This is a genomic window from Micromonospora sp. DT53 (assembly GCF_049841535.1).
Classification (GTDB): Bacteria; Actinomycetota; Actinomycetes; order Mycobacteriales; family Micromonosporaceae; genus Micromonospora.
The window spans coordinates 169085-222058 of the sequence record NZ_JBNCKM010000013.1; the positions used below are offsets into that span (position 1 = coordinate 169085).

Genomic DNA, 52974 nt, shown 5'->3' on the forward strand with positions numbered 1-52974 from the left:
GCGCGCTGAGCGCCCCAGCCCACAGACGCCGAGCGGGGCGCCGGTGAATCACCGGCGCCCCGCTCGACTCCCGGGATGCTTACGACCGGGACTTGTCCTGCTTCCAGGACAGTGGACCCGGCAGGTCGACCCGGTGCGCACGCGCCTTCGAGTTCCAGGACCAGCGACCGATCTTGATGCTCCACGAGGAGAAGCCGTTCTCGGTGAAGTTCAGGATGATCGGACCGTACTTCTTGCGCTTGCGAAACATGAGGCCCATCGGAGCGCTCCCCTCGTCACCGTTCCCTGCCGTGTCGAGATTGAACATTTCCGAATCGGCAACTTTTGAAACCCTCTCGCTGTCCGCCCTGGACTGTGGGGTGGACGCTGTGGGCCAGCGGTGGATCAGCGAGGCTCCCACGCGTCGGGCAGCGCGGTGAGCTTGCGGACGTGCGCGGGCAGCCGACCGCTGACGATCTCGGCGAGGCTCACCTCGTCGACGACCCGCCGCACGGCGGCACGGACCGCCACCCACAGGCCGGGCAGGTTCTCTGCCGAGCCTTCGTAGCGGGTCTCCTCGGGGCGCAGCCCGCGTACCCCGGCCAGTGGGCCCTCCACGGCGCGCAGCACCGCGCCGACGGTCACCTCGCGGGGCGGGCGGGCCAGCGTGTAGCCGCCCTCGGCGCCGCGCTGGGCGCGGACGATGCCGGCCCGGCGCAGGTCCGCCAGGACCGCCTCCAGGAACTTGCGGGGCATGTCCTGCTCCGCGGCGATGGCCTGGGTGGACAGCAGCGAGGGGTACGCGGTGGCGAGGCTCAACGCCGCCCGTACCGCGTAGTCGCCGCGCGCGGAGATCTGCACCCTGCCATCATGCCCGGCGGGTGCCGCCTGGCCCTGCGGCGGGCGGCCCGGGTTTCGTGGCGTGCCCGCCGTTTGCGGATTCGCCGGGGACGCCGGGTCGCAACCGGCCGCCGTTGGCGCCCGTCGACTCGGCTGGCGGCCGAGGTCGGACCACCCGGCCGGCCGCCGGTTGGTCTCGTGCGGCCCGGAACGCGCCGGGGCTGACCCCGACCTCGCGGGTGAAGAAGCGGCCGAAGTTCGTGGGTTCGGAGAACCCGAGCCGCCGGCCGATCTGGGCGATCGGCTGATCCGTCGCGGCGAGCAGCCGGCCGGCCTGCAACGCGACCCGCTCGTCGATGACCTGCTTGGCGCTGCGACCGGTGACGGCCAGGCAGGCCCGGGTCAGGGTCCGCACCGAGCAGCCGAGCTCGGCCGCGTAGTCCTCCACCCGCCGGGTGTGCGGATAGCCGTGCTCCACCTCGCGGCGGAACCTGTGGAACGTCTCGTCCTCGGGCCGGGCCGGCGACCGATCGGCGTGGGCGACGGCCAGCCGCAGCAGCAGCACGGCCAGCTGATGCCGGAGCAGCGCGCGGGCGGCGGGGCCGTCGGGGTGCCGCCGACAGTCCACCGCCAACTGGCTCACCTCACTGATCACCGCGTCCTCGTCCTCACCGGCCAACTGCCGCCAGGTCGCGGTCGTGGTCAGGTCGACGTCGAAGCCGCGCAGCGCCTCGGGATCCCAGGCGACCACTGTGGCGTCGAACTGGGGGCCGGCGCAGCGCAGCACCTGGCCGGGGCCGACCCGCAGCAGCGTGCCGGGCCGACACGGCAGCAGATGAAAGTCGAGTTCCGCGTCGCCGTGCCCACGCGTGGTGAGAATCAACAGCTCCCGCTCGACGATCACCGGCCGACGCCAACCCGGGTCACCGGCAAGATCGGCCAGCGCGAACGTGGCTATCTCGTCGGTTACGGAAGACGCCGTTCCGATCGATGGCGCGGGGGAGGGATCGGTGGAGACCATCGCCTGCGACGGTAGCCCGAACCGCAGGTCACCGCATCCCGATCGACGCTCCTGGCGGAATCCGCGGTGCGTCACGGGCTTGTCGCGATCCCGGCGGCCGGGCTACGTTACCCGACGGTAGCGCCGTCGGTCCGCGGTCCACCCCGGCATCCGCCGGCCACTTGACCGACCGGCGGCCCCCGCCGACTCGCGATGGGATGGGCATGACGCAGCTGTTCTCGGTCGAAGGTAAGACGGTCCTGGTCACCGGCGGATCGCGGGGGATCGGGCTGATGATCGCCCAGGGCTTCGTCCGGGCCGGCGCACACGTGATCATCTCGTCCCGCAAGGCGGATGTCTGCGAGGCGGTCGCCACCACCCTGTCCGCCGAGGGCCGCTGCGAGGCCATCCCCGCCGACCTCAGCGACGACGCCGGCGCCGAGGCGCTGGCCGCCGCCGTGCGCGAGCGCTTCGACCGCCTCGACGTGCTGGTCAACAACGCCGGAGCGACCTGGGGCGCGCCCCTGGAGGACTACCCCGAGGCCGCGTTCGACAAGCTCTGGGCGGTCAACGTCAAGGCCGTCTTCCGGCTCACCACCGCGCTGCTGCCGGCGCTGCGCGCCGCCGCCAGCGCCGACGACCCGGCCCGCGTGATCAACATCGGGTCGATCGACGGCATCCGGGTGCCGCTCATGGAGGTGTACGCGTACTCGGCCACCAAGGCCGCCGTGCACATGCTCACCCGCGGCCTCGCCCACCAACTCGCCGGTGAGCAGATCACCGTCAACGCGATCGCGCCCGGCCCGTTCGAGAGCAAGATGATGGCGTTCGCGCTCGACGACCCGACCAGCCGGGCCGCCATCGAGCAGCAGGTCCCGCTGGGCCGCATCGGACGCCCCGAGGACATGGCCGGCACGGCCATCTACCTCTCCTCGCGCGCCGGCGCGTACCTCACCGGCGCGGTCATTCCCGTCGACGGCGGCATCACCACGCACGGCTGAGCACCTGCCGACCCGGGGCAGGCTGTCCGCGTACACCCTGGGGTGTGTGCCGGGGCCGCGCGGACTCGGCAGATCCGCGCGGCCCCGGTGTGGCCGGTGTTGCCCGTTCGGGCGGTCAGCGACCGGCGAGCAGCCGGTTCACCGCCGTGTCGACGTCCAGGTGCTCGGCCTCACGGCCGCGCGGGACGACGACGTAGGTCCGTCGAAGGAAACGCACCAGGACGCTGCGCGGCACCTCGAAGAGGGCGTTGCCGTCCGGTGACGAGAGGGCCAGCGCGACGAAGTCGCCGCGCGGTGTGGCCCAGGGCCAGACCCGCACATCCCCAATGCCGGCCGGCTCGTCCAGGCCGGTGACCAGAAGTTCGCGAGCGAACGACCAACTCACCGCCTCGCCCCCTGCCGATTCGGCATGGAACAGGACATGGACCGCATACGGGTCAGCAGGGTCGTAACGCAGACTGGCACGCACCGGCAAGGCGGTGGCGTCAGGTGCGACGAGCCTTAGCGACGTCTCGACCTCTACGGTCGTCGGTCGGATGACACTCATGGACGTTCTCCCCCCGGCACCGCTGCGGAACGCGCGTGTCCCGCTTTTCCCATACTCAGGTGCTACTCCTGGCTACGCTCCGCCATACGCTGACTTCACCCAGTGGTGGGAAGGGGGACGGAAACGCCACCTGAATGTGGTCATTCATGTAGGATTTCCGGTTCTGCCCAGTGCGTGATCCCGCCCGGTATCGGGTGGCTCAGTCGTCGACTTACTCCGGTAACGTCCAGTCGGCCGTTGCAGTGACGGGCCCGAGCGACACTGGGGGGTGAAATGGTGACGAAGCATTCCTCAGTGGAGCCGGCTGCGGCGCCCGGTCCGCCGAAGGTCGCGGCCCGAACAGCCGAAGAGCGAGGGTACGGAGTGCCGATGGAGCAGCCCGAACGGGCCGGTCGGCCGGCGTCCGACGCCGGTCGTCCCAGTGGCGATGGCAGCGACATCGGCGCTGGTCGCGGCGGCGATGCCGGTGCTGGTCGTGGTGGCGGAACCGCCGTGCAGGACCCGCCGCGCCGCCCCCGCTGGCGTGAGCGGATCTCACTGACCCTCGACCTCATCCGCGCCAACCCCACCGGCCGGATCGCACTCAAGATCTTCATTGCGATCGCCGGGGCTCTGGTGGTGACCATCGGCATCGCCCTCATCCCGCTTCCCGGGCCGGGCTGGCTGCTGGTGATCGCCGGCCTGGGCATCTGGGCCGTCGAATACCACTGGGCGCGCCGGCTGCTCGGCTTCACCCGCCGCCACGTCCACGGATGGACACGCTGGGTGACGAAACAGTCGCTGCTGGTGCGAATCGTGCTCGGGTCCGTCGGCCTGGTCTTCGTGGCCACGGTGGTCTGGCTGTCCCTCAAGTACAGCCTCGGCATCGACGTGGTGGCCGAGGCCATGCACTACCTCGCGACGCACTGACCCCGGATTTCCGGTCCGGTTCCACGATCGGGTAGAGTCAGTGGCGCTGAGGGCGATTAGCTCAGTGGGAGAGCGCTTCGTTCACACCGAAGAGGTCGCTGGTTCGATACCAGCATCGCCCACTCTCAGTTCGCACAGGTCAGAGGCCGCTTCCCGAGTTCGGGAGGTGGCCTTTCTGCTGTCGTACAGCAGTTAAGTACAGCAACGGCGTCAGTGGCCGAGTGAATCGCCGAGGCGGTTGAGAGGGTCTCTGTTCGCCTTGTTAGATACCTGCGTGTAGATCCCCCTCGTCACGGAGAAGCGCAGCGGCATGGATCAACTCACCCACTCAGGAGCAGGACGACCAGCAGATTCACTCAAAGAACCCTGATCGACCCCCGCCTCAAAAATCTTGACGCCTTCGGCAGTCGGATCCCGAGATCTACCGTTCGGTGAATGTCGCGATCGACATGCCCGCCGAGATCGGGCCAGGTCTGGGACGCCAGCTGGTCGACACGGTGCAGGGTCCGAGGGGCCCGATCTACGCTTCGGCCGTCAGTCCGAGGTCCGGATCTGCTCCAGGTACGTCAGAGGTTCCCGGCGGAACTCCATGAGCTCCCGCAGCGAGTCCTTCTCCGCCGTGGTGATCACAACGTCCTCCTCCGACAGGGCGCCGACGAGCGTCGGGATCGCCAGGTCCCAGGCCCCGGCGCCTCCGGCGGTCAGGACGATCGGCCGGTAATTCGGGCTGATCTTGGGTGCGAGCTGGTCGGTGATCCGGCGGCTGAGCCGGTAGAAATCGATGACTTCCATGGGTCTCCCGTGGGTTTGGTGGCTAGGCCGGCGGGTTGGTGGTGACGCCCTCGCCGCTGACGGGGAAGCCGCCGGAGATGCTGCCGTCCTTGTCCAGGGTAACGACGCAGGTGACGCCGTCGCGGGTGCCGCTGACGACCCAGCCATCGCCGTGGGGACGCGCCTGAGGGCGGCTGTCGGGGTTGGCGGCGATGCTCTTGAACCAGCCCTCGACCTGCGCCTTGGTGGTGCCGGGCGGGAAGAGCGTCTTGCCGGGCTCGGTGGACGAGGGATTGTGGTTGCCACTGCCCATGCCGTCGCCGTCCCAGATCTTGTCCATCGCCCCGTCGCCCATCTCACCGAAGCGGCGCATGTCGTACCTGGCGTCGGCGAAGTCGGGGTCGTCCCAGGGGTTGGTCCTCTTGGGTACCTCGGGCTCGGATGTGTCGGCGTCCTTCGGGCGGCCCTCCTCGGCGCGCTTGATGCCGTGCTGCTGGGCTGGTCCCACGCGCTTGGGCATCATGCCGGGGCTGAACTTGGGACGCTTGGGGCCATCGCCGTCACCGCCGTGCGGTGGGGTGGGGCCTGAGGGGTGCTTGTGGAGACCCGCCACAGCGAACATGACCACCAGGACGGCGGTGGTCCGCAGAGCCGCCATGAGTTGTCGCATCGAGGGCCGCCTAGACGTCGAGGAGTGCGCGAAGGGCGGAGAGGCTGGCGATCAGGCCCATCAGCCAGCCGAAGATGCGGCCGGTCCAGCGGACGACGGCGACCGCGAGCTGGGAGGCGACAAGCGGTGTGGCGATGCCGAGAGAGAAGACCACCTCGGCCAGCCACACCACGACCTTGGCGATGCAGTCGGCGATGAAGGCGCGCACGACCTCCCGCACTATCTGCACCACGGTTCCCGCGCCACGGGTCGCGGCACCCATGCCGGCGGCCGTGCCCGCGAAGATCCCGGCGACGTCGATGTTGATGGTGAGGATGTCGCGGTAGGCGTCGGCGGCGGCGCCCTGCCACCCGTCGAGGTCGCCGACCAGCCGCGCCTTGAGGTCCTCGGCGATGGAGAACAGCTCACTGGCCATGTTGTCCCAGGTCATGGCGTGCGTCTCGATGGTCTCGGGATCACCGGCGAGCCAGTCGAGTGCCTGCTTCAGTGGCTCGACCTGCTCGATGGCCCACTCGATGCCCATCGACAGGAGCGTGCTGAACGGGTCGATGGCGATGGCCGCCCCGTCGAGAGCGGCGCCCAAGCCCGCGATTGAGCCGTCGATCCAGCTGCCGGAGTCGATGGCGTCCTTTATGCCCATGTAGTCGTCGGCAAGCGGCAGGCCGGTCCAGCCGTCGCGGTGCGCGGGGCTGGTCGAAGAGATGTCGGAGGTCGTGGCGACCAGTGGGTTGCTCATGAGAGGACCGCCGGGCCGGCTCAGGTCGCGGAGTGGAAGGAGTTGAAGCCGTCGGTGGTCGACTCCTCGGTCCGCTCGTAGGCGTCGGCGGTTTTCTTGATTCCCGCGGCGAGCAGCGCGATGTTCTCGGCGAGCATGCCCACGCCCTTGTCCTGGTCCCGGTGGCGTCCCTCCAGGATGGGCGGCAAGAACTGGCAGAGCTGCCCGTAGGCATCGTCCGCCTGGAAGATGGTGCCGCTCGCGGCCTTGACGGCGGCGAAGCGGTCGTGAATGGCCAACATGGCCGTGGCGTGCGCGCGCAGGGCCTCGACGTCGACCTCGAATCCCCCGTGCATCAGTAACGCCCCTCCTCGTCCTCGGTGTCGGCGGTCCGGAATCCGGCCAGCAGGGCCCGGCCGGTCGCCGAGTCGGCGCCGACCGTCTCCCGCACGACCTCGGCGGCGGCCTCGGCGAGCTTGACCCGCGCGTTGCGATAGGCGCCCATGATCGCCTGCTGCGTCTGCTCCAGACTCACGCGCTGCACCCGCGCGGAGAGCCGGACGTCGGCCATCGCCCCCGTGGAGTCGACGGTGACCTCGACGATCCCGTGGGTGTCGCTGGCCGTGACCCGCAGCGCGCGCAAGCCGGCACTGGCGGCCTGCGTGTCGGCGGCCCGGCGCGAGGCATTGGCCTGCCACGCCTCCAGGCGTTCCCGCGCATCCTCGGCGTCCAACAGCGGATTACCCATCGCGCCTCCGTTTCGGTTGCCGGGCAGGGGCTTTAGGGGCGACAGTGTAGCCGCGGCCCGCCACACCAAGATTGCCGAGCGAATGCGGCGTGATCTGGTCAATGTGGATCTCGGCGACGTGGGTGCTGATGATCGCCTTCTTCGGTCCTGCTCGACCTGGCGGCGGTGTTCGGCCCAGGGAGCGCCAACCACCTGGGCGGCCAGGTGTGATGAGCCCGGTCAGCGCCTCCCGGAGGTCCGCAAGCGCAGCTTTCCTGCAGACGCCGGTCGTAAGTGACGAGGGCAACTAACTCCGCTCGGGACTCGTTGCCAAGAACCTGCGTGGTCGCCAGATGAATGGCGTCGAGACTGGACAGTGTCGGCTCGGCGAAGCATCCGGCCGTCATGGTGGGGCAGAGGCCAAGGACTCAGCCTTCCAGGTAGGCGAGGACCGCCAGGATGCGGCGGTTGTCGTCCTCGGAGGGCTTGAGACCGAGCTTGGTGAAGATGTTGTTGCTGTGGTTGCTGACGGTTTTCTCGGTGACGAACATCCGGGCGGCGATCGCAGCGTTCGAGCGACCCTCGGCCATCAGGGCGAGGACCTCATGCTCGCGTGGGCTCAGCTCCAGGAGCTTAGGGTCGGTGGAGCGGTGGGTGAGTAGCGCACTCACCACGTCGGGGTCCATAACGGTGCTGCCGGTAGCGACCTGCCGGACACTGGCGACGAATTGGTCGACGTGGGTAACCCGGTCTTTCAACAGGTAGCCCACCGCGCCCGCGCGATCTGACATCAGCTCCCTGGCGTAGATCTGCTCGACATACTGCGATAGCACCATGATGGGCAGCCCTGGAATCTGGCGGCGGGCCTCGATCGCGGAACGCAGGCCCTCGTCGGTGAAGGTCGGCGGCAACCGCACGTCGACGATGGCTACGTCGGGGCGGTGCGTCGTCAGCGACCGGATCAGCGCGGGGCCGTTGTCAACGGCTTCCACGACCTCGAATGAATTGGCCCGCAGGATCCTGATCAGGCCCTCGCGGAGCAGGGCGAGGTCCTCGGCTATCACGATACGCACGGCAGCGACATCCTCACCTCGGTAGGTCCGCCCGGCGGGCTGTCAACGGTCAGCGTGCCGTCGAAGGCCGCCAGGCGACGGGCGATGCCACGCAGGCCCGTGCCGGAATCGATCGAAGCACCCCCATGGCCGTCGTCGGACACCAGCATCGTCAGTTCCCCGGCAGCGCCGCCCCGGTGGGGTGCGAACTCCACGGTGATCCGGATCTGCTGGGCCTGGGCGTGCTTGATGGCGTTCGACAATGCCTCGGCGACGGCGAAGTAGGCCGCGGACTCGATCGGGGCCGGCAGCCGTCCGGGTAGACGGGTCACCACCGTGGTCGGGATCGGGTTGACCAGGGCCAAGGCCTTGAGTGCGCCGTCCAGGCCACGGTCGGCCAGTACCGGCGGATGGATGCCTCGTATCAGGTCGCGCAGCTCGGCGAGGGCGCTGGTGGTCGACTCGCGGGCCTCGGCCAGCAACTGCTGGACGGCCTGCGGATCGTTGGGCAGTAACTGTTCAGCCAAGCCCAGGCTCATACCCAGCGACACCAGCCGGGCCTGCGCGCCGTCGTGCAGGTCGCGTTCGATTCGGCGCAGCTCACCGGCCTGGCTGTCGACGGTCTCAGCTCGCGAGGTCGCCAACTGTTGGACACGGGCCCGCAGGCGCGCCTGTTCGGTGGGGCCGAGCAGAGCGCGGATCACCCGAGCGTTGAGGTTCGCGAGGCGCACCGCAGTGACGTACCAGAGCAGAAGGAAAACCGGACCGAGCGGTACCAGCACGAACGACTGCGCGAGGCTGTGCAGCCGGAAGCCCTCCCCCATCGGAGTGCGGAATACCTGAGAAGGCGTCAGCTGATAGATGAGCGGATAGGTCAGGTATGCGACTCCGAAGACGAAGAACAGCAGCGACAGTCCGCTACTCAACCAAATGGTGATCGAGTTGACCACCAACCAGATCCAGTCCCGCCACGTCGCCGGGTCGCGCAGGATCGTCCAGAGCCGCACCGGCCACCCGGCGTCCGGCGTCGGCTGATAGGGCCGGGCGGGCACCGGTTCGCCGAGCCGGTCGGCGGCCCACTGGCGATGCAGGTCGGCAAACCAGCGCACCAGTACGGTCGCGAGCAGGGTCAGTGGGATTCCGGCGCCCAGTGCGGCGATCGATATCGAGGTGATCCAGAGTGTGGCCAGCACGGCACCTAGGACCGCGCCCGGCAGCAGCACCAGCGACCAGCCCAGCAGGCTCATCCGCTGGGCCAGCGCGGAGCGCGAAATCGGACCGCTGCGAGCGACGCGATCCGGCCCGGAGCCCTCCCGCGAAGGCGAGGAGCCGCCGGACAGGGCGGTTCCGCTGTTATCGGTCATTTCACTCCATCATCGCGCATCGTGCCGAACCGCCGGGCTGGTGATTCATGGTGGCCGGCGATCCGCACTTCCCCATGGTCGGTGTCTTCCACGTCGCGTGGGATCCAGCGACCATGGTGTCCGTCCGTGGTCCACGGAGGCTCGCGTAGCCGATCGACGGCTCCATCGATCGACAACCCGCACACACGCTACCCATCGAGTAAGCGGTTCCGGCCCGCTCCCCGAATCTCGACCATCACCTCGCCGTCATCGGGATCCGGACCGTGTAGCTTGTCGCGCTCGCCCACGGCGCTGCCCAGGTCATCGGCAGCTGCGCCACAACGATTTCCGAGTCGGCAGGACACCCCGTGCTCGCTCTACCGGTGACCCCAGGCGGCGGGGTCGTCTCCGCAGTCTGGTTGATCGAGAACGCCGGGGCAGCGCCGGTCAACCAGGCTCGCCGGTCCGGGTCAGCCGTCGGCCCGATGGCCTTTACTTGACGGTGGCGGTCATCTGTTCGATTTCCTTGAGTACCAGGGCGGGCTTGTCCTGGGGAACGTCGTGCGAGCTTCCCTCGGCGATGACCAGTGTGCGGTCGGGCCCCGCCTTGGTGAACGCCGCTGCCGCGTCGCGCCAGGCCTGAGCGTCCTGCGGAGATCCATCGAAGGGTGTCTTGTCCGACACGACATAGATGACGGGAACGCCGTTGGGCCAGGAGACCTTGTGGTACGCCTGGTGCGTGGGACCGAAGTTGTCGGCCGTGGCAATGAGCTGGCGATTCGCCTTCGTCGACGGCGCCTTCTTGAGCTCTTCGATCTGCGGCGAGGTTAGCGAGACGAGGCGTTGGGTCTGGGTGTCGGTGAAGAATTGCGGCACGTTGGCATCGATGAGCACCGCCCCGGAGACAACGCCGGGGTTCGCGACGACGAAGTAGTGGGCCACCTCTCCTGCCTGCGAGTGGCCCGCGAGGACCACGTTCTGGGTGACGCCGAGTTCACGCAGACCGGCCTGCAGGTCGGAGGCGGCGGCCTTGGGGTCCCATGGGCCCTTCACCTCCTCGCTGGCGCCCAGACCGGCCCGGTCGTAGGTGATGATCTGCGATCCGGTGGCCTGCGACAGCTGCGGCACCAGGGCATCCCAGTACGAGGAGTCCTCGCCACCGCCGGCGTCCAGCACGATGGTGGGAGAACTTCCGGGCGTGACGTGGAAGGCAAGCTGATGCCCGTTGTTGGCGATCATGTGCAAGCCCGCTGCGGGGGCCGCGCTTGTCGAGGCCGAGGGAACCGCGGCTGCCGAACTGGCCGCGGGCGCGGCCGTCGGCGCCGCCGAGTCATCACACCCGGCGACTGCCGCTATCACGGCGACGGGAAGGACGAGGGCCAGGGCGGCCCGATGGAACCGGGAGATCTTGTGCGTGGTCATGGAAATGAGCTTCCATGGTTTCTGAATCTTGCTCGATCCTGCTACGTCCCAGTCGGGTTGGGAGTTACCCCTACCCTCGCCAGGGGCAGATCAGAGCCCGTCAGGCAGGTGCCCGGTCCGGGGGCGTGCGGGAGGGCGGCTGCGTCGATCGTGTGGGCCAGGGCGATCAGAGTGGATCGAGGCGGCGCTTGAGCAGGCAGAACTCGTTGCCCTCTGGATCGGCGAGGACGTGCCAGGACGCATCCGCAGGCTGGCCGATGAGTGCTCGTGACCGCCGAGCCGGCCGAGCGTCACGTCCCCGTCTCGGCTGTGCAGCAACGCGAGGAGCCGGTTTCCCATGAGCAGGTGCTCGTACGAGACCTGGGCGATGATGTCGGCCATGGTCCGTGTCCACTGCGGATCGGCTCTGAACGGCTCGTCGAGCTGGCGGATGACAAGCGCCCAACCCGTGACGCCGGTGAAGTCGATGTAACGCAGGGTGTCGCAAACGGCGTCCAGGTTTTGAATCGACCAGCCGCAGTACCGCAGCGTTACCTGGGAGAGGAGTTCGCCTAGCAGGCTGGATCCGTTGCCACCGCGACCGTCTGCGCAGGGTGGCCCGGGCCGAGGAGAACCGGCAGTCGAATCGGGGCCGCGGTCGGTAGGGTGCCGTCGACGGGGTACGGCCATCCCGGACGTAGTCCTCGACGTGCCCCATGTGACATCCAACCGAGTCGAAGGAAGCCCGGCATGAGTAGCCCACGCGAAACTTTCCTCCGACTGGTGAACGGTGTCTGCGACGGGCCGTACGAAGACCTTGCCGACCTGTACGCCGAGCACACCCATGTCACGCATCCGTTCCACCCGCTCAGCCCGCCGCCGCTACGTAGCCGCAGCGAACTGCACGAGCACTTCACCGCGCCGCCTCCGGTCGCCCGGACGCTGAACCGTAAGCCGGTCGACGTGACGATTCATGAAACCGTGGACCCGGAGGTGATCGTCGCCGAGTTTGCCTATCAGGGGCGGGTCGCCGAGACAGGTGAGGCATTCACGGTGCCGTGCGTCTTCGTGATGCGTATCCGCGATGGGCTCATCGTTGAGTCCCGCGACTACATCGACCACGTCGCCAGCGCGCGGGCCTGGGGTCAACTCGACAACCTTTTGACCGCACTCCGTCCGCAAGAAAGCTCCACCATCGAGGGCGCGGCCCAACCCTGACCCACGCCCGACGCCCGCGCACTCACCAGCCCACGGGGCTGACTGTTGACCAACGGCCCGGTGGTCGGCCCACTCGCGCGTCCACACTGCCCAATCGCGCACCCACTTTTCGGTGCTTTGCCCGGACTTGGTGACCCACTTCGTTGCGATCCTTGACGTGAAGCCCCTCAGGACCTGACGGTCAGTGGGAGGAGCATCGGCGGCGGCCCCGCCCGGTACCTTGTTCAAGGGTTGAGTCCAGATTCTGGTTGGTGCGCAGGTGCCGATCAGAGGTAGGACAGCTGCTCGTTTGACCCGTATCCGTACGCTCGCGAGTGTTTCGAGCACTATCGGGAGGACGATCCATGTCGATGCCACGGGACGCGAGCGGGGACTTCGCCCGCATGCTCGACGCCACTGTCGGTGCACTTCGGGCGGTGACCCCTACGCCGGAAGACGAGGAGGCCGCCCGGCAGCGGCGGATCGGCGAGGCAGTGGATGGCCGGGTCCGTGCCGAGTTCGGTGTCGACGGTCGGCTTTCGTCGCTCACCGTGGACCCGCGCCTGATGCACCTGGGCTCCGCCGAGCTGTGTGACCGGATCGTCGAGGCGGTGAATGCGGCGATCGACTCCATGCGTAGCGGCGCCTCCGCCCCGGGCGCTGCGGACCTCACGCAGCTCACCGAGCAGCTGCAACAGGTCCGGGATTCGGCGGTGCCGCGACTGAGCACGTTTGTGCAGACATTGACCGAGGCGCAGGCTCGGATGTCCGGCGGGAGTGCCAACCGGTGAACGGCTTTGAGGTGGAGCCCGCGGCCCTGCGGGCAGGCGGTGATCAGGTGATCGGCGCGGCCGATCGGTTCATCGGGCAGCTGGAGAGTTTCGAGGCGCAGATGGCCGGCTTCGGCGAGCCCTGGGGCGGCGACGACATCGGCTCGCTGATCGGGGCCGTGTACACCGGGGTCTCGGCCTGGGTGCTGGACTGCATCGGTGTCGCTGCCGAGGAGATCGGCGCGGCGGGCGGCGATCTGACCGCGATGGCCGACAACTACGAGTCCGTTGAGCAGGAAGCCACGAACGCGATGCGCGACATACTCGGAATTCTGGGGTGAGGGATGGGACTTCAGCTGCCGGGTGAGCTGGTCACCGCCCTCGGTTGGATCGGTTTCTCCTGGCCCGAGGGTGACGAGGAGAAGCTGTTCGAGATGGGTCAGGCCTGGCTCAACTTCGCCGGGACGGTCGCCGACGCCACTGGCGAGGCCGGCGAGGCCGCCGCGGCGGTGATGTCCCAGCAGAACGGCGAGGCGATGCAGGCGTTCGCCCAGTGGTGGGCGAAACCGGAGAGCGGGCCGGGCACCCTGCCGGACTACGCGCAGGCGGCGATGCTGGTCGGCACCGGCCTGATCATCTGCGCCGGGATCGTGCTCGCGTTGAAGATTTCGATGATCGTGCAGCTGGCCATCTTTGCCTTCGAGGTGGCGCAGGCCATCGCAACCGCGGTCGTCACCTTCGGCGCGTCGCTGGCTGAGATCCCGATCTTCCAGATCATCACGCGGGAGATCATCGGTCTGCTGATCGACCAGGTGATCACGGAGCTGATCAGTGGCTAGGCGGGGCGGGGCGGGTGGCAGTAAGCGAGGTGGTGCGGCCAAGCCGGGGGAGGGCAACCTCATCGGCGCGGCGGTGAAGAAGGCCTCCGCACCCCCGGTGCGGCGCAACAACAATCTGCCCGAGGTCACCATCCGGGTCCAGCGCAAAAGCTTCCACCACCGCACGGACTTCGACCGCAAGATGGCCGCCTTGAAACGGCTGAGCGATCAGGGAAAGCTGTTCAAGCAGGCGAATCCGGTAGCGCGCGACACCAGCATCACCGCCGGGTTCAAAGACCGGATCATTCGGAAGATCCACAACAAGTACGTCAAGAACAACAAGGGCAGCGACGCGCAGAAGGCCAAAGACAGTGAAGCGGCCGAGCGGATGAAGCAACGGGTGCGCGACCAGAACCCCGATCATGTCTGGGAGCTGCAACTTGGCGGCCCTGACGAGGTCGGTAACCTGAAGCTGATGGACGCCGACACCAACCAGGACATCGGCACCCAGATCCGGGTGCAGATCATGAACCTGCCGGACGGCACGCCGATCCGAATAGAGGTAGTGGATTGAACCCCGATCTGCGGGAGCTCATCGAGGAGCTGCGCGCCGACCTGTTGGCGGACGAGGACAACACCGTCGGCTGGGGAGAGATCAGCGCGGGCGCGCCGGCCGACAAGATTCCGGCAGAGATACCGCAGCCGGTACGCGAGCTGATGGAGGTCGCCGAGAGCATCGCGGCCGGCAGGTTCTACCTGCCCGGCATCTCCTCCTCAGCCCGGATGCAGAGCGGTCTGAAGATCATGCCGGAATACACAGGCGTCGCCGCCGAGCCCGACGAGTGGTTCTACCTCGGGCGCCTCAGCGAAGAGCCGTTGCTGCTGCGGCGCGACTCCGGCGCGGTCTGGTACTTCCCGCAGGTCAGCACCGACGAGTGGTTCATCCGCGAGGCTTTCCAGCAGATCGCCCCGGACCTGGACTCTTTCCTCGCCTATTACGTGTTCGGCGCGGGCTACGCCGAAATCGGCTCTGACGATGACAACTGGTGGCGGTTCCTTGAGGAGCAGGACCTGACCTCCCCGGGAGAGCAGGTGGACGAATGAGCGTGTCGCTGGCGCAACTCACCGCGCTCTGGGGCGCGGACGGCGTGATCGAGGTCCCGGCCGACCTGCTCGGCGACGTGCTCACACCGGGAGTCCTGCCGGCCGGTGCCGCTCTCCCGGTCGAGGTGCCGATCCTGTTCACCGCGGACGTCACCGCGCCGGGGATGACGCCGTTCGGCAAGCTGAAGATCGAGATTGGCGACGAGGGCCCGCGGATGTACGTCGTCCTCGGCAGCTCGCCCGATGACCCCCAGATGCTCTACATCCTTGACTCGCAGAACGGCTCGGTGATCCTGCTGGACCTCGCGACGCCGAACTTCGAGCACGTCAATGCCTCGTTCGCCGCGTTCGTCGAGTTCCTCTACGAGCTCGGGCAGCTTATCGAGACCGACCCGGGCGGCAGGGCCCGCGCCGAGCGCGCCGCGGCCATCCGCGCGGAGCTGACACGAGTCGATCCGTCCGCCTTCGCCGATGCAGAATCGTGGTGGAGCATCGCCTTCGACCAGCTCGAGTCCACCGCCGCCTGACGCACGCCGTGACCAGCCCTCTCGGGCTGGTCACCTTTGCGAGCCGCTACGTCTACTCCTTCACGCCGATGTTGTCGATCGGAGGTGTGCTGAGCAGCCGTCGGACCGGCCACACAGTGGTCGCCAACGCCAGCAGCGTCGTGCCGCCGAGCACCGCCGCCCAACCGAGCGGCGGGACGTACGGGATCGGGCTGCCGGTCAGTCCGTTGACGATCGCGCTCAGGGTCAGCGCCGCGATCGTCGCGCCGATCAGCACGGCGGTGCCGAGCAGCCCGGCCTGTTCGGCCTGGACCATCCTTCGAATCTGACGGCGGGTCACCCCGACCAGTTGGAGCAACGCCAACTCGCGGCGGCGGGCCAGCGCGGCCATCACCATCGTGGTGGCCGCCGCCAGCGCCGCGTACCCCACCATCACGCCGATCAGCAGCCGGTTCAGCCAGGCGCCGATCGCCATGTCGGTGCCGATCAGGCGCGTACGGGTGGCGGCGTCGAGAACCTGGCTGCCCGGTCGCCCAGCCGACCACGTGGCCAACGCGGTGTCGGCCTCCGGGCCGGCGCTGACCAGGATCTCGTCGTCGGTATCCCCGGCCGTGTGCCCGGCGACCGTCTCGGCAGCCAGCGTGACGTCGCCGAAGCCGAGGCCACGGCCGTAGATCGCGATGACGTCCAACGTGACAGGGGTGCCGTCGCCCAGCCAGAGTTCGGCCTGGTCGCCGACGTCCCAGCCGGACGAGGACGCCTGCATGGCGGACAGGGCGACCGTGCCGGCGCGCAGGTCGGCCAGGTTGCCCTCGCGCACGGCGAGGTCCATCGTCGACGTGATGCCCGTCGGGTCGACCGACTGCGCGCTGACCGGCTCGATTCCGCCGAGCGCGCGCACCAGCACCTGCGTACGGTGCACACCGGTGGCCGCCCGTACCCCGGTCAACTCGCGGATCTCCCGCGCCGCGTCGGCCGGCAGCCCACCCGGAGCGACAAGCACCCGCTCGGCGAGGGTTCCCGCGCTGCTCTGCGTGGTGGTCTGTCGTTCCAGGTTGGTCTGCAGGAACCAGACCGAGCCGCCGAACCCCACGGACAACACGAGGGCGGTCAGGACTGTCGCCATGCCCTGCGCGTTGGCCCGCAGATTGGCCGCGGCCAGGTAGCCGCTGACCCGCCACATCCGCGGCAACAACTGTGTGAGCAGGCGTGCCGCGTACGCGTTGATCCTCGGTGCGAGCAGCGCCACCGCGATGACGAACAGGTACAGCATGCCGACCGCGCCGGCCAGTGCCCCGGTCGACCCGGCGGCACCGAGCGTGAACGCCCCGGAGGTGCCGGCCGCCGCGAGCGTCAGCACGCCGGCAGTCAGCCGCACCCGGCCGCTACGCCGAGGCTCGACAGCGATCTCGCCGAGCGCTTCGATCGGCTTGATCCCGGTGACCCGGCGTGCGGCGACCAACGCGGCGAGCACCGCGACGAGGACCGCCGTAGCGACCGCGGCCGGCACCGCGAACAGGCCGTCGGCCATCGGGAAGCTGGCCGGCACGAACCCCCGCCCGACCAGCTCGCCGTGCACCCAGCGGGCCGCCAGCAGGCCGGCCGGGCCGCCGACCGCGGAGCCGATCAGGGCGAGCAGCGCGGCCTCGGCGACCAGCATGCGGCGCACCTGCCCCGGCGTGGCCGCGACCGCACGTAGTAACGCCAGGTCACGTCGACGGTGCCGGACCGACAGCCCGATGGTGCCGGCCACCACGAACACGATCAGCAGGACCACGTACCCCCCGAAAGCCGATCCGGCCTCGATCAGCAACGTCTGGGCGGCCTGGTTCTCCGACTGCTCGACGTTTCCCAGGTCTTTCCCGGTGTACGTCGTGGCGCCGGCCGCCGACGCGATCTCGCGTACCGCTCCGGGGTCGGCGCCGGGCGCCATTCGCACACCTATCGCATCCACCCGGCCCGGGTAGGCGGACAGCCGGGCGGCCTGCGCGTCGGTGAAGAACACCGCAGCCGAACCGGTCTCGGTGGTTCCGCTCACCCGGTACGACCGCCTGACCCCGCCGACGACCAGGTCGATGCGGTCGCCGGGTGCCACGCCGAGACGGGTGTCGACAAGCACGTCGTCGTCGGTCCGTGGGGCGGTGCCCGCGGCGACGGGACGACCGGTGAAGGCGTACGTGTCCCAGCCGTGCCCCACGGCAGCGGGTGAGCCGATCAGCACCCCTTGGTCGCCGGTGACGGCAGCGACGCCCGGCACCTCGCGGATCCGGTCCACCAGGGCCGCGTCCACCGTGCCGCCCTCGGGCAGCGTGACGGTGCTCGTGGTGGTGTCGCCGCCGAACTCCTTGAACGTGTGGCTGACCGTGCGGTTGGCGACGACCACGTCGGCCGTCGCCCAGAGCCGTGGCTCCGTGCGGAAACGCAGCCCGGACTCGACGAGGGTGCCCATCGCCACCAGGATCAGCACGCCGGCGATCAGGGCCAGCAGGGTCGCGGCGGCGGGGCCGGCGCGGTGCCGCAGCAGGCGGGCGGCGAGCCCGATCATCGGAGGACCCGCCGATCCAACGATGCCAGGTGCTCGGCGATACCGGTGGCTCCGAGCTGCGGAAGGTCGGCGACTATCGCACCGTCGGCCAACACGAGCACGCGGTCCGCGTACGACGCGGCGATCGGATCGTGGGTCACCATCACCACTGTCAGCCCGTGTTCGTCCACGACCGCGCGCAGCAGCGTCAGCACCTCCGCCGCGGTCCGCGAGTCGAGGGCGCCGGTGGGCTCGTCCGAGAAGATCACCTCGGGGCGGGTGGCCAGCGCCCGGGCGATCGCCACCCGTTGCTGCTGGCCGCCGGAGAGCGCGGCCGGCCGGTGGTGCAGCCGGTCGGTGAGGCCGACCCGCTCGACCACCCGGGTCAGCCAGGCCCGGTCCGGACGGACGCCGGCCAGGCGCAGGGGCAGCACGATGTTCTCCTCGACGGTGAGCGCGCCGATCAGGTTGAACGCCTGAAAGACGAACCCGATCCGGGTACGACGCAGCTCGGTCAGGCGGGTCTCGGACAGCCCGGACAGGTCGGTGCCTCCGATGACCACCCGACCGGAGGTGGGCCGGTCGAGCCCGGCCGCGGTCTGCAACAGCGTGCTCTTGCCGGAGCCCGAGGGCCCCATCACCGCGGTGAAGGTGCCCCGGTCGAACCCGACATCGATGCCCGCGAGCGCAGTCACCTGGTTACGGCCGGCGTCGTACACCCGGGTGAGGTGTTCGACGCGTACCGCCGGTTCGATGGTCTGTCCCGGATAGTCCGGCATTCTGGTGGCCTCTCTCCGTGTCATCGGCAAGAACTGCGCGCACCAGAAACGCTATTGACGTGCGAGAACGGCGACCATCCCGCGGGCTGCCAGGTCCGGGTACAGCAGGCGCTACCGCCGATCGCCGTTCAGGTAGCGCAGCACCGCGGTGACCCGGCGGTCGGCCTGGTCGTCCGGTGGAAGCTGAAGCTTCGAGAAGATGCTGCGGATGTGCTTGTGCACCGCGCCGTCGGTGACGAACAGCCGCTCGGCGATCGCGCTGTTGCCGAGCCCTTCGGCCATCAGCCCCAGCACCTCACGCTCCCGCGGTGACAGCTCGCTCAGCGCCGTGTCCGTCCGGCGGTTGCGGGCGAGCAACTGCGCCACCACCTCCGGGTCGATCACGCTGCCGCCGTCCGCGACTCGGTGCAGTGCGGTGAGGAACTCCTCGACCCGGCCCACCCGCTCCTTCAACAGATAACCGAGCCCGACGGTGCCGACCGAGAACAGGTCGGTGGCGAACGCCTGCTCCACGTACGCCGACAGGACCAGCACCGCGAGGCCGGGGCGGCGCCGCCGGGCCTCCACCGCGGCCACGATGCCCTCGTCGGTGTGGGTCGGCGGCATCCGTACGTCCACGATCGCGACGTCCGGCGCGTGTTCGTCGACGGCGACCAGGAACTCGCCAGGCGTGCCGGCCGTGGCGACCACGTCCAGATCCTCCGCCCGCAGCAGCAGAGCCAACCCCTCACGCAGCAGCGGGTCGTCCTCGGCGATCACGATCCGCATGGCAACTCCACGTCCATTCTCGTCGGCCCTCCCGGTGGGCTGGTCAGTGTCATCCGGCCGTCGTACGCCTCGACCCGCCGACGGATACCGGTGAGCCCGGAGCCGCGTGTCTCGTCCGCGTCGCCGTGCCCGTCGTCCTCGACGCACACCAGCAGCCGGCCGCGCTCGCGGCGCACGGCCACGTCCACCTGGCTCGCACCGCTGTGCCGGACGACGTTTGTCAGCGCCTCGGCCACCACGAAGTACGCGGTCGCTTCGACCGAGGCGGCGCACCGCACCGCCACGTCCACCTCAAGTCGGCAGGGCACCACGCAACTGCCGGCCAGACCCGCCAGCGCGCCGGCGAGACCCCTGTCGTCCAGCACGGGCGGCAGGATCCCGCGCACCACCGTACGCAGCTCACCGAGTGCCTGTTCCGCGGCGTCCTGCGCCTGCCCGAGGATCTCGTCGGCGCGGTCCGGATTGCGGCGCACGGCCCGCCGCGCGGCACCGAGCAACACGTTGACCGCGACCAACCGGTTCTGGGTGCCGTCGTGCAGCGACCGCTCGATCCGGCGCAGTTCGACCGCGTGGGCGTCCAGCGCCGCGGCGCGGGTGGCGGTCAGCTCGGCCACCCGCAACGACAGGTCGACACCCGGCGGCGGAGGCAGCAGCAACCGGCCCGGCCACGCCTGGAGACGGGCCAGGACCGGGCTGAACCAGATCGCGGCGGCCAGCCAGCCCACCCCGAGCATCCCGACCACGAGTGCCTCGGACAATCCGTCGATGCGCCACCAGACGATCCCCGGCGCGCCGGCGTCGGCCGGGAGCAGCCGGTAATACAGCGGGAACGTGACGTACTGGACGGCAGAGAGGGGCAGCAGGAGGCCGACAAGCCCGGTCAGCAGGCCGACGAGCGAGGACAATCCGACCCAGCCCAGCTCCCGGCGGAAGAAGGGATCCCGCGTCGCCGTCCGCAACCCGGCCGGCACCGGCCCCGGCGTGGGGATCGGCTCGCCCCAGCGGGACAGCCGGGCCCGCTCGCGGTCGGCCACCGAGCGCACCGCCCGCAGCGCGCCGGGCGTCGCCAGCAGCCCCACCCCGGCCAGGCAGGTCACCGCCACGATCGCCGCCCAGAGCAGCGCGCCCAGCGCCAGCGTGGCGGTGCCCAGCCCTCCGACGAGGTGCTCCAGGGCGTCGACCGTGGCGCGAAACCGGTCTCGCACGTACGCCATCGACCCACCTCCCCCGCCAACATAGGCCACCGCGGGCCTCGCCCGGCAGCGCCCGACGCGGAAGGTACAGCCTGCTGTACCACTGTCGTCGAGCTGGCGGGATCGTCCCCGCCGGGCCGCCCGCCTAGCGTTGACGGCGTCGAGGAAATTTCGTCGAAGGAGGTAGTCGTGATCGATCCGTACCGCATCACCGAGGCCCCGGTCGTCGCACCGAAGAAGCCGGGCGGCCTGCTACGCCCGCTGCTGTGGCTGGTGCTCTTCGTCAGCGCCGCGGCCAACATGGTGCTGTCGACCGTGGCGGACAACCAGTGGATCAGCTCGGCGTTCGGGCTGGTGGCGGTGCTCTGCGCGGTCACGCTGATCGTCCACCACCGCCGGAACCGCCCGCGAGAGTCGTAGGGACCTCGGACACACGCGTCATCAGGACGCGGAAGATCGAGGCGCGCGCGAACGCGTACGTCGGTCGCCGCCGTCCGGCGCGACGATCTCGCCCGTCGTCTCAGACGAGCGGATGCTGGTAGCGCCGGGAGAGTGACGGCAGGTCCGGCTCGCCGAACCTCTTGATCATTGCCGCGAATCGGTCAACTTTGTCGTCGCCGAAGCGCCGCACGCTGGCGGCGTAGGAGTTCGCGGTGAGGAACGTGGGGGGTGTCGTCTTGCTGTGGAATTTGTCCGCGTACATCACCAACTGCTCCTCCCCGGTGTCGGCCGTGTAGTCGCGTGCCGGCAGTGGCAGGCCCTGCTGCAGCACGTCCTCACGGGTGAGCCCGACGCCAGTGTGATGAGAACAGAACCTGCTCACCACCTCAGGGAACCCGAGCTCACGCAGCATCGTGTGGCCGAGTATCCCGTGCCGGACATACTTTCCGTGATCGAGCTGCCCTGCCGCGTCGTACAGGCGGTAGACACCGATGTCGTGCAGAAGACTGCCCACCCGTACCAGATCGGCGTCCAGGGGGACGGGGTATTCGCCCAGGAGTTGCTCCGCGACCGCCCAGATGATCTGGCAATGGGTGTAGACGAGGTCGAAGGCATCTGCGGTCGGCGCGAACCGCTCGTGCAGTGCCCGGATCTGCTCGTCGGTGGGAAGCGACACCCGATCGTCGGACCTCAAGCGGTCAACTCCTCCATGGCCTCCACCCGCAGCTGGCAACCCTGATGAGGCCGAGGCGCCGGTAGGAGCTGCGGTGGTTGCCAAGATACTGGCCTCGTTCGCATCACGTCGAGCCAGCGAGGGGCCCGGAGCGTCGCTGCGCCCCGGACCCCTCCGGCCTGCTCCGCTGGTATGCCACGGAGTAGGGGTCGCTCAGGTCACCCGCAGCGTTGACCGTTGAGGTTGAAGGCGGTCGGCACCGGATTGGTGCCGCTCCACGTGCCGTTGAACCCGATGCCTGTGGACGCGCCGGGTGCGAGTTTGCCGTTCCAACTCATGCTGTCCGCGGTGACGCCCGTCCCGTTCTGTTTCCAGGTGGCCGACCAGCCCTGGTCGACCTTCTGGCCGGTGGTGGGGAAGTCGAAGGCGAGTTTCCAGCCGTCGATCGCGGTGGTGCCGGTGTTCTTGATCGTCACGGTCGCGGTGAAGCCGCCCGGCCAACTGTTCGCCGTGTAGGCAACCGTGCAGCCGCCGGTCGGAGCGGTGGGCGCGGTCCGCACGGTCAGGCCGGGCGAGGCCGCCGAGACGTTGCCCGCCGCGTCGCGGGCGGTTACCACGAAGGTGTACGGGGTGTCCGGCGTCAACCCGGTCACGGTGTACGTGGTGCCGGTGGCGCTGCCCACCTTCACGGTGCCGGTGGTGTCGACCCGGTGCACGTCATAGCCGGTGACGGCGGTGTTGTCGGTGGACGGCGTCCAGGCCAGCGCGACGCTGTCGCCGGTGATCGTGCCGGCGGTCGGCTTGCCCGGGGCGGTCGGCGCCTGGGTGTCGCCGGGAGTGGTGCCACGCGGCAGCACCAGGTGGGTGATCGAGTTGGCCGGGAAGGTGGTCGTGAGGCCGCCGGCGGTCACTGGCTGGTCGGCCTCCCGGACGACACCGGTGAGGTCCGCCCCGCTGTAACGGTAGACCTGAGCGGTGCTGGCGGAGGCGCCGGTGAGGGCGACCGAGCTGGTCAGGTCGTCGCCGGTCTTGTTGACCACGACCAGGGTGAGCGCCTTGTCGGCGCTCCGCTCGGCGGCGTACACGGCCAGCTTGCCCTGGTCGGCGCTTGTCGCCTTTACGGAGGTCTCGCCGAACGCGCCGCCCTTGCCGTCGTAGTTGCGGAAGACACGGAAGGCGTTTGCCACCGGCTGGTCGGCCGTGGGTGCGGTCCAGAGGGTGGCCAGGTCGAGCCCCTCGCGGCCGAAGATGCCGAGCACGTCAGCCTGGGCGAGCGCGCCGTTGAGTGACCCGTGGCCGCCCCAGTTGTACTCGGTCATCGCGATCTTCGTGCCCGGGTAGTGCTGGTCGACCAGCTCGCGCAAACGTGGGATGTACCGGACCGGACTGTTGATCCAGCTCTCGTCCACATAGGTGGGATCCCAGAGCTGGCGGGTCGAGCGCAGTCGCAGCGCCTGGGTGTTGGCGTCGCCGGCCGCCTCGCCCAACACGCCGGCCTGCTGCGGGTAGAGGTGGACGTCGAAGTAGTCGAGGATGCGGGTGCCGTGCTGCTGCTCGTACTCGCGCATCCGGTCCAGGTACCACGGGCCGAGGTCCTGGCCGCCGTGCGCGGCCTTGTCCGGCGGGTTCGACCAGCAGCCGGTGCGCGAGCAGGTGTCCTGGTCGAGGCCCGAGAAGAGGATGGAGTTCAGGCCCCACCCGACGGGACCGAGCGTCTTCGCGCCGGGGTCGGCAGCCTTGATCGCGGCGCCGTACTCGTAGGTGCGGTCGCGTAGCTCGTCGTAGCCCAGCCCGGCCGGGCGGACGTCGCGGTGGGTGGAGTGCCACAGGTCCGGCTCGTTGTCCAGGTTGTAGAACTGGACCCCACCGTCGGCTGCGGCGCCGAACTGCCCCTTGAGGTGGTTGACGAAGTCGGTGACGTACTCCGGACCAACGGCGACGCTGGTGTCCTCCGGATCGTTGCCGGTGATCGGCGACCCGTCCGGCTTGATGCCGTTGCCGCAGTCCGGTGCCCAGGTGTCGGTGGACTGCTGCGGACCGTACTTGGCGACGCTGAAGCCACACGCCCGCGCCCGGTCCTTGGCGATCCAGCCGAGCATCGGAATCGTCATGACCGTGGCGGCCCCGGTGGCCTTGTTCTGCTGCACGAACCTGTCGGTCTCCGAGCCCTCCGGGAGGTTCTCCGGACTCGGGTTGTCGTTGGGGATGTTCTCGAAGTACCAGTCCGACGCGCGGTTGGTGGTGTCGGTACGGAAGTTGTAGCGGGTGGTGGCGTTGCCGCCGTAGCGGTGCACCGGCAGCCGCAGGTCGCGGGCGAGGGCCTGGTCGGCGAAGTTCATGCCGTAGACGTACGGGCTGATCTGGTGCCGGGCGGCGGTGGTGTCCACGGCCAGCGCCGGGCCGGCCGCGGCCAGGGCAGGCTCCGGCAGGGCCAGACCACCGAGGGCCGTGGCGAGCACGACCGGGAGTAGAGCTGTGGTGGGACGCACGAGCATTCCTCTCGATAGAAGCTCGACGATGGGAGCGCTTCCACAGCGTTGCGCGTTCCTGGCTCCGAGTCAACGTCGGAGGGCCCACTGTGGACCATGCCCCCAGCTGCCTCGAAAACCGACACTGTCCGTGTTTGTCACCTGACTTGTAGTGGTGGGAATCGTGGCTAGGCTGCCCTGACGTGCGCGAGCGAGCCGGGCTTGCCGATTCCGGAGGTGCCATCACGATGGACAGTCGAGTAGCACGTCCCACCAGATGTACCGGAACTCTCCTGTTGGCGGCGCTGAGCGCGCTGTTGCTGCTCGGGGTCGACGCGGTGCTGGGTCCGGCCGCGCCGGTCCGGGCCGGCAGCGCCGCCGCGACCGTCAGCGGCACCCTGACCGAACGGTCCGGCCGACCGGCCGGCCAGGTCAGGGTCACCCTCGCGCCGGACTCCGGCGCCGAGCATCCGACCTACTCGACCACCACCGACCGGGCCGGCCGGTGGCGGGTGTCCGGGGTGTCGGCTGGGCGCTACCGGATCACCAACCAGCTGCCCGGCGTGTTCCGGCCCCGCTACTACCCGAGCCGGCTCGGGTTCCCCTGGGGAGCTGTCACCGTCCCGGCCCGTGGCCGGCTCGTCGTGGACGACGTGCTACCTCCGGCCGGCCGGATCCGGTTCGTCGCGGCCGACGCGGCCACCGGCGCCGAGGTGCGGGACTTCTGTGTGCAGGACCCGCTGGAGCTCGGCTTCACCTGCACCAACCCCGCCGGAACCTTCCCGCACGGGTACCTCGACCTGGAGGTGCCGCCCGGCCACTACCGGTTCACGGGCAACGCGAACGACGGCGTACACGAGGGCGGGATGGTTCAGGCGACCGCCGTCGCCGGGCGGGTGACCCACGCGACACTGCCGGTCCAGCCGCCCGGCAACGAACTGCGCGTGACGCTGCGGGACAGGGCGAGCGGCGCGCCGGTGCCCAACACGGGAATCATCGCCATCTCGATGGACAAGCGGTTCCCCGACATCTATGACGCCAACGAGATCTCCGACGAGAACGGGGTGGTGCGGTTCCGGAGCCTCCACCCGGACCGGTACAACATCTGGGCCGGCGGCTCGGCCAACGGGCACGGCGCGCAGTGGGTCGGCCCAAACGGTGGCACCGGCGACCGGGCCAAGGCGCTTGTGGTCGAGCCAGGGCCCGGGGTCACCACGCTGCCCGACATCCTGCTGGACCGGGCGGGGTCGATCACCGGGTCGATCACCGACGCGGTCACCGGCCAGCCGGTGTCGGTGACCGTCGCGCTGACGACCTACGACCCGTTGTGGTACGAGACCACGTGGAAGGTTCCCGGCAACGGCTCGTACACCTTCAGCGGGCTCGGCCCGTACGAGTGGTCGCTGGCGTTCATCCCACCGGGCAACGGCGGCGCCAACAGCGTCTACGCCACCCAGTGGTCCGGTGGGGCGCCGAACAGCGTCAAATCGACCCGGATCAAGGTCGTCGCCGGCGGTACCACCGTGGCGAACGAGCGGATGCGCGCCGGTACCGCCGTCTCCGGCCAAGCCAACGGCCTTCCGGTGTACGGCTACGGCTACCCCGTCTACGTCTACAACGCCGACACCGGTGACATCGTCGCGGTCGACGAGAACGTCGAGGACGGCCGGTACGACGCCCGACTCCTGCCGGGCCAGCGGGTTCGCTTCTGCCTGCACGCCGACCGCTGCTACCCGGACTACGTTCGGCAGGTCGACGCGTCCGCCATCCGGGTGGGCACCTCGCCGTTCACAGTCAACTTTCCCGGCCGGCGGGGCTGAGCCCTGACGGGCACCGGCGCCGCTCCCGCGTACCCGGTCCGGTCCGACGAAGCGCCGCACGGCCACGTTGGTCGTCCGCGAGGGAGCGGCGCCGGTCGAGCCCCGAAGGTTCGGCCATTGCTGACCCCGACGCCTCCATGCGACCATTCATTGATGCATGTCGAACTCTTGCGTCGCAATAGATCCCGCCTGCTGCTGACCATGGCAGCGACTGCCATCGTCATCGCATCCCTAGGTTTCGCCGCACCGGCGTCCGCCGTGGTTTCCGACGGTCACTACTGTGGGTGGATCACGCCGGACAGCCCACCGGGCAAGACTGAGAATCCGAAGATCATCAATTTCACCGCATCCGTTCAGTGCGACGGTCCAGTGCGACGCGTCGACCTCACCGTGGAGTTGCTCTACCACGGGCTGGTCCCCGGCCCTGGCCAAACAGTGAACGGCCGTACAGAGGTTTGGCAGAACACAAACGGAACCCTGTTCGGTCTTGGCGTCAACAGCCCGGGCACGCTCTGCGAGTCGGGCTACTACTCGGGTCGAGCGACCGCCACCGTCCAATTCCTTTCGGGGACTCCGGAGTTCATCACCAGAACGGCGGAGTCTCAGCCGGTGTCGCTGACGTGCCCGCCACCGGATATCCCCACACCCCCGCCGAGCGGCGCGGTGACGGTCACCAACCCGGGCACCCAGAGCTCGCTCAAGCCGGACACCGTGGCGCTGCAGATGCAGGCCACCGGCGGGAGCGGGTCATACACCTGGTCGGCGACCGGCTTGCCTCCCGGGCTGGCCATCAACCCCTCGACCGGCCGGATCAGCGGCACACTCAGTACCATAGGCAGCTACACCGTCACGGTCACGGCCGATGGAGGCGGACAGGGCAATACCACCTTCAGCTGGAGCGTCAGAAAGGACTCCTCATGCACACGCTGTTGACCAGCTGCCCCTATGGGGAAGCTCTGGCAGAAACGAGGTGGCGTAGCGTCCGCGGTTCCGGGCCAGTCCTCCTCGCCATCCCCCTCGCTGCGGGTTGAAGAGGAGCAATCCCCACAAACGCGCAGTTCGGCCGATCGCCGCCAGGGCGTACAGGCCAACGTGGTCCTCGGCCCGGGACGTTCGGCTGGGTGCAGGGTGGGTGTCGGCGTGGATGTCGGCGCGCGGCGTGTGCGGGGTTATGAGGCGACAGGCAGGCCGGTAGCGTTGGGTGACACGCGACCTGGGCGCGGACGATGCGTCCCGCGCTACGAGGAGGTCCGGGATGGATTCCTTGCCGGAGTTGACTTTCGGGCAGCGGCTAAAGGTCTACCGGGAGCGGTCCGGGAAGACCCGTGCGGTGCTCGGGGGGTTGGTGGGGCGTAGCGCCGAGTGGGTCAAGGCAGTGGAGACCGATCGCATCCTGCCGCCGCGCATCCACATGCTGGATCGCATCGCGCGTGCCCTCAAGATCGAGTTGTCTGCCTTGGTCGGCGAGCTGAAAGCCACGTCTGCTGCGGTCAACGGGCCGGAGCATCCGGCGCTGGCGTCCGTCCGGGACGCCGTGAACCGCTTCGCATTTTCCGGCGAGGCATCCCCGGTGTCATTGATGAGCCTGAGGGAGCGGCTTGCGATGGCATGGCGGGCACGCCACCAGGCGTCGGATCACCGCACGGTGCTGGGCGGGTTGTTGCCGGGGCTGCTGCGCGACGTGCAGCGCGCCGCGTTGGCATACGAGGGTGATGAGCGTCGGCAGGCTCAGGCCCTGTTGGCGGAGACGTTCGGGTTGACGCAGATGTTCCTTGCCTACCAACCCGCTGCCGAGGTGTTGTGGCGGGTCGCGGACCGCGCGATGGTTGCGGCGCAGGAGTCCGGTGACCCGGAGGCGGTGGCGTGCGCAGGATGGTTCCTGTGCCAGGTGCATCGGGATGCCGGTGACTGGGACACCGCGATGGCGGTGACCCTGGACCTCCTGTCGGCGCTGGAGACGCGCACGGCCGATGGAAACACGAACCTTTTGGCGCTCTGGGGTGCCCTGAACTTCGAGGCTGCCTACACCGCCGCCCGTGCTGGTGAGGAAGGCCGGGCCTGGCGGTACTGGGATCGCGCGGACCGGGTGGCGAAGCGCCTGCCACAGGGCTTCTACCAGCCGCAGACGTCGTTTTCCGGGGTCATCATGGGCGCTCACGCGGTGACCGTGGCGGTGGAGTTGCAGAAGTCCGGTGAGGCGGTGCGACAGGCACGCCGTCATGATTCCGCGGCGATCCCGTCGAGGCCGCGACGGGCACGCCATCTCATCGAGGTCGCGCGGGCGCACTACGGCAACGACGATACGGAAGCTGCCGTGACGACGCTCCGGCAGGCGTACGAGTCGGCCCCGGAGACGATCCGCTTCAACGGGTACGCCCGCCAGATCACCTTGGACCTGCTCGACGGCCCCCGATCCACTCGTGACGACGCCCGTGACCTGGCGATCAAGGTCGGGCTGCTCTCGTGATCCAGGGGTAGGAATCTTACCCATCCCGCTCGGCGACCCACCGTAGCTTCTTGCTCACGGGATGCGGCGGGCGGTGCGGGGAGGACATGCCCTGGACACCGGCCGGCGTGCTGCACCGCAGGTTCCTCGGATGGACCAGGGAGGCTGAGCCGTCGAAGGCAGCGGTACAGCAGCGAAGGACAGCAACCGTGCCAGCCGAACCGAGCTGATACGCGCCCAGCAAGCCGCCTGACCTCGTATCAAGACCGATTCCGCTTTTCGGGCGCTGGAAGGGGCGGAACGTCTAGTGCTTGGCCCAGTATCGGAAGACCTCCTGGACCGAGCTGTGCCACGGGACACCGCCGTCGTCGTAACCCTTGCCCGGCGCCCCTGTCTTCTCGTTGACTACGAGCGCTGCCAGCGAGGGCTCACCGGCGGTGATGCACAGATCCGAGAGTTCGTCGAGCACTGGTGGCATCTGGTGACCGAGAGGCACGCCGACCATCCCGATTGCAATACCCAGCTCCTTGTACGTCACCAGTGAGCGCCGCCGGGCTGCCATGATCAGGGCCCCTCGGGCCTGAAGGACCTGTTGTTGTCTCTTCGTCGTTGCCACGTGGGACATATTGCCGCCCGTCGTTCCCGTACGGAAGGCGGTAGCCTTCCGGTCCGGCCGAGTAGGAGGATCAGCCGGCGGACCAGAGACTCGTGGTGCGTAGGTCGCGGTGGCCCGGTTCGAGCGAGCAAGCGGTGGGCGCCCGAGACTGTCAGAATCTTGTTGACGGAGCCGGTGCGTGGGGGCGAGGAGAAGGTATGAGTGACTGGAACGACAAGGTAATCGCTGAGTTTCGCGCCAACGGTGGGCAGGTCGGCGGTCAGTTCGCTGGGGCGCCGCTGCTGCTGTTGCACACGGTCGGGGCCAAGAGCGGCCAGCCCCGCGTGAGCCCGATGATGTACCAGAAGGTGGATGGCGGCTACGCCGTGTTCGCGTCCAAGGCCGGTGCGCCCACCAATCCCGACTGGTACTACAACCTGCTCGCCAACCCGAAGGTCCACGCGGAGATCGGCACGGACAAGGTCGAGTTGGTCGCCAGAGTTGCCGCCGGGGACGAGCGGGAGCGGATCTGGAGCGCGCAGAAGGCCGCGTACCCAGGCTTCGCCGACTACGAGCGGAAGACCAGCCGTCAGATCCCGGTCGTCGTACTGGAACCGTGACTGCACGAGGGCAGGTGTCTGGCCGGACCGCGTACTGACGCGGGTGTCCGTCGGCGGGAACGCGCTCCCGCCGACGGACCTCACCGGATGACGGCGCCTACGGTTTGCGGGCGAGGAGCCCGACAAATGTGTGATAGGTGTCGGTCTGCACGGTAGCCGGTGCGTCCGGCTCTGGCCGCCACTCGGCCAGCGGCACCAGCCCCGGCTCGACCAGCGTCAGCCCTTCAGTGAACGAGAGGATCTCCTCGTCGGTACGCCAGCGGCCGGTGCCCAGAGACTCGTTGAAGATCCGCTCGACCTCGCGGGCCTTGCGGGAGCCCTCGGGGTCGCGCTCGCCCGGGTCGCGGAAGTGCGAGATCGCCACGTAGCTGCCGGAGGGCAGCTCGTCGAACAACGCCGCCGCCACCGCCTTCGGGTCCTCGTCGTCACCGAGGTGGTGCAGGATCGCGAAGAGCAACAACCCGATCGGTCGATCGAAGTCGAGGAACCGACGTACGTCCGGATCGTTGAGGATTTCCCGCGGCTCCCGGATGTCCGCCTGGATCACCGTCGCGGTGCCCTCCGCGGCGAGCAGGGCCCGGCCGTGTGCCAGGACGATCGGATCGTTGTCCACGTACACCACCTGAGCCTTTGGGTTCTGCTCGGTGGCGACCTCGTGCACGTTGCCCTGGGTGGGCAGCCCCGATCCGATGTCGAGGAACTGGTCGATGCCCGCCTCGCTGACGAGGTAGCGGATCACTCGACGCAGAAAGGCCCGGTTGGCCTGGCCGGCCGCCGGCCCGTCCGGTGTGATTCGCAGGGCGTGCTCGGCGACCTTTCGGTCGACCTCGAAGTTGTCCTTGCCGCCCAGGAAGAAGTCATAGACCCGGGCCACGCTGGGAATGTTGGGGTCGATGCCGGGGGGTGCCGCCTTGTCGCGGGTCACAGGCGTCTCCATTCGGTGGGATTGGCGCAGGTCGAGGTCTGTGGGCGGTGCCGGCGTTGCGGCGAGTGTAGCGATCGCGAGGGCTGAATTTTGCCCCACTGGTATCGCTCCCAGCGCTGCGATCCCTACGTCAGGAGCAGTTCTTGCCCCTGTTGATGCAGGTGACGATGCGTTGCATGGCCTGGGCTGAGTTGACGTTGACGAAATCGTTGTGGTCCGAGAAGGGGTTGTGGTTCTCCTCGGGGAAGGAGTCGAGGGCGTACTGGCCCTTGACCTGCACGTTGCGGGCGATGTCGTAGGCCACGGTGATTCGCAGTTGCGGGATCGCCTGGAAGCCCTGCGGGCAGGCGCCGGTGGCCTTGTCGGCGAACGCGACGTGGTTGCGGTGGTTGTCGCTGTCGATGTTCTTGCCGTCCCAGCAGCCGGGGAAGTCCTGTACGCGCTGCACCTGGCTGCCGGCGGGGCAGATCGGGTACTTGTCGGAGAGCCGGTCGGTGAAGCCCGAGCAGGTCCAGGTGGCGCGAGCGTTGGCCGGGCCACGGCTGGTGGGCTTGGCGTCACCGGTGAGGGCGCGGAGGAACTTCGGCATCGGCACCACCTTGCTGGCGGGGTTGCCGCGGTACTCGATCAGCACCTGCGCTGGGCGGACGATGCCGCCGGTGTTGCCGGGCAGCTCGAAGTTGGGTCCCTGCGGGTCGGGGAGCGCGGCAGGGGAGGTGGGTGCGCTGCTCGGTGCCGCCGGGGTGCTGGGGGCCTGGTCGAGCGTGCAGCGGGCGAACGCGTCGAGACCCTGCGGGCGGGGAGCCTGCCGCCCGATCGCGGTGGCGATCCGGTCGATCACGGCGACCCGCTTGGCGCGCAGCGGTCCGAGGATGGCGTTGTCGACGAAGGCCGGGCCGCCCTGGCCGCGGCTGGTGACGAGGCGCTCGTTGGCCTCGGAGATCTGCCGGTCGAGGTCGTCGAGGTTGCGGTTCACCTCGGCGAGCGCCCGATCGGGTACGCCCGGCAACTTGTCCCGCAGGGTGGGGCACTGGATCCGCGGATTCGCGGCCTGGGCGGCCTGGGCGCTCGCACGGTGGGCGCTGCCGGGCATCCGTGCGTGCATGTCGTCGTAGCTGACGTCACACTCGACAAGCGAGACCAGGCCAGGCTGGTTGCCACCGGCGGCGGTGATCGTGGTGCTGATCTGCTTGATCATCGCGGCGCGGCGGGCCCGCAGCGAGTCGATGACCTCCCGGTTGAACGCGGCGTCGATGCGGCCTCGGCTGGCGGTCATCCGCTGGTTCGCGGCGGCCTGCTGGCGGTCCAGTTCGGCCAGCAGGCGGTCGACGGTGGTGCGGGCCCCGGTGGGGACGGCCCGCAGCCGTTTGCCGACCGACGGGCAGACGACCATCGGCTGGGTCTGGGCGAGCGCCTGCTGGACCTGCTTACCGCTGCGGACGGACTTGTCGATGCGCACCACGGGCCAGAAGTAGGACGACTTGTCACCGTTGCGGCAGGTGGTGCCGGAGGCGTCCAGATCGGCGTTGGACGAGTTCGCGGTGATGGCCAGGTTGCCGACGAAGTCGTGGACGTGTTCGGCGCCGTTGCGGATGCCGGGCTGGGCCACCGGGTTGTCCGGGCTGAACTTGCCGTTGCCGTTCGTGCCGCAGTCGACGGTGAACCGGCCGGTCGACGCGCCGGCGGCCGGCCTCGGGTTCTGCACGTTCGGCGGCACGTTCTCGATCGGCACGAACTGGTCCAGGCTGGTGGCGGCGTCCGCGGTGCCCTTGCCGCCACTGGAGACGAAGGTGGCGGTGAGCGCGCCGGTGGCCGCCAGCACGAGCGCGACCATGGCGATCCTGGCCGGCCGGGTCTGGACCAGCGCGGTTCCGTTCTTTCTGCGGTTCATCGGAATCTCCTCAAAGCCGGAAACGGCTCCGGTGATGTGCTGTCTCCACTCGGTACGGGCCGGTGCACGGTCACGGTCAACGATCGCCGGGCACGTCATCGTTCGGTAAGAAGTCCGGGCGGTCGGCCCACGACGCACGGCGACGATCCACCACGAGTCGGGCCGGTCGCCGGCCGAGGCGTGAGACACGTTGGCGATCATCGATCTCTTGCTGCATCGTCGACGTATGACAGGCGTTCGCTCGTCCTCGCTGATCCGCCGTCTGCGGCCGGGTCTGCTGGCCGCCGTCGTGCTGTCGACGGCGGTGCTCGGAGCCGCCCTGAGCGCCGCACCGGCGGCCGACGCCGCGTACCCGGGGGCCATCCCGGTGCCTCGTGCGGCCGCGGTGTCCGTCGCGGAGCCGACCGGAACCGCGCCGCCAACGCCGCCCAGCACGCCGAGCACCTCGCCCGTCCCGCCGAGTGCGCCCACGAACCTGACCGCCAGCGAGGTCCGGTCCGCGTCGGTCACCCTCACCTGGACGGCAGCCGCGCCCGGCTGCTGCGCCATCGCGGGGTACGACATCACGTACTACCAGGAGTTCGGCGACATCGTCTTCAGCGCCAGCGTCGGGGCCGTCACCAGCACCACGATCACCGGCCACCTTGGGTCGGGCCAGCAGTACACGTTCCGATTGATCGCCCGGGACAGCCTCGGGCAACGCTCGAACTGGTCGGACGCGCTGACTGTTGTCACCCCGGTGACGGACACCGGCCCGGACACCACCCCGCCGAGCGCGCCGCAGAACCTGACCGTCGGCGAGGTGACCGCCTCGACCGGCTCGTTGTCCTGGTCACCGTCGACGGACGACGTCGGCGTGCTCGGGTACAACGTCTACCGGTTCGACGGCTGGTTCACCTCGCAACTGGTCGCCACCGTGCCGGGTACGACGTACACGACGCCGCTACCCGCGTCGGCGCCGCTGCGGAACCTGTACTACGTGCGGGCCCGGGACGCGGCGGGCAACGTGTCGATCGCGTCCAACACGGTCACCCTGCCAACGACGTCCCCTCCGACGCCGCCGCCCTCGACCTGCCGGGTGACCTACGGCAACCAGTCCGAGTGGCAGGGCGGTTTCGTGGCCACGGTGACGGTCCACAACACCGGGACGGCATCGGTCGACGGCTGGACCGTCACCTTCACCTTCCCGGGAGACCAGCAGGTCACCTCGGGGTGGAACGCGACGGTCGGCCAGACCGGTGCCGCCGTGACCGCCCGCAACGTCGACTGGAACCGCGTCCTCGCGCCAAACGGCTCTGCGACCTTCGGCATCCAGGGGCGGTGGGGTGTCAGCGACGCGCCGCCGACCGGCTTCTCGCTGAACGGCGCTCCCTGCGCAGTGAGCTGAAGGAGCCTCGTGAACACCCATTCGGCCATACCCCACCACCGCCGCGCCAGGGCCCTGCTCGGGGCTGTCACGGCCGGCATCCTCGTCGTCGCCACCACGCTCGGCGGCACGCCCGCACCCGTCTCCGCCGCGAACACGCTCACCATGCGAGGGGCCGACGTCTCCTCGTTGCAGCGCAGTCTGGACCTGGGCGCCAGGTACTACGACGCCAACGGCGTCGCCCGCGACCCACTGGACATCTTGAAGTCCGTCGGCGTCAACTACGTCCGGCTGCGCGTCTGGAACAACCCGATCAGCGGCTACAACAACAAGAGCGGGGTGTTGGCCCAGGCCAGGGCGGCCAGGGCGAAGGGCCTCAAGGTCCTTGTCGACTTCCACTACTCCGACACCTGGGCCGACCCGGGCAAGCAGTACAAGCCGGCGGCCTGGGCCGGTCACAGCCTGAGCCAGTTGCGTGCCGACGTGTACTCCTTCACCTACGACGTCTGCTCCAGCCTCAGGCGGCAGGGCACCCCACCGGACAGCGTGCAGATCGGCAACGAGATCAACGTCGGGATGCTGTGGAACGAGGGCAAGGTCGTCAACAACGACTTCGCCCCGCTGGCTGGTCTGCTGAAGCAGGGCTACAACGCGACAAAGGCGTGCGGCAGCGGCATCCCGGTGATGATCCATACCGCCAACGCCGACAGCAACGCCAACGCCCGATGGTTCTACGACGGCATCCGCGCGCAGGGTGTCCAGTGGGACATCACCGCCCAGTCGTACTACTGCATGTGGCACGGCAGCCTGTCGAACCTCTACAACAACATCGTCGACCTGCGCGGGCGCTACGGCAGGCCGGTGGTGATCGTGGAGACCGCGTACCCCTTCACCCGGGACGACGCGGACAGCGAGCCGAACGTCATCGGCGACGCGACCTGTGACGGCATCAGCGCGACGTGGTCCGGGCAGGCCCAGGAGTTCAACTGGGTCCAGAACACCGCCCGCAACGCGGGCGCCGTCGGTGTCTTCTACTGGGAGCCGACCTGGTACGCCGTCCGCGGCAACGGCTGGGACCCGGCCAACATCAACGGCACCGGGAACGGGTGGGACAACATGGCCGTCTTCGACTGGTCCGGGCGGGTGAACCCGGGCGTACGCTGGACGCCCTGATCCTGGGCGGGGTGCGCGGCGACGGGTCCCGACCTCTGCGAAGACCGCTCGATCGGGTCAAGCAATGGGGTGACCGGCCCGATCGTCCGATCACCCCGTCGCCGCCGGCCTCAGACCGTGGCCTCGTCGTGGGTGACGGTAATGACGATCTTGCCGACCTGGCCGTTGGCCGCCATGTACTGGTGGGCCTCGGCGATGTCCCTGAGGTCGAAGATGCGATCGACGACCGGGGTGATGGCACCGGAGGTGAGCCCAGCGTTGACGAAGGCGACGGCGCGGCGCAGGCGCTCCGGGTTCATCGTGATCTCGAAGAGGGTGTAGGTGCTGCTGTTCAGCGCCGGGTAGGACTGCGCGTTGGGCAGCGGGGTGGGGCGCGGGTCGAGGGCTCCGTAGACCACCAGGAACCCGTCGGGGGCGATGCCCAGGGCGAGGGTCTCGACGCCGGGCCCGGCGATCGGGTCGAACGCCAGGCGGACGCCTGCGCCGCCGGTGATCTCCTTGACGCGGGCGGGCAGGTCCTCGTCGTCGGTGACGATGACGTGGGCCGCGCCGGCGTCCAGCAGGCGCTGCTTCTTGCCGGAGCCGCGCGTGGTGGCGATCGGGATCGCACCGATGTGGTTGGCGAGCTGGATGGCGGCCAGGCCGACGCTGCTGGAGGCTGCCGTGATCAGCACGTGGTCGCCGGGGCGCACCTTTCCGGACTCGATGAAGGGCCCGTAGGCGGTGATGTAGGCCATCCAGACGGCCGCCGCCTGGGCGGGCTCGACGTGGGCGGGGCGAGGGACGACAGCCGAGGCCGGCACGATGACGTGGGTGCCGTACGTGCCGTACCTGCTCTGCAGGAACGCCGGCACGACGCTTACCGCGTCACCCTCGGCGAGGCCCTCCACGCCCGCGCCGACCGCTTCGATCACGCCGGCGGCCTCGTAGCCGAGCGTGGAGGGGAACACGGGCTGGTCGAAGTAGACACCGTCGCGGTACATGATTTCGGCGCGGTTCAGGCCAATGGCGTCGACGCGGATCCGGACCTCACCCGCGCCGGGTGCGACCACCTCGACGTCGTTGAGGGTGAGAACCTCGGGGCCACCGATCCGGTCGAACTGTACGAGCTTTGCCACGGTGCATCAGTCCTAGCGGTAGGAGTCAGGGCAACGGCGTCGAACACTGTGCCGCTGGCCCCACGCTACCGCCAACCTCGATGACGATCAAACTACGACCACCGTCGTAGTAGCGATCACGGGGCTCAGGCTGATCCAGCCCGCGGCTCGGTGCCGGCAGCGGCCACCACCGCCGAGAGCAGGCCGGGAAAGCGGCTGTCGATCTCGTCCGCGCGCAGCGCGTTCATCTTGGTTGTCCCGACGTAGTACTGGCGGATCACGCCAGCCTCGCGCAGCGTGTTGAAATGGTGCGTCAGCGTCGAAACCGACACGGGCGTCTCGAACGTGCCACAGCTCATGTCCCTGCCGTTGCTGGCCAACTGGGACACCACCGCCCGTCGCACCGGATCCGCCAGCGCCTCCATGACCTGCTGCAGGGAAACCTCGGACAGGTCGGGGTGCTCCACAGTCCGGGCGGCACTACGAGGGCGGGGCACGGCAACTCCTAGGAACGGGCGCATCGCAACCCACCCATCGTACGACGCTGATCAAAGTAACCCGGAGGGATCAGAAGCAGCCGCAGTGCCTATCACGAGCGATCAGCGGTTGAGGTACGCGGTCAGGCCGCCGAGCTCCTCGCTGGCGATGAACACCGACCGTACGTTGAGGATGGCCTCTTCGACGTGGGCGGGGCAGCCCCACGCCGCGTCGCCCCACGAATCGGCGATCTTGATCTCGGCCGGCGCGGCGCACCCGGCGGCACCACCGAGCTGGCAGTGCTCGGGGTGCGGCGTGGCGGCCTGCGCGGCGGCGGCGGCACGCATCTGGGTGGCGAGTTCCGCGGCGGCGGCCGCGCGCTGCTCAGCCTCGGCGCGCAGTTCCCGCTCCACGCGCAGCACCTTGGCCAGCTCGTCGTTGGCTGACTTGGCGCGTGCCTCGGCGGCGAGTTTCGCCTGCTCGATGTGGTGGCGTTCGATGGCCAGGGCCGCGGTGCCGGCGAAGAGCCGGGCGAGGGCAAGGTCGGTGTCCTGCGGGACCCGCGGGATGCGGTGGTACATCGCGAAGGTGCCCAACAGGCCGCCGTCGCGGGCCAGGATCGGTGTGGACCAGCAGGCCGCCAGCCCGGCCTGGTCGGCCAGGCCCCGAAAGTCGTCCCAGAACGGATCGGTGGCGATGTCGGTGACGATGACTGGCTCCCGCCGGTGGGCGGCGGTGCCGCACGAGCCGACACCTTCACCGGTCGCGATGCCGTCGATGGCCTGGTTGTAGAAGTCGGGCAGGCTCGGCGCGGCGCCGTGGCGCAGGTGTCGGGCGTCCGGATCGGCGAGCAGGACGGAGACGAGCACCTCCTGCGGTGCGAGATTCTCGATACAGCGGGCCATCCCGTCGAGCACCTCGGTCAGAGGTGCCTGGCGGGCGATCTGCTCCAGCAGGGCACGGTGTTCGGCCATCAGCCGTTGGGCATGCTTGACCTGCGTGGTTTCCACACCGAGCACGCGAATACCTGTCACGTTGCCGTCGGCGTCCCGGCGCGGCTCATAGGTGAAGTCGAAGAACGCCTCCCGCGCCTCCGGGCCGCTGCCCAACATCACCTGGACGTCACGGCCGGTGTAGGGCTCACCCGTGCGGAAGACCTGGTCCAGTAGCGCGATGAATCCTTGACCGGCCAGTTCAGGCATCAGTTCGGTGAGCGTGACCCCGACGCGGGCCCGTTCCTCGCCGATGGTGGCGAAGAACGCCGGGTTCGCCGTCTCCACCAGGTGCGCCGGCCCCGCCAGAGCCGCGAAGACGGCGATGGACTGCCCGAACAACGCCCGCAGGTCCTCCTCCGCCGCTTGCTCGACGGCCGCCGGGCCCGCAGCAGCAGTAGACCGTTGGCCTGGTACGGCGGTCATCTTGTGGTCTCGCCTCTCGTCTGCGGATTCGGGAACGACAGGTGGTGCCGCCGGTCGGTGCGGGTGGCCGGCACGGTGGGGATTGGGCTGAGGCACCGCCGGTGCAGCGTACCCAGGTGCCCGACATTCAGGTCTTACCCACCAGCCAAGTCCGCAACCCATCGCCCGAACAGCCGCGTCGCCACGTCGCGCCATCTCGACGCGAACGATGGAGACCGGCACCTCTCGGGCTCAGATCCGCTGTTCCCACCAAGGGTCGCGGGGATCGGCCCAGGGATTGGGCAGGGTTCGACTGAGGAACAGATCATCGGCCGCATCGACGACCCGCCGCAGCTCCCGCGCCGTTCTTCCGGTCAGCGATCGCAGAGCGATGTCCAGCAACCTTCGATGGTCCGAGGTGCAACCGCAGGGACACCCGCCGAATTCGTCCAGCAGATCGCGGGCCGGGCCGCGCGCCTTGTCGGTCCAACCCCGGAGGGCCCGGCCGACATCACCGGGGTGCAAGCGGTTGTGGTGGCGTTCCAGCCGAACGACGTCGGCGACGGCCTTGCCGGAAATGCCGTGCAAATGGGCACGGGATTCGTGCACCTGTCGACGACTGGGTGTGGCGGCGCGTAGCGCCCCGGGTCGCTTACGCGGCACGGTCCCTTCGCTGGATGGCCATGTCGGGAAGTGTGCCACAGAGGACGACGATGGGCCGACGCCGGACGATGGATGAGAGGGGCGCCTCGTCAGCCCTGAAGCGCCTCGGTCAGCAGTTCGCAGGTGGCTTCGTCGAAGGCGACGAGGCGAACACGCTCGACCTTCGTCGGTGTCGCCCTGATGGTCGAGATTGCGATCCTCGCTGCCTGGTCGGCCGGGAAACCGTATACACCAGTGGCGATGGCGGGAAACGCGACGCTGCGGGCGCCGATCTCGTCGGCAACTTCGAGGCTGCGCCGATAGCACGACCTCAGCACGTCAGCCTCACCGTGGCCGCCGCCTTCCCAGATCGGGCCGACGGTGTGGATGACATGACGTACTGGTGGGTCCAGGTCGAAGGCCGGTGTGGCGACCGCGTCGCCGGGATCACACGGGGCCAGCGCCGCCCCCGCCCGGGCCAGTCGCAGCCCCGCCGCCCGGTGAATCGCCCCATCGACACCGCCGCCACCCAACAGCGACTCGTTCGCGGCGGTCACGACGGCGTCGACGTCCTCGCTGGTGATGTCACCAAGAACAACTTCGACCACAGGCATGGCTCGATGATGCCACCGGGCGGGAAGTCCCGCCCGTCGATTCCACGCTCCCTCCAGCGCCTCCCGCTGCGGCCGACGGGTCAGATCAGGACCGCGGCGAGGGCGCGGAACGCGTCGGCGGGAAATGCCGTGGCGTCGCCGCCGTTGAGCACCTGGATCGCCACCTCGTCAGCCCCGGCCTGGTAGTGCTTCTCCAGCCCGGCCGCCACGTTCTCGACGGTGCCCCAGGGAATCAGGGCGTCGATGAGGCGGTCGCTGCCCCCGGCGGCGAAGTCCTCGTCGGTCCAGCCGAAACGCCGCAGGTTGTTTGTGTAGTTCGGCAGTGCCAGATACCCGCTCGTGTACTGCCGGGCGGTGGCGCGCGCGGTGGTGGCGTCCGTGTCGAGGACCACCGCGACCTCGGGGGCGAGCAGCCGGTCGGGTCCGATCGCCGCGCGGGCCTCGGCGGTGTGCTCGGCAGGGACGAAGTACGGGTGCGCCCCGGCGGAACGGTCGCGGGAGAGTTCGAGCATCCGCGGGCCCAGTGCGGCCAGGATGCGCCGCTCGGGCGAAACCCCGGCCGCGTCGAGGCCGTCCAGGTAGTTCACCATTCTTGAGTACGGTTTGCGATAGTCCGTGCCGCTGCCCTCCACAAGCACCGCGTGGCTGGCGCCGAGACCGAGCAGGAACCGGCCGGGGTGTGCCCGCTGCGCGTCCTGGACGAACGCCGCCGCCTCGGGGGGCGACGAGTGCCAGATGCTCACGATCCCCGACGCGACCCCGATGCCCGTCGTCCCGTCCAGGATCTCCCGGAAGCGTGGGGCGACGTTCTCTCCGAAACCGCCGGAGAACCAGATCCGTGAATAGCCGAGTTGCTCCAACTCGGTCGCGGCCTCGACGGCCGCGCGCTGACTCTCGCTGGAGAGGAAGAACGGTTGCCATACGCTGACGATTCGTTGTGCCATATCGGAAACCCTACGACCCGTCAGCCGCGGACCGCGTCAGTTCACGCTGCCCCGCCGGATGTGGTGCCGCAAACCCGCATCGATCTACGGTAGCGTCGCGGCATGGGTTCAAAACGGTCGATGGCCGCGCAGCTCACTCTGATGTGGACGGCGACCGTGCTGCTCCTTGTGCTCCTCGTGCACGGATTGCGTACCGAGTACCTGCCGATCGAGGCGCTCACCGGCGGTGTCTGGGCGGTGCTCCTCGGCCTGGGCGCATTCCTGTCGAGCAGGCTGGCGAGGTGGGGGCATGGCAGGGGTGCCACTGTGCTGCTGTGCGTCGCCGCTCTGGTCGCCTGTGATGTGGCGGTCGTCGTCAATAGTGCGTTGATCTACGACGGGGCCGGTTACTGGACGCTCAACGGTGGTGTTGGCCTGCCGTACTCGTACGCGCCGTTGTGGTATCCGGCCTCGCTTCTGCCGTGGTTCGATATCTTCGGCATCGATCAGAGGAGCATCACCGCGGGTGATTTCGAGTGGCAGGCGGAGCATGTCGCTCCGGTGGCCGTGGTGTTGACGATCGCGTCGGCCTTCTTCGTCGCCTTCCTGGCGAGGCCGCTGTTCGGAGGTTGGCAGGCCAGCCCGGAGCGCCGGCTGGCACACGCCGACTCCTGACTCACGGGGCGAGGCCGGCCTGGATCGCCATTATGGCGGCGCGTACACGATCACGGCTGCCGGTCTTGGCCAGCACGTTTGTGACGTGGGTCTTGACGGTGCTCATCGACAGGTAGAGGCGTTCGGCGATCTCGTTGTTGTTGAGCCCGGCGCCGATCAGGGCGAGCACGTCGGTCTCCCGAGCGGTCAGCTGGTAGGCCGCCAGGCCCACGCGGGTGGCTGGGCCGGTCGCGCGGACCCGGTCGAGTACGGCACCCGTGACCTCGGCGGAGAGGACCGCCTCGCCGGCCGCGACGGTGCGCACCGCAGCGATCAGGTCGCGGGCGCTGGACCGCTTGAGCAAGAATCCGCGTGCGCCGGAGGCGATGGCGTCCAGGACGTAGGCGTCGTCGTCGAAAGTCGTGACGACGATGACGGCCGGGGCGTGCGGGATCGTGGCCAGCTCGCGGGTGGCTTGCAGGCCATCGAGCACCGGCATGCGGATGTCGACGAGGGCGACGTCGATGCGCGAGTCGCGGCGTACCGCGTCGAGGAACTGCCGGCCGTCGGCCGCCTCGGCCGCGACCTGGATGTCGGGTTGAGATCGCAGGATCAGGCTGAAGCCGTCCCGGACCAGCTCCTGGTCGTCGGCGATCGCGACCCGGATCACGGGTTCGCCACCGGCAGGTTGGCCTGCACCATCGTGCCGCCGCCGGGGCGCTGGCTCAGCTCCCAGCTCCCACCGTGTGCGGACACCCGCTCCCCGATGCCGAGCAGGCCCGAGCCGCTGGTGGGTGTGCGGGGCGGTCCGATGCCGTCGTCGCTGACGCGCAGGCGGGCGTGATCGCCGACGCGGACCAGTTCGACCCAGGCCGCCGTGGCCTTCGCGTGGCGGGCGATGTTGGTGAGGGCTTCCTGGGCGATGCGGTAGACGGTCAACACGCCGATCTCGTCCAGGCCCGGTTCGGGGTCCAGCTGCACCCGCACCGTCACGCCCTGCTGGCGCAGCGGCTGCGCGAGCAGCTCGTCGATGTCGGACAGGCGCGGCGGTGCGCTCACCGCGATCGCCGCGTCGGGATCGCGCAGGTGTACGACGAGCGCGTCGAGCTCGCTCAACGCGGTGCGTCCGCTGTCCGCGACCGCCCGCAGCGCCGCCCCCGGGTCGTCACCGAGCTGGCCTGCCTCGGCCTGCACCACCATCGCGGTGACGTGGTGACCGACCACGTCGTGCAGTTCGCGGGCCAGGTTGGTGCGCTGCTCGAGCCAGGCGGCCTGGCCGCGCAGCTGGTCCGTCTCCTGTCTGAGGGCGTAGCCGTGCGACCACGACCGCAACAGGGTCGCCAGGAGGAAGCCGGCCGCCACGAAGACGAACGGCTGCTCGTACAGCCCTCGCTGGTTCAGTAGCGCGACAGCGAGGGCGCCAGCGGCGCCGATCAGGCCACCCACCCAGCCCATCCATGGCCGTCGGGCCGGGTCTGCGCAGATCGAGACGAACACGAGGCCGGCGGCCGCGAGGCCCAACTGCACCGATTCTCCGGTGCTCACCACCGCCACGAACCCGGCGCAGACCGCGAAGACCAGGGCCCGGTAGTGGGGGCTCAGCGTGATGGCTCCGAGGCCGACCGGCAGCACCAGCCACGCCCAACCCGCCGGAACGGAGAGGCCCCCGTCGACCGTGGTGACCACGGCGGCGATGATCAAGCCGGTCGCACCGTACGCGAGCCGGCGCACTCGCTCGGGGTCGCGCGACCATTCGCGGATTCCAGTCATCACCTGGACAGTCTCCGCGACCAGCCGGAAGGCCGGCCAGTACCCAGGTACCGGATCGGCCGGCACCCTGGTACCACCCTCGGGACCAGATCGGCACCGCGGCACGTTCCGCGAGAACGTTCACCGGGCGACGCTGCGGAGGTGACTCTCGTTGACTCCCGCGCCGCCCTCACCGTCGGCCCTCTTCGTACGGTTCCCAACTACATCACCGCCATTCGCACGGTCGCCGCGGTCACCGTCGGTATCGTGGCCCTCGTCTCCGGGTCGGTGGCATTGATGGCGGTATCGTACGGTATCTACTGGATCGGTGACGTGCTCGACGGCTGGGCCGCCCGCCGGCTCGGACAGGAGACCCGAGCCGGGGCCGTCTTCGACATCGTGAGCGACCGCGCGTGCACCGCCGTACTCTGCGTGGGCCTGGTCTCCCTCGTGCCGGACGTCGCGGTCGTGGCAGTGGTCTTCCTGCTCTCCTTCCTGGTGCTGGACACCATGCTGTCGCTGGCGTTCCTGTGCTGGCCCGTGCTCAGCCCCAACTACTTCCACCTGGTCGACCGGCGGGTATGGGCGTTGAACTGGTCGCCGCTGGCCAAGGTCGCCAACACCGCCGGGGTCATCGGCGCCATCGCGTTCGGCCAGTACGCGCTCGCGCTGGGCATCGCGGTCGCCGTCGTCGCGGTCAAGCTGTGGTCGGTGGCAGCGGTGGTCCGGCTACTCGAACGGGACGGCCGGGCGTGAGCGGCCTCGCCGAGGCCGCGGCGGCGCTCGGCTACGGTCTCGCGTCGGCGCTCGTCCCGGTCGTCAACGCCGAGGCCTACGCGGTGGTCGCCGGGCAACGTGGAGGCCACGCGCTGGTCGCCGTGGTCGCTCTGGCGCTCGGGCAGACCGTCGGCAAGCTGCTCCTTTTCGAGTCGGCGCGACGTGGATCCGGACGACTGTTCCGCAAGGTCGCGCAACGGAGGAGGTCAGGTCGCGCGGCGGACCGGGCCGCACGGTGGACCGAGCCGATCCGGCGCTGGCTCTCCCGCCGCCGCACCGCCCTGCCGACCGTGCTGGTCTCCGCCGCGGTCGGGGTTCCACCGCTGGCCGTCGTCAGCCTCGCCGCGGGCACCGCGGGCCTTCGACGCTGGGAGTTCGCCGGCGCGTGCCTCTCCGGGCGGGTGCTCCGCTTCGCCCTCCTCGTCCTGCCAGCGGTGCTGGCCTGACCCACGGCGCCGGTCAGAGGAGCCGGCCGTCGTGGGCGAGCAGGGCGATCTGGGTACGGTTGTCGAGATCCAGCTTGGTCAGGATGTGCGAGACGTGGGCCTTCACCGTCGTCACGCTCATCAGCAGCCCGCTGGCGATCTCGGCATTGGAGCGTCCCTGCCCGATGGCCAGCACGACGTCGCGTTCCCGGGGCGTGAGCAGGGCCAACCGTTCGTGTGCCTGCTCGTACGACTCGGCCCCGGACGCGACCCGCTGCATGAGCCGGCGCGTCACCCCCGGAGACAGCATCGGGTTGCCGGCCGCGACCGCGCGGACCGCCTGGCTGATCTGCTCGGGCGGGGTGTCCTTGAGCAGGAAGCCGCTCGCGCCGGCGCGGAGGGCTCGCAGCACGTGTTCGTCGGTGTCGAACGTGGTGAGCACGATGATCTCGGGTGGCCGGTGGCGGCGGCGCAGCCGCGCGGTGGCGGTGATGCCGTTGACGCCGGGCATCCTGATGTCCATCAGCACCACGTCGGGCAGGTGCCGGTCCACCGCGGTGATCGCGGTGGCGCCGTCGGCGGCCTCGCCCACCACGACGATCCCGTCGGCGCCGTCGAGCATCAGCGTGAGCATTCCCCGGACGAGGGGATCGTCGTCCACGATGACGACCCGGATCGGGCCGGTCACGTCGGCCACGGCAGCCACGCGGTCAGGTGGAAGCGACCCGTGGCGTCGACGTGGTGGGCGACGCGACCGCCGGTGAGCGCGGCCCGTTCGGCGAGGCCGATCAGGCCGGTACCGGCGCTGCCGGTGGCGCCGCTGTCGGGCGTGGTCGGGTTGCTCACCGCGATGCTCAGGCCGGAGCCGGGCGCGCCGCCGAGCACCAGCCGGACCGGCTGGCCGGCGGCGTGCTTTCGGGCGTTGGTCAGTGCCTCCTGCGCGATCCGGTACGCGGTGCGGCCAACCGTCGGAGGAATCTCGACCGGCGGGCCGAGCGGGTCGTCGACCTCGATCTGTTGCCCGGCGGCCCGCGCCTCGTCGACCAGGCGCGGCAGGTCGGCGAGGGTCTGCCCGGGTGGTGCGTCCGTCGGCGACTCGGCGTCGTCGCTGCGCAGCAGCGTGATGACCTCGCGCAGCTCGTCGAGCGCGTGATGCGCGCTGGCCCGGATCACCCCGGCGGCGGCGCTGAGCCGCTCGGGCGGCGCGTCCGGCCGGTACTCCATCGCGCCGGCGGCCGCCGCCAGCAGGGACAGCCGGTGGGCCAGCACATCGTGCATCTCCCGCGCGATCCGGCTGCGCTCCGCCGCCCGCGCCTCGCCGACCCGTCGTTCCTGCTCCTGCTCGGCCCGCCGGGCCCGGTCCCGCAGCGCCGCCAGCAGGGCGTTGCGGGCCTGCGCCCAGGTGCCCCAGCCGAGCAGTGCCGCGTACGCGATCGCCATCAGCAGCAGCCGCCACCCGTACGGCAGGCTGGGCACCGGCCGCCAGAACGCCTGCACCGCCTCGCCCGCCACGCCGACCACCGCCACCGCCGCCGCGTGCCGAAACGGCCTGTTGCGGGCGGTGAACAGCACCGCGAAGCTGGCCACCGGCGTGGCCACCGGAGACAGCGCGACGAGCAGGCCGGCCAGCACGCCGCCGATCTGCGGGCGGCGGACGACCACCGGAACGAGGGCCAGGGCGGCCACCGCCAGCCCGACGTCGACGCCGACCAGGCCGGCGGAGCTGGCACGGGTGGCCGACCACAGCATGGTCGCGACGAGGACGCCGATCGCCACCGTCGTCACGGCCACCGGGACGGAACGCCACGTCCGCGGCGGCTTGACCTCGCACGTCGCCGCATCCACATCGCGCAGGTTACTGGGCTCGCGGCCCGCCGGACCACCTCCTTTGGTAGTACGCCGAGGCGTCGGCAGACGTACCCGCCACGGCGTCTGGACCGACGTGTCCGGCCCGGTCCGGTCCGCAGACTCGGACCATGACGAACAACCTTCTCCTGAGACGAGCCGCGGTGGCGGCCGGCGCGATCGTGGCGGCGGTGGCCGAGTTCGCGCTCCTGCACGCGGCGGCCGGTGTCGACCTGGCGGTCAGATCCGGAAGCGCGACCCGGCAGGTCACGGTGGCCGCGGTCGTCGTGGCCGCCGTGGTCGCGGCACTGGCCGGCTGGGCGCTGCTCGCGCTGCTGGAACCCCGCACCAACCGCTCCCGTGTCTGGTGGACCTCGATCGCGGTAGCGGTGCTGCTGCTGTCGCTCGTGGTCGGGCCACCGAGTGGCGTCGGTGGGGGAGCGAAGGCGACCCTCGCGCTGCTGCACCTGAGCGTCGGCGTCATCCTCATCGTCGGCCTGCCGCGGCCGCGCCTCGACGAGGCGACCCGATGACCGCGCTGACCGTACGCAAGCAGGACGGGGCCTTCGTCCTCGACTCCGCGCCGCGCGCCGTGCTGCGTACCGGCTGGACCTGGAGGTGCGGCGAGATCCGCACCGGCACCGGCCTCTGGACTGTCGAACCGACCGGCCGCCGACGGATCGGGTTCACGGCCTGGGGCGAGCACGGCGTGCCGGTGCGGCTCGACCCGGGCCGGTCGCACGTGCCGGGGCCCGGCGGGGTGGCGCACTGGGCCCCCGGCCATCACGGTGGTGAGCTGGTACGCGACGGGCACCGCCTCGCGGTGCGCCTCCCCGGCCGGCTGGGCGGGCCGATCCGCGTCGACGTCACCGGCGAGTGGGCCGAGTTGGAGCTGGTGGTGCTCACCGCCTGTTTCGCGCTGATGAGTCGACGGCGGCGGCGCAGTCTGATCATGATGGCGGCGGTCAGCGGAGGCGGTGGGTGACCGCCGGCCCGGAAGGTTTTCCGACCGCAGGCGGACCCGGCCGGCGCGTAGCCGGGGGACGAGCGACGGTCGGCTCCAACCGGACGACGCGGCCGCGACGCGTGTCCACGGCCAGCAGCGTGAGTGCGGCCAGCGTCAGCAGCCCGCCGGCGAGTGCCAGCGGGCGTGCCCCCGAGGCGGGCAGGAGGGCGCCGCCGAGCAGTGATCCGCCGGCGATGCCGGCGTTGAAGGCGGTGCTGACACCTGCCGACGCGATGTCGGTGCTGCCCGGGGCCAGTTGCAGCATCCGGCTCTGCACGGCGGAGCCGAACGCCGCGTACGCGAGGCCGATCCCGGCGAGGAACGCGACCACACCCGGCCGGAGCGCGCCGAGCGCGTACAGCCCGAGCAGCGAGACCGCGCCGATGCTCAGCGGCGTCAGCAGCGAAGCGATCGGTCGGGTGTCCAGCGTCCGGGCCGCGACCAGCGTGCCGACGACGCCGGCCACGCCGGAGACGAACAGCAGCGGCGCCAGCACCGCGTCGGCGAAGCCGCTGACGTCGAGCAGGAACGGCGTCACGTAGGTCTGCAGGGTCATGAAGCCGCCGATGCCGAGGGCGGTGGCGATCAACAACACGGCGAAGCGCCGCCCGTCCGGTGCGGAACCCCGGGCGGCGCCGCCGGCGGCCGGGGGATAGGAGGGAAGCAGGACCAGCACCGCGGCGGCGATCGCCAGACCGACCCCGGCGAGCACCGCGAACGCCGCGCGCCAGCCGGCTTGCTGCCCGAGCCAGGTGCCGAGGGGTACGCCGAGCACCGGGGCGAGCGTCGCCCCCGTCGCGAACAGCGCCACCGCCCGACCGCGCACCGCTACCGGAAACGGCCCGATCGCGGTCGCCGTGGCGATGGACCAGAACAGCGCCTGGGCGAGGGCGGTCACCAGGCGGGAGCCGGCCAGCACGGCGTACGTCGGCGCGAGCGCGGCGGCGGCGTTCGCGGCGGCGAACAGGAGCATCGTGCCGCCGAGCAGGTGCCGCCGGGGGATCCGCTGGGTCAGCCGGGTCAGCGGCACGGAGGCCAGCACCACCACGACGGCGTACCCACTGACCAGCAGACCCACCTGTGAGCGGGACCGGTCGAGGTCGGGGGCGATGTGGGTCAGCAGACCGACGGGCAGCAACTCGGTCGTGATGAAGGCGAACGCGGCGAGGGACAGCGCGACGAGCACGGCCCTGGCCCTTCGCGGCGACACTTCCGGAGCCATGCCCACCCCCCATTCCAGGGGTCACCGTAATGGAGGGCCCGACCCCCGCTCCGCTCGCGGGCCTCGGCGGCCGGGCCTCCGGTCAGGATCGTGTCCGGAACGGGGCAACGACGGCACGGATCTGATCGGCAGCGCCCCAGTCGTCGTCGAACTGGGCCAGCACGGCGAGGTGTTGTCGCAGCTGGATGACAGGCATGCGGGTCTCCCAGTCGCCGTCGAGCGAGGTCAACTCCGCGTAGACCTCGAACATCCGTCGCGCCTCGGGCGGGGGCGAGGTGGACCACACGTGCGCGAGGTCGACCTCGGCCCACGTGTAGGACACCGCCGGGTCGATCAGCGCCGGCTGTCCGTCCGCGGTGGCCAGGACGTTCTGTGCCCACAGGTCACCGTGCGTCAGGCACGCCGGCCGGACCGGCAGCAGGTCGGGCAGCCGGTCACAGAGCCGTTCCAACGCCGCTCGGTCCTCCGCGTCGAGCGCCGCCTCGACGCGGGGTTGATCGAGCCAGCGAAGCAGCCGGTGCTCCGCGAAGAACGCGAAGCCGTCGTCGTTCCACGTGTTGATCTGCCGGCGACGGCCCAGCCAGTTGTCGCGGTGCCAGCCGAAGCGAGGATGGGTCGTGCTCAGGTGCAGGTGGGCGAGCAGGTGCGCGACCTGCTCCCAGAAGACCTCGCTCCGCGGCCTCGCGCGCAACACCGACAGCACCAGCAGGTCCTGATCCGCCAGGACCACCTCGGGTGTCGCCACGCCACCGAGCTCGCGCAGGGCGGCCAGCCCCTCGGCCTCGGCGACGAAGACGTCGTCAGCTAGCGGGTCGGCGAAGGCCTTGACGAACACCGGCGGAGCAGCCCGGCGGGTGGCGATGCCCGCGAGCGCCGCGAGCCCGCCCGTCACCGGCTGCACCGTGACGACCTCACGCATACCGGCCCGGTGCAGACGCTCCAGCAGGGTCATCCGGGACGCTCCTCAGGTCCGGCGTACGGTCGGCCGATCCTATGCGGCCGGTCACAGCTCGCCCCACCGGTGGCGGGGGCGTTGGACACTGCTGGGCATGGGTCACGTGTCGGTGGATCGGCAGCGGCTGGGGCGGGTCGTCCAGGAGTTCGGCGCCCGGTGGACAAGTGCCGCCGCCGACATCGACACCTACCTGGCCACACAGGTCTCCGACACGAGTCACCGCGAGGTCGTCGGCCCGCTGCTCGCCGCCAGTGGGGCCAGTGGTGTGGTCCGGGTCGCGGGTCGGGAGGTCGCGGCCTGGGGCGACCCGGACGTCCCGGAGATGGCGTTCAGCGTCACCAAGTCGGTCGTCTCGGTGGTGGCCGGCCTGGCCTTCGACGACGGGCTGCTGGTGCCGGACCAACCGGTGCACCAGGTCGTCGACATTCCCGAGTTCCGGGGGCCGCACAACGAGCTGATCACGTGGCGTCATCTGCTGCAGCAGTCGAGCCAGTGGGAGGGCGAGCTGTGGGGCAAGCCGACGAGCGTCGACGCGCAGAGCTTCCGCGAGGGGACCGAGGTGCACGGCACGCCCCCGGGCCAGGGGTGGGCGTACAACGACGTGCGGATGAACCTGCTCGCGTACGCGCTGACGCTGCTGTTTCGCAGGACGCTGCCGGACGTGCTGCGGGAGCGGGTCCTCGACCCGCTGGGCGCCTCCGACCGGTGGTCGTGGCACGGGTACCGGACGAGCGTCGTCGACCTCGACGGCCGCAAGATCGAGGTGGTCTCCGGCGGCGCGCACTGGGGCGGCGGACTGATCGTCCCGGCCCGGGACCTGGCCCTGATCGGGCAGCTCTTCCTGAACCGGGGCACCCATGCCGGGACCCGGCTGCTGAGCGCCGAATGGGTCGACCAGTCCTGGGCGCCGTGCCCGGTCAAACGGGAGTACGGCTATCTGTGGTGGCTCAACGATGAGCAGGCGCCGTGGCCCGGGGCCCCGGCGACCGGCCGCAGCGCTCGGGGCAACGGCGGACGACACCTGCTGTGGGTCGATCCGGCCCGGGAACTCGTCCTCGCCTCCCACTGGACCGAGCAGCCGCTCGATCTGATCCGGGCGGTCTCTCGTACCGTCACGAGCCCGCCGGTTGACTGGAGTTGATCCACCGGTGGGCGCGGTCGAGAATCGACGTCGTGGACTCACCTCAGGACTGGGTGTCGTTGCTGGGCCAGCTTGACCGACAGGTGTCGTCCGGGCGGCTCTCACCGGACATCGCGGCGTTGCCTGATCTGATGAGCAGCTATGACGTGCCGGGGGTCAGCATCGCCGTCGGGCACGTGAGCGGGCAGGTGTGGGCGGCGGGGTTCGGCGTCCTGGCCGGCGGGACGTCGACGCCGGTGACCCGGAGCACCGCCTTCGCGGCTTGCTCGATCAGTAAGCACGTCGCGGCGTTCGGCGCGCTGCTCCTGGTCCAGGCCGGTGTCCTGGATCTCGACGCCGACATCGACGAGTACCTCACCTCGTGGCGCCTACCGGACCGCGAAGGCCAGCACGGGGTCACGGTACGACAGCTGCTGGCGCACACGGCGGGGTTGTCCGACACCTGGTACCGCGGCTATGCCGCGGATCGCGCCCCGTCGCTGGTGCAGGTCCTGGAAGGCAGCGGCGCGACGACCACTCCACCGGTCCGGCGCACGCTCTTGCCGGGTAGCCGCTTCCGGTACTCGGGCAGCCACTACTCGGTGCTCCAGCAGCTGATGGTGGACGCGACCGGAACCCCGTTCGAGGAGCTCCTGCGAACCCTGGTGCTGGAACCACTGGCCATGGCCGACAGCAGCTTCGACCAGCGGTTTCCGCACCAGCGACCGGATCAGGTGGCGCACGGCCACCACGTCGGCGGCACCAGGGTTCCTGGCGGCTGGCGAACGCAACCGGAGCTGGCTGCGGCCGGCCTGTGGAGCACCCCGACCGACCTGCTCCGGCTCGACCTCGAGATCGCCCGGGCGGCCTCGGGAGACTCGAAGCTGCTCACCCGTGACCTGGCCATCCAGATGTGGACACCGCAGATTACCGGCGGCGCCTACGGGCTCGGCACCGAACTCGACGAGCGCGGCGGGCGTCGGCGTTTCGGACACACCGGGTTGAACGTCGGCTACACCTGCTTCTCCTACGTGTGGCCGGACAGCGGCACCGCGGTCGCCGCGATGACCAACTCGGAGGATGGCTGGGAACTGCTGGTCAGCATCCGTGCCGCCGCAGACCGCCGGTACGCCACCACGAGGATCACCGCCGCGCCGCTTGGTGACGTGACGGGCCGATACGTCCTGCACGACGACTACGCGATCGACATCGCGGTCGCCGACGGTCAGCTGACCTTCGCCGCCGCCGCTGCCCCGCAACCGGTTGTCCTCCTGGCGGACCCGGACGGTCGCTACCGACACCCGGGCCTCGACCTGGAGGTTCGGTTCGTCCGGACCGACGACCAGCCCTACGTCCTCGAACTGCGCCAGGAAGGGGTCACACAGATCGCGAGGCCGGCAACCGCGCAACCGGAATAGCGGGTGGTGCCGCGTCGCCGGGTGGTCAGGGGCGGTTGTGGACGAACCACGCGTCACCGGCCGGTAGGGCGACGGCGACCTCCCATTGGCTCAGTTCGAGGTCCGGAGCGAGCGCCTTGAGCTGACCGGCGGCGGCCCACGCCTCGTCACCCGGTGTCGGGCGACGACCCACCTGAAACTGCAACATGGTGCCCCACGACGCGACCAGGCGGGCATCCCACCGGTGCCGCCACCGTGCCAGCACCTCGGCGAGCCCCTGCCGATCCTCCTCGGTGAGGGCGCCGAAGAAGTCCACCCAGTACGCCGACCTGCGGACGTCGCTGGTGGGCAGCAACATGAGCAGGACGCTGTCCGGCTCGTACCAGTAGTCGGTCTGCGTCACGAGCCGCACGTTGCCGAGCACCTGGGCATGCAGGTCGGCGTCGGCGAGCAGCCGGTCGTACAGCGTCCGCTCCAGCACCGGGCGCGGCGTCGGCAGCACCACGTCCGGCACCAGGGCGGTCAGGTCGACGCCGGTCGTGCCACGCGCGTAGAACTCGATCTCGTCCTCGTCGACCTGGTGGTCCTCGCCGTGGTGGCGGTAGGTAAGCCAGGGATCGGAAGACGCCGCCGCCTCGGCGAACGCGCGCAACTCCGACTCCGACGGACCCTGCTCGGGCTCGGACCGGATCGTCAGCGCGTCGTCGAAGTCGTCGGTGACCAGGACGGGCCGGCGTCCGATGACCGGCACCAGCGCCTCGGCGGCCTGCCAGACCTCGTGCAGACGGCCGGGGTCGACATCGGCGACGAGGACGGTGCCCGACGGCCCGTGCCCGATCGGCAGGCGGGCCAGTGGCGTGCCCAGGACTGCCGCTTCGATCTGATCGAGGTCGTCTCGCACGCCGACAGCCTTCCCGATCATCCGAAGCGGTCGGCCAGCTTCGTCAGCTTGCTGACATACGCCGGCCAGTCGTAGTCGTCGGGGATGTTGGTGTTGTCCCGTCGAAGGCCGACCGCCGTGTCGTGCTGCTCGCGCATGACGTCGGCGTGCCCGGCGTGCCGGGCGAGATCGCAGGTCACGTGGATGATGATCCGCAGTAGCGTCACGTCCCGCCCACCCGGCCGCCACCACGGCACCTGCCCCGGCGCGTCGAGAGGTAGCTGCTCGATCGTCTGGTCGGCGAACGCGCCGACCCGGCGATACAGATCGATCAGCCCGTCTTTCGTCTCGTCCTCGCGGGCGTACCAGTCTGCCTGCGGGTCCGCGTCGAACGCCGCCATGGGGACCAGCTCGTCAGGCGTCGGGAATTCGCGACCGAACGTGGGCCCGAAGTAGCCGGCTTCGACATTGAGGCAATGCTTGAGGACGCCCAGCAGGTTGTTGCCGGTCGCCGTGCGGGGCAGCCTGACCTCCCGTTCGCTGAGCCCGTCGAGCTTCCAGACGAGGTCTTCGCGGGTCTCCCGGAGGTAGTGCTGCAGCGCGGCCTTCGCGTCGCTCAGATCAGCCATGCCCGGCAGTCTTCCCTATCCGCCGGACCGTCGCGCACCCTCGGCGGGGCGGGGGCGGGGGGCCCGCCCCCCCCCCCGCACAACCAGTGGGGGGGTGAAAATAAGGGGGAAAAAGAGGGGGTTACGCAGGCGC

General features: G+C 69.9%; 60 protein-coding genes, 1 tRNA gene and 1 pseudogene (1 of these 62 running past the window's edge). 26 read left to right on the forward strand and 36 right to left on the reverse strand.

Features of this window, described 5'->3' with window-relative positions:
* On the forward strand, window positions 1-9 hold the end of the coding sequence (locus ACLQ3B_RS31875) for a hypothetical protein (protein ID WP_425784363.1). The gene continues 873 nt to the left of window position 1, outside the view; only the last 9 of its 882 coding nucleotides appear in the window; the start codon falls outside the window, past its left edge; the stop codon is at window positions 7-9.
* A gap of 70 nt (window positions 10-79) precedes the next feature.
* Here the strand turns inward: ACLQ3B_RS31875 and ACLQ3B_RS31880 are convergent, their stop codons facing one another.
* From ACLQ3B_RS31880 to ACLQ3B_RS31890, 3 genes are all read right to left on the reverse strand, one after another.
* The gene (locus tag ACLQ3B_RS31880) at window positions 80-259 is read right to left on the reverse strand and encodes a DUF4236 domain-containing protein (RefSeq protein WP_030333600.1); all 180 of its coding nucleotides are present in this window, start codon (window positions 257-259) and stop codon (window positions 80-82) included.
* 125 nt (window positions 260-384) lie between these two features.
* Window positions 385-840 (reverse strand): RrF2 family transcriptional regulator, encoded by a 456-nt coding sequence (locus tag ACLQ3B_RS31885; protein WP_030333674.1) that lies wholly within the window; start codon window positions 838-840, stop codon window positions 385-387.
* A gap of 7 nt (window positions 841-847) precedes the next feature.
* Window positions 848-1840: a helix-turn-helix transcriptional regulator gene (locus ACLQ3B_RS31890; protein ID WP_425784364.1), complete on the reverse strand. Its 993-nt coding sequence runs from the start codon at window positions 1838-1840 to the stop codon at window positions 848-850.
* 203 nt (window positions 1841-2043) lie between these two features.
* Between ACLQ3B_RS31890 and ACLQ3B_RS31895 the strand changes: the two genes are divergently transcribed.
* Complete coding sequence (locus ACLQ3B_RS31895) at window positions 2044-2820, forward strand: glucose 1-dehydrogenase (protein WP_425784365.1); 777 nt, start codon at window positions 2044-2046, stop codon at window positions 2818-2820.
* Window positions 2821-2935: 115 nt separating this feature from the next.
* Here ACLQ3B_RS31895 and ACLQ3B_RS31900 read toward each other — a convergent pair whose 3' ends face one another.
* Window positions 2936-3367, reverse strand: coding sequence for an SsgA family sporulation/cell division regulator (locus tag ACLQ3B_RS31900; protein WP_007457244.1), 432 nt, complete (start codon window positions 3365-3367; stop codon window positions 2936-2938).
* Window positions 3368-3661: 294 nt separating this feature from the next.
* On the opposite strand from ACLQ3B_RS31900, the gene ACLQ3B_RS31905 reads away from it, so the two are divergent.
* Window positions 3662-4276, forward strand: a complete 615-nt coding sequence (locus tag ACLQ3B_RS31905; RefSeq protein WP_425784452.1) for a PGPGW domain-containing protein — start codon at window positions 3662-3664, stop codon at window positions 4274-4276.
* Between the two features lie 50 nt (window positions 4277-4326).
* Window positions 4327-4398 (forward strand) — tRNA-Val (locus ACLQ3B_RS31910).
* A gap of 412 nt (window positions 4399-4810) precedes the next feature.
* On the opposite strand, the gene ACLQ3B_RS31915 is transcribed toward ACLQ3B_RS31910, so the two are convergent.
* The 9 genes and pseudogenes from ACLQ3B_RS31915 to ACLQ3B_RS31955 all read right to left on the reverse strand — a co-directional run.
* Window positions 4811-5068 carry a hypothetical protein gene (locus ACLQ3B_RS31915; protein WP_425784366.1) on the reverse strand — a complete coding sequence of 86 codons (258 nt, stop codon included), beginning with the start codon at window positions 5066-5068 and terminating at the stop codon, window positions 4811-4813.
* Between the two features lie 22 nt (window positions 5069-5090).
* Complete coding sequence (locus ACLQ3B_RS31920; protein WP_425784367.1) at window positions 5091-5717, reverse strand: EndoU domain-containing protein; 627 nt, start codon at window positions 5715-5717, stop codon at window positions 5091-5093.
* Window positions 5718-5727: 10 nt separating this feature from the next.
* On the reverse strand, window positions 5728-6453 hold the full coding sequence (locus tag ACLQ3B_RS31925) for a WXG100 family type VII secretion target (RefSeq protein ID WP_425784368.1): 726 nt from the start codon (window positions 6451-6453) through the stop codon (window positions 5728-5730).
* A 20-nt stretch (window positions 6454-6473) separates the two neighbouring features.
* Window positions 6474-6788, reverse strand: coding sequence for a type VII secretion target (locus ACLQ3B_RS31930; protein ID WP_110562964.1), 315 nt, complete (start codon window positions 6786-6788; stop codon window positions 6474-6476).
* On the reverse strand, window positions 6788-7180 hold the full coding sequence (locus tag ACLQ3B_RS31935) for a YbaB/EbfC family nucleoid-associated protein (RefSeq protein ID WP_425784369.1): 393 nt from the start codon (window positions 7178-7180) through the stop codon (window positions 6788-6790). Before ACLQ3B_RS31935 ends, ACLQ3B_RS31930 begins: the two co-directional genes overlap by 1 nt.
* 407 nt (window positions 7181-7587) lie before the next feature.
* On the reverse strand, window positions 7588-8232 hold the full coding sequence (locus ACLQ3B_RS31940; protein ID WP_425784370.1) for a LuxR C-terminal-related transcriptional regulator: 645 nt from the start codon (window positions 8230-8232) through the stop codon (window positions 7588-7590).
* Window positions 8220-9458: a sensor histidine kinase gene (locus ACLQ3B_RS31945; protein WP_425784371.1), complete on the reverse strand. Its 1239-nt coding sequence runs from the start codon at window positions 9456-9458 to the stop codon at window positions 8220-8222. Before ACLQ3B_RS31945 ends, ACLQ3B_RS31940 begins: the two co-directional genes overlap by 13 nt.
* Before the next feature lie 588 nt (window positions 9459-10046).
* Entirely contained in the window at window positions 10047-10976 is a 930-nt protein-coding gene (locus ACLQ3B_RS31950; protein ID WP_425784372.1) for an alpha/beta fold hydrolase, read from the reverse strand.
* A 166-nt stretch (window positions 10977-11142) separates the two neighbouring features.
* Window positions 11143-11235, reverse strand: a pseudogene (locus ACLQ3B_RS31955) (VOC family protein); the annotation flags it as partial.
* Between the two features lie 8 nt (window positions 11236-11243).
* On the opposite strand from ACLQ3B_RS31955, the gene ACLQ3B_RS31960 reads away from it, so the two are divergent.
* The 8 genes from ACLQ3B_RS31960 to ACLQ3B_RS31995 all read left to right on the forward strand — a co-directional run bounded on the left by ACLQ3B_RS31960 (window position 11244) and on the right by ACLQ3B_RS31995 (window position 15371).
* A complete protein-coding gene (locus tag ACLQ3B_RS31960) occupies window positions 11244-11531 on the forward strand; it encodes a hypothetical protein (RefSeq protein ID WP_425784456.1) in 288 nt (95 codons plus the stop codon).
* Between the two features lie 207 nt (window positions 11532-11738).
* Window positions 11739-12173 carry a nuclear transport factor 2 family protein gene (locus tag ACLQ3B_RS31965; RefSeq protein ID WP_425784373.1) on the forward strand — a complete coding sequence of 145 codons (435 nt, stop codon included), beginning with the start codon at window positions 11739-11741 and terminating at the stop codon, window positions 12171-12173.
* 344 nt (window positions 12174-12517) lie between these two features.
* Window positions 12518-12943 (forward strand): YbaB/EbfC family nucleoid-associated protein, encoded by a 426-nt coding sequence (locus tag ACLQ3B_RS31970; protein ID WP_425784374.1) that lies wholly within the window; start codon window positions 12518-12520, stop codon window positions 12941-12943.
* Entirely contained in the window at window positions 12940-13263 is a 324-nt protein-coding gene (locus ACLQ3B_RS31975) for a WXG100 family type VII secretion target (protein WP_425784375.1), read from the forward strand. Before ACLQ3B_RS31970 ends, ACLQ3B_RS31975 begins: the two co-directional genes overlap by 4 nt.
* 3 nt (window positions 13264-13266) lie before the next feature.
* Window positions 13267-13761 (forward strand): hypothetical protein, encoded by a 495-nt coding sequence (locus tag ACLQ3B_RS31980; protein WP_425784376.1) that lies wholly within the window; start codon window positions 13267-13269, stop codon window positions 13759-13761.
* The gene (locus tag ACLQ3B_RS31985; protein WP_425784377.1) at window positions 13754-14314 is read left to right on the forward strand and encodes an endonuclease; all 561 of its coding nucleotides are present in this window, start codon (window positions 13754-13756) and stop codon (window positions 14312-14314) included. Before ACLQ3B_RS31980 ends, ACLQ3B_RS31985 begins: the two co-directional genes overlap by 8 nt.
* Complete coding sequence (locus ACLQ3B_RS31990; protein WP_425784378.1) at window positions 14311-14844, forward strand: SUKH-4 family immunity protein; 534 nt, start codon at window positions 14311-14313, stop codon at window positions 14842-14844. Before ACLQ3B_RS31985 ends, ACLQ3B_RS31990 begins: the two co-directional genes overlap by 4 nt.
* Window positions 14841-15371: an SUKH-4 family immunity protein gene (locus tag ACLQ3B_RS31995; protein ID WP_425784379.1), complete on the forward strand. Its 531-nt coding sequence runs from the start codon at window positions 14841-14843 to the stop codon at window positions 15369-15371. Before ACLQ3B_RS31990 ends, ACLQ3B_RS31995 begins: the two co-directional genes overlap by 4 nt.
* 52 nt (window positions 15372-15423) lie before the next feature.
* Here ACLQ3B_RS31995 and ACLQ3B_RS32000 read toward each other — a convergent pair whose 3' ends face one another.
* The 4 genes from ACLQ3B_RS32000 to ACLQ3B_RS32015 all read right to left on the reverse strand — a co-directional run bounded on the left by ACLQ3B_RS32000 (window position 15424) and on the right by ACLQ3B_RS32015 (window position 20635).
* On the reverse strand, window positions 15424-17895 hold the full coding sequence (locus tag ACLQ3B_RS32000; RefSeq protein ID WP_425784380.1) for an ABC transporter permease: 2472 nt from the start codon (window positions 17893-17895) through the stop codon (window positions 15424-15426).
* Window positions 17892-18653, reverse strand: a complete 762-nt coding sequence (locus tag ACLQ3B_RS32005) for an ABC transporter ATP-binding protein (RefSeq protein ID WP_425784381.1) — start codon at window positions 18651-18653, stop codon at window positions 17892-17894. Before ACLQ3B_RS32005 ends, ACLQ3B_RS32000 begins: the two co-directional genes overlap by 4 nt.
* Window positions 18654-18764: 111 nt before the next feature.
* Entirely contained in the window at window positions 18765-19421 is a 657-nt protein-coding gene (locus tag ACLQ3B_RS32010) for a response regulator (RefSeq protein WP_425784382.1), read from the reverse strand.
* Window positions 19409-20635, reverse strand: a complete 1227-nt coding sequence (locus tag ACLQ3B_RS32015; RefSeq protein ID WP_425784383.1) for a sensor histidine kinase — start codon at window positions 20633-20635, stop codon at window positions 19409-19411. Before ACLQ3B_RS32015 ends, ACLQ3B_RS32010 begins: the two co-directional genes overlap by 13 nt.
* A gap of 168 nt (window positions 20636-20803) precedes the next feature.
* Here ACLQ3B_RS32015 and ACLQ3B_RS32020 point away from each other — a divergent pair, with 168 nt between their 5' ends.
* Complete coding sequence (locus ACLQ3B_RS32020; protein WP_425784384.1) at window positions 20804-21034, forward strand: hypothetical protein; 231 nt, start codon at window positions 20804-20806, stop codon at window positions 21032-21034.
* 100 nt (window positions 21035-21134) lie between these two features.
* On the opposite strand, the gene ACLQ3B_RS32025 is transcribed toward ACLQ3B_RS32020, so the two are convergent.
* Window positions 21135-21749, reverse strand: coding sequence for an HD domain-containing protein (locus tag ACLQ3B_RS32025; protein WP_425784385.1), 615 nt, complete (start codon window positions 21747-21749; stop codon window positions 21135-21137).
* Between the two features lie 197 nt (window positions 21750-21946).
* Window positions 21947-24217, reverse strand: coding sequence for a glycoside hydrolase family 44 protein (locus ACLQ3B_RS32030; RefSeq protein WP_425784386.1), 2271 nt, complete (start codon window positions 24215-24217; stop codon window positions 21947-21949).
* Between the two features lie 275 nt (window positions 24218-24492).
* Between ACLQ3B_RS32030 and ACLQ3B_RS32035 the strand changes: the two genes are divergently transcribed.
* The 3 genes from ACLQ3B_RS32035 (at window position 24493) to ACLQ3B_RS32045 (ending at window position 28483) form a co-directional block, all read left to right on the forward strand.
* Window positions 24493-26016 (forward strand): carboxypeptidase regulatory-like domain-containing protein, encoded by a 1524-nt coding sequence (locus tag ACLQ3B_RS32035; protein WP_425784387.1) that lies wholly within the window; start codon window positions 24493-24495, stop codon window positions 26014-26016.
* A 153-nt stretch (window positions 26017-26169) separates the two neighbouring features.
* Complete coding sequence (locus ACLQ3B_RS32040; RefSeq protein WP_425784388.1) at window positions 26170-26949, forward strand: Ig domain-containing protein; 780 nt, start codon at window positions 26170-26172, stop codon at window positions 26947-26949.
* Window positions 26950-27271: 322 nt separating this feature from the next.
* Window positions 27272-28483 (forward strand): helix-turn-helix domain-containing protein, encoded by a 1212-nt coding sequence (locus ACLQ3B_RS32045; protein ID WP_425784389.1) that lies wholly within the window; start codon window positions 27272-27274, stop codon window positions 28481-28483.
* 283 nt (window positions 28484-28766) lie between these two features.
* On the opposite strand, the gene ACLQ3B_RS32050 is transcribed toward ACLQ3B_RS32045, so the two are convergent.
* Window positions 28767-29078 carry a hypothetical protein gene (locus tag ACLQ3B_RS32050; protein WP_425784390.1) on the reverse strand — a complete coding sequence of 104 codons (312 nt, stop codon included), beginning with the start codon at window positions 29076-29078 and terminating at the stop codon, window positions 28767-28769.
* Between the two features lie 197 nt (window positions 29079-29275).
* Between ACLQ3B_RS32050 and ACLQ3B_RS32055 the strand changes: the two genes are divergently transcribed.
* Window positions 29276-29677 carry a nitroreductase family deazaflavin-dependent oxidoreductase gene (locus tag ACLQ3B_RS32055; RefSeq protein WP_425784391.1) on the forward strand — a complete coding sequence of 134 codons (402 nt, stop codon included), beginning with the start codon at window positions 29276-29278 and terminating at the stop codon, window positions 29675-29677.
* 97 nt (window positions 29678-29774) lie between these two features.
* On the opposite strand, the gene ACLQ3B_RS32060 is transcribed toward ACLQ3B_RS32055, so the two are convergent.
* Window positions 29775-30602, reverse strand: coding sequence for an SAM-dependent methyltransferase (locus tag ACLQ3B_RS32060; protein WP_425784392.1), 828 nt, complete (start codon window positions 30600-30602; stop codon window positions 29775-29777).
* Between the two features lie 130 nt (window positions 30603-30732).
* A complete protein-coding gene (locus ACLQ3B_RS32065) occupies window positions 30733-32493 on the reverse strand; it encodes a DUF1996 domain-containing protein (RefSeq protein ID WP_425784393.1) in 1761 nt (586 codons plus the stop codon).
* A 226-nt stretch (window positions 32494-32719) separates the two neighbouring features.
* Between ACLQ3B_RS32065 and ACLQ3B_RS32070 the strand changes: the two genes are divergently transcribed.
* Together ACLQ3B_RS32070 and ACLQ3B_RS32075 are read left to right on the forward strand one after the other, a co-directional pair.
* The gene (locus ACLQ3B_RS32070) at window positions 32720-33880 is read left to right on the forward strand and encodes a cellulose binding domain-containing protein (RefSeq protein WP_425784394.1); all 1161 of its coding nucleotides are present in this window, start codon (window positions 32720-32722) and stop codon (window positions 33878-33880) included.
* Window positions 33881-33889: 9 nt separating this feature from the next.
* Window positions 33890-35032 (forward strand): glycoside hydrolase family 53 protein, encoded by a 1143-nt coding sequence (locus tag ACLQ3B_RS32075; protein ID WP_425784395.1) that lies wholly within the window; start codon window positions 33890-33892, stop codon window positions 35030-35032.
* Window positions 35033-35142: 110 nt separating this feature from the next.
* Here ACLQ3B_RS32075 and ACLQ3B_RS32080 read toward each other — a convergent pair whose 3' ends face one another.
* The 6 genes from ACLQ3B_RS32080 to ACLQ3B_RS32105 all read right to left on the reverse strand — a co-directional run bounded on the left by ACLQ3B_RS32080 (window position 35143) and on the right by ACLQ3B_RS32105 (window position 40203).
* Window positions 35143-36150, reverse strand: a complete 1008-nt coding sequence (locus ACLQ3B_RS32080; protein ID WP_425784396.1) for a zinc-dependent alcohol dehydrogenase family protein — start codon at window positions 36148-36150, stop codon at window positions 35143-35145.
* A gap of 125 nt (window positions 36151-36275) precedes the next feature.
* The gene (locus ACLQ3B_RS32085; RefSeq protein ID WP_425784397.1) at window positions 36276-36596 is read right to left on the reverse strand and encodes an ArsR/SmtB family transcription factor; all 321 of its coding nucleotides are present in this window, start codon (window positions 36594-36596) and stop codon (window positions 36276-36278) included.
* 132 nt (window positions 36597-36728) lie between these two features.
* Window positions 36729-38024, reverse strand: coding sequence for a GAF domain-containing protein (locus tag ACLQ3B_RS32090; RefSeq protein WP_425784398.1), 1296 nt, complete (start codon window positions 38022-38024; stop codon window positions 36729-36731).
* Between the two features lie 231 nt (window positions 38025-38255).
* Window positions 38256-38612, reverse strand: coding sequence for a hypothetical protein (locus ACLQ3B_RS32095; protein WP_425784399.1), 357 nt, complete (start codon window positions 38610-38612; stop codon window positions 38256-38258).
* A 143-nt stretch (window positions 38613-38755) separates the two neighbouring features.
* Window positions 38756-39259: an O-acetyl-ADP-ribose deacetylase gene (locus ACLQ3B_RS32100; RefSeq protein ID WP_425784400.1), complete on the reverse strand. Its 504-nt coding sequence runs from the start codon at window positions 39257-39259 to the stop codon at window positions 38756-38758.
* Window positions 39260-39339: 80 nt separating this feature from the next.
* The gene (locus ACLQ3B_RS32105) at window positions 39340-40203 is read right to left on the reverse strand and encodes a TIGR03620 family F420-dependent LLM class oxidoreductase (protein ID WP_425784401.1); all 864 of its coding nucleotides are present in this window, start codon (window positions 40201-40203) and stop codon (window positions 39340-39342) included.
* Between the two features lie 120 nt (window positions 40204-40323).
* On the opposite strand from ACLQ3B_RS32105, the gene ACLQ3B_RS32110 reads away from it, so the two are divergent.
* A complete protein-coding gene (locus ACLQ3B_RS32110; protein WP_425784402.1) occupies window positions 40324-40857 on the forward strand; it encodes a hypothetical protein in 534 nt (177 codons plus the stop codon).
* A gap of 1 nt (window position 40858) precedes the next feature.
* Here the strand turns inward: ACLQ3B_RS32110 and ACLQ3B_RS32115 are convergent, their stop codons facing one another.
* Window positions 40859-41506: a response regulator gene (locus ACLQ3B_RS32115; RefSeq protein ID WP_425784403.1), complete on the reverse strand. Its 648-nt coding sequence runs from the start codon at window positions 41504-41506 to the stop codon at window positions 40859-40861.
* Entirely contained in the window at window positions 41503-42606 is a 1104-nt protein-coding gene (locus ACLQ3B_RS32120) for a sensor histidine kinase (RefSeq protein ID WP_425784453.1), read from the reverse strand. Before ACLQ3B_RS32120 ends, ACLQ3B_RS32115 begins: the two co-directional genes overlap by 4 nt.
* Window positions 42607-42747: 141 nt before the next feature.
* Between ACLQ3B_RS32120 and ACLQ3B_RS32125 the strand changes: the two genes are divergently transcribed.
* The gene (locus tag ACLQ3B_RS32125) at window positions 42748-43341 is read left to right on the forward strand and encodes a CDP-alcohol phosphatidyltransferase family protein (RefSeq protein ID WP_425784404.1); all 594 of its coding nucleotides are present in this window, start codon (window positions 42748-42750) and stop codon (window positions 43339-43341) included.
* The gene (locus ACLQ3B_RS32130; RefSeq protein ID WP_425784405.1) at window positions 43338-43808 is read left to right on the forward strand and encodes a hypothetical protein; all 471 of its coding nucleotides are present in this window, start codon (window positions 43338-43340) and stop codon (window positions 43806-43808) included. The genes ACLQ3B_RS32125 and ACLQ3B_RS32130 overlap by 4 nt, the downstream gene beginning before the upstream one ends.
* Before the next feature lie 13 nt (window positions 43809-43821).
* Here ACLQ3B_RS32130 and ACLQ3B_RS32135 read toward each other — a convergent pair whose 3' ends face one another.
* Complete coding sequence (locus ACLQ3B_RS32135) at window positions 43822-44484, reverse strand: response regulator (protein WP_425784454.1); 663 nt, start codon at window positions 44482-44484, stop codon at window positions 43822-43824.
* Window positions 44472-45632 (reverse strand): sensor histidine kinase, encoded by a 1161-nt coding sequence (locus ACLQ3B_RS32140; RefSeq protein WP_425784406.1) that lies wholly within the window; start codon window positions 45630-45632, stop codon window positions 44472-44474. The genes ACLQ3B_RS32135 and ACLQ3B_RS32140 overlap by 13 nt, the downstream gene beginning before the upstream one ends.
* A gap of 131 nt (window positions 45633-45763) precedes the next feature.
* Between ACLQ3B_RS32140 and ACLQ3B_RS32145 the strand changes: the two genes are divergently transcribed.
* Both ACLQ3B_RS32145 and ACLQ3B_RS32150 read left to right on the forward strand, forming a co-directional pair.
* On the forward strand, window positions 45764-46165 hold the full coding sequence (locus ACLQ3B_RS32145; protein WP_425784407.1) for a DUF6069 family protein: 402 nt from the start codon (window positions 45764-45766) through the stop codon (window positions 46163-46165).
* Window positions 46162-46617 carry a hypothetical protein gene (locus ACLQ3B_RS32150; protein WP_425784408.1) on the forward strand — a complete coding sequence of 152 codons (456 nt, stop codon included), beginning with the start codon at window positions 46162-46164 and terminating at the stop codon, window positions 46615-46617. The genes ACLQ3B_RS32145 and ACLQ3B_RS32150 overlap by 4 nt, the downstream gene beginning before the upstream one ends.
* On the opposite strand, the gene ACLQ3B_RS32155 is transcribed toward ACLQ3B_RS32150, so the two are convergent.
* Together ACLQ3B_RS32155 and ACLQ3B_RS32160 are read right to left on the reverse strand one after the other, a co-directional pair.
* Complete coding sequence (locus ACLQ3B_RS32155; protein WP_425784409.1) at window positions 46598-47860, reverse strand: MFS transporter; 1263 nt, start codon at window positions 47858-47860, stop codon at window positions 46598-46600. The two genes, ACLQ3B_RS32150 and ACLQ3B_RS32155, sit on opposite strands and share 20 nt — an antisense overlap.
* 82 nt (window positions 47861-47942) lie before the next feature.
* Window positions 47943-48812 (reverse strand): fructosamine kinase family protein, encoded by an 870-nt coding sequence (locus tag ACLQ3B_RS32160; RefSeq protein WP_425784410.1) that lies wholly within the window; start codon window positions 48810-48812, stop codon window positions 47943-47945.
* A 97-nt stretch (window positions 48813-48909) separates the two neighbouring features.
* Here ACLQ3B_RS32160 and ACLQ3B_RS32165 point away from each other — a divergent pair, with 97 nt between their 5' ends.
* Both ACLQ3B_RS32165 and ACLQ3B_RS32170 read left to right on the forward strand, forming a co-directional pair.
* On the forward strand, window positions 48910-49956 hold the full coding sequence (locus ACLQ3B_RS32165) for a serine hydrolase domain-containing protein (RefSeq protein WP_425784411.1): 1047 nt from the start codon (window positions 48910-48912) through the stop codon (window positions 49954-49956).
* Window positions 49957-49988: 32 nt separating this feature from the next.
* Window positions 49989-51353 carry a serine hydrolase domain-containing protein gene (locus ACLQ3B_RS32170; RefSeq protein ID WP_425784412.1) on the forward strand — a complete coding sequence of 455 codons (1365 nt, stop codon included), beginning with the start codon at window positions 49989-49991 and terminating at the stop codon, window positions 51351-51353.
* A gap of 25 nt (window positions 51354-51378) precedes the next feature.
* On the opposite strand, the gene ACLQ3B_RS32175 is transcribed toward ACLQ3B_RS32170, so the two are convergent.
* Both ACLQ3B_RS32175 and ACLQ3B_RS32180 read right to left on the reverse strand, forming a co-directional pair.
* Window positions 51379-52233, reverse strand: coding sequence for a DUF4253 domain-containing protein (locus ACLQ3B_RS32175; protein ID WP_425784413.1), 855 nt, complete (start codon window positions 52231-52233; stop codon window positions 51379-51381).
* Window positions 52234-52250: 17 nt separating this feature from the next.
* Window positions 52251-52841: a DinB family protein gene (locus ACLQ3B_RS32180; protein ID WP_425784414.1), complete on the reverse strand. Its 591-nt coding sequence runs from the start codon at window positions 52839-52841 to the stop codon at window positions 52251-52253.
* Window positions 52842-52974: the final 133 nt, after the last annotated feature.

Coding starts and splice junctions, on each gene's coding strand:
- ACLQ3B_RS32105 (WP_425784401.1), bottom strand. CDS start 40,203: ATGGCACAACGAATCGTCAGCGTATGGCAACCGTTCTTCCTCTCCAGC.
- ACLQ3B_RS32145 (WP_425784407.1), top strand. CDS start 45,764: ATGACGAACAACCTTCTCCTGAGACGAGCCGCGGTGGCGGCCGGCGCG.
- ACLQ3B_RS32010 (WP_425784382.1), bottom strand. CDS start 19,421: ATGCGGATCGTGATCGCCGAGGACGACCCGCTGCTGCGTGAGGGGTTG.
- ACLQ3B_RS32160 (WP_425784410.1), bottom strand. CDS start 48,812: ATGACCCTGCTGGAGCGTCTGCACCGGGCCGGTATGCGTGAGGTCGTC.
- ACLQ3B_RS32040 (WP_425784388.1), top strand. CDS start 26,170: ATGCATGTCGAACTCTTGCGTCGCAATAGATCCCGCCTGCTGCTGACC.
- ACLQ3B_RS32165 (WP_425784411.1), top strand. CDS start 48,910: ATGGGTCACGTGTCGGTGGATCGGCAGCGGCTGGGGCGGGTCGTCCAG.
- ACLQ3B_RS32090 (WP_425784398.1), bottom strand. CDS start 38,024: ATGACCGCCGTACCAGGCCAACGGTCTACTGCTGCTGCGGGCCCGGCG.
- ACLQ3B_RS32100 (WP_425784400.1), bottom strand. CDS start 39,259: ATGCCTGTGGTCGAAGTTGTTCTTGGTGACATCACCAGCGAGGACGTC.
- ACLQ3B_RS31930 (WP_110562964.1), bottom strand. CDS start 6,788: ATGCACGGGGGATTCGAGGTCGACGTCGAGGCCCTGCGCGCGCACGCC.
- ACLQ3B_RS31895 (WP_425784365.1), top strand. CDS start 2,044: ATGACGCAGCTGTTCTCGGTCGAAGGTAAGACGGTCCTGGTCACCGGC.
- ACLQ3B_RS32065 (WP_425784393.1), bottom strand. CDS start 32,493: ATGAACCGCAGAAAGAACGGAACCGCGCTGGTCCAGACCCGGCCGGCC.
- ACLQ3B_RS31920 (WP_425784367.1), bottom strand. CDS start 5,717: ATGCGACAACTCATGGCGGCTCTGCGGACCACCGCCGTCCTGGTGGTC.
- ACLQ3B_RS32150 (WP_425784408.1), top strand. CDS start 46,162: ATGACCGCGCTGACCGTACGCAAGCAGGACGGGGCCTTCGTCCTCGAC.
- ACLQ3B_RS31915 (WP_425784366.1), bottom strand. CDS start 5,068: ATGGAAGTCATCGATTTCTACCGGCTCAGCCGCCGGATCACCGACCAG.
- ACLQ3B_RS32180 (WP_425784414.1), bottom strand. CDS start 52,841: ATGGCTGATCTGAGCGACGCGAAGGCCGCGCTGCAGCACTACCTCCGG.
- ACLQ3B_RS31945 (WP_425784371.1), bottom strand. CDS start 9,458: ATGAGCCTGCTGGGCTGGTCGCTGGTGCTGCTGCCGGGCGCGGTCCTA.
- ACLQ3B_RS31980 (WP_425784376.1), top strand. CDS start 13,267: ATGGGACTTCAGCTGCCGGGTGAGCTGGTCACCGCCCTCGGTTGGATC.
- ACLQ3B_RS31995 (WP_425784379.1), top strand. CDS start 14,841: ATGAGCGTGTCGCTGGCGCAACTCACCGCGCTCTGGGGCGCGGACGGC.
- ACLQ3B_RS32045 (WP_425784389.1), top strand. CDS start 27,272: ATGGATTCCTTGCCGGAGTTGACTTTCGGGCAGCGGCTAAAGGTCTAC.
- ACLQ3B_RS32005 (WP_425784381.1), bottom strand. CDS start 18,653: ATGCCGGACTATCCGGGACAGACCATCGAACCGGCGGTACGCGTCGAA.
- ACLQ3B_RS32120 (WP_425784453.1), bottom strand. CDS start 42,606: ATGACTGGAATCCGCGAATGGTCGCGCGACCCCGAGCGAGTGCGCCGG.
- ACLQ3B_RS31950 (WP_425784372.1), bottom strand. CDS start 10,976: ATGACCACGCACAAGATCTCCCGGTTCCATCGGGCCGCCCTGGCCCTC.
- ACLQ3B_RS31925 (WP_425784368.1), bottom strand. CDS start 6,453: ATGAGCAACCCACTGGTCGCCACGACCTCCGACATCTCTTCGACCAGC.
- ACLQ3B_RS31880 (WP_030333600.1), bottom strand. CDS start 259: ATGGGCCTCATGTTTCGCAAGCGCAAGAAGTACGGTCCGATCATCCTG.
- ACLQ3B_RS32070 (WP_425784394.1), top strand. CDS start 32,720: ATGACAGGCGTTCGCTCGTCCTCGCTGATCCGCCGTCTGCGGCCGGGT.
- ACLQ3B_RS32015 (WP_425784383.1), bottom strand. CDS start 20,635: ATGGCGTACGTGCGAGACCGGTTTCGCGCCACGGTCGACGCCCTGGAG.
- ACLQ3B_RS31890 (WP_425784364.1), bottom strand. CDS start 1,840: ATGGTCTCCACCGATCCCTCCCCCGCGCCATCGATCGGAACGGCGTCT.
- ACLQ3B_RS31900 (WP_007457244.1), bottom strand. CDS start 3,367: ATGAGTGTCATCCGACCGACGACCGTAGAGGTCGAGACGTCGCTAAGG.
- ACLQ3B_RS32155 (WP_425784409.1), bottom strand. CDS start 47,860: ATGGCTCCGGAAGTGTCGCCGCGAAGGGCCAGGGCCGTGCTCGTCGCG.
- ACLQ3B_RS32110 (WP_425784402.1), top strand. CDS start 40,324: ATGGCCGCGCAGCTCACTCTGATGTGGACGGCGACCGTGCTGCTCCTT.
- ACLQ3B_RS31935 (WP_425784369.1), bottom strand. CDS start 7,180: ATGGGTAATCCGCTGTTGGACGCCGAGGATGCGCGGGAACGCCTGGAG.
- ACLQ3B_RS31970 (WP_425784374.1), top strand. CDS start 12,518: ATGTCGATGCCACGGGACGCGAGCGGGGACTTCGCCCGCATGCTCGAC.
- ACLQ3B_RS32055 (WP_425784391.1), top strand. CDS start 29,276: ATGAGTGACTGGAACGACAAGGTAATCGCTGAGTTTCGCGCCAACGGT.
- ACLQ3B_RS32000 (WP_425784380.1), bottom strand. CDS start 17,895: ATGATCGGGCTCGCCGCCCGCCTGCTGCGGCACCGCGCCGGCCCCGCC.